Genomic DNA, 56,242 nt, shown 5'->3' with positions numbered 1-56,242 from the left:
GAGGATTGACGCAGCGCAAATTTGCGGCCTGGGGTAAGCAGCCAGGATTTAGGGGGAGTAAATCTGATGCTCGGAAGCGGACTACTGGAGCAACTGCTTGGGTCGATCGGCGCATTGAGTGCCGGGTTAGCAACAGCCTGGATGACTTACTGCGGGTCGAGGTATGTGCTCAGCGATTTGAAAACCGACTACGCGAAACTGCGGGTGGCGATCGAGACCCTAGCGGGCAACTCGGCGAGCGCAAGTGGAGGGCATAGCGAATGATCTTCGCGAATCTGCCATACCTCGGAGCATGGACATCAGCAATCCACGGGATGATCTTCACTGGCATGTGCATTACCGGGATCGCTTGCTGCGTCAGCCTGTCGATCAAGTCAGCGTTGGTTGTCACCAGGGTGATATCGAAAATAAAGAGCCGGCGAAACACGGCAATGAACAGGCGGTGACATTTGGAGTTCAGAAAAAGAGATGACGGCAGGTTATTCCCGCCGGTGCTACCAAACGGCGATTTCATAGGCGTGGCCCATGGAAGCCACCTCAGGCAGGTTCTCTTTTCAGTGCGGGACGAAGGCCTGTACGGGGAAGGTGTGTTCCTCCTATGGCACGAGATAACCGGGGTATCCATTACCGACGCGAAAGGATTCCAGATTCGGAGCGGAAAATATGCCAGTGGCGGGTTTGGATTTTATGCAGGAGCATCTGCGCTGCTCGATTTGACAGGGGAAATCGTAACCAGAATAGATGGATACACAGTTGACTACTGCCTGATGAACCGCATCAGCTACGAGTCAAAACGACAAGTGCAGCCCATCTATTAGCAGTGATTTAACCTGTCGGGCTTTTGGCAAGCCAGCGGAGGACCATTGGTAGATGCTTCATATGGTGCAGAAGTTATTAGCAGTGAAACGAGAGTCCTGCTATTCGATCAGGCTAGAAATGCTATTAGCAGTGAAGTGCCTCACTTTCATAAAATAAACATTGGTAGGTGTGGGATGTGCCCCCGTTTCGCGAAGCGGATGAATGCAGGCCTTTACGGTGACCTACAAATTTACGGAGAAGATGTTTTATGTACGGAGTTAATGAGTTGATCGGGGCCAGCGGTAGTTTTTCTCTTGATGGATATAACCTACCTGGGGACAAGGAGTGGTCTGAGGAAATGTTAGAGGTTCTGCATGCGGACATTCCAGGCAGTCATGATCTCCTAATCGCAATCGTGCTGACTCAAGAGTGTGCGGAGTTACGTGAGCGAAGTTCTATGGCAATGGCTGTAGTGCTTAGTGAATACGAGTCAACGCTCGGGCAGCCAGATGCGTTGCGAGCAAGAACGTTTTTTGTCGCAGCAATCACAGAGCTGAAGATGGTTCTTGATGAACTTAAAGACCAGCCGCAAGCAGAGCAGGAAAAAGTGTTGTCGCGTTTGGGTGATTATTTCGGAGAAGACGTCAAAAAGTTTGACACCTCGTTTGAAGGGATGGAGCAAGTATATTTGCTGAGCAACCCGAATACAGGGCGATATTGGATGTCGCTGAAGCGTCATGCTTAATAACGTGTCGCGAAGCGGAGGATTGGCTGGTGAGTGAGTGCGCAATTGCAGACATGGATAAGCGCGCTCGCGCACTAGGCAGAATCAAGAAATGTTTTGCGCTCGCAAAATCCAGCAACCCGCATGAGGCCGAAGCAGCAATGCGGCAAGCCCGCAAACTTATGGACAAGTTCAAGCTGGAAGTAGGCGATGTGCGTGCTACCCAGGCGGAGGAATTCTCCCTGCGGATCGGTAAAGCCAAAAGCGTTCCGCCACAATGGATTCGCATGTTGTCGATGACTGTCTCAAAGGCGTTCGGCTGTGTGAGTTTCTACAGCTATGGCCCTAACGGGCAGTCGCTGATTTTTATTGGAGAAATCGGTAGCGCTGAAATGTCGGCCTATGCGTATGAGGTGCTTATCCGGCAACTGAAAGACTCCAAGAGAAAATACCTCTCAGGGGTCAGCGTTCAGGGCGCAGTGCAAAGGCGCAGAGCGGGAGTGATGTATGCAGAAGCGTGGATCATCGGCGTACACAAACGAGTAGAGGAATTTGCCGGCGTTACGGAAGAAGGGGAGCGGGCAATCCTCGCTTATACCCAGAGACATTATCCTGGTGTTCCGATCACAAAGATGAAACGCCGGAAACTGGATATGGGTGCGTACCGAGCGTACATTCAGGGCAAAAGGGATGGTGAAAGCGTCTCTCTGCACAAACCTATGGGCCGTGAAGAGCACATGCTGTTGGAATGAGGTAGTGCCCAAGAATAAGTCCCGCTCAAGCGGGATTTTTTTCGTCCGATGTTTGTCCCCTGAAAGTGGGGGTAAGCCTGTGGATAAAGTCCTGGCGTGGCGGTCTGGGAAGCTCCCCCGGCGATGCTCAAATTTTAACCAGCAGGGCGAAATTCGACATTACTCTTGACGTTCGCAATCGAGACAGAGATATTCCCCTCGGCACACGGGTAGGTGCCTGCCGTCCACATTGGCAAAGCGAAAGCACTACCGACAAACCAACGGAACCCTTATGGGTGCTCCGGAGTGGACACAGAGCATCAGCCTTTGGAGGCTGCCGTATGCAAAACCCAATCACGCTCCGCGATATCGAAAACCTCAAAAAACTCGCCAAGCAGGCAAAGGCCCTTCACCCAGGACTGAGCCATGCGCAGCGCCTCAACCTGATGGCGCAGCATCATCTTCAGGCACGCAGCTATCACGAAGTTCGCAAGTGGATCGCTCGCTCGTTGGAGCAGCACTACGAGCGGAAGGACAGAGGCGTGGTCTACTGCAAGCTCTGCCGTTATTCTTTCGTCCCCGGTGTAGCCGAGGACTCGACTACTCACGAGAAGCGTCACCTCAATTTTGAGGACGCTCTTTTCTCCCTCGGAGCGTTACCAGCTGCACATGCCACCCGAGAGCAAAGGAAACGCGAGGCGCATAACCTGATCCATTCCGCACCGTCCGCCGGCGAAGAATTGGCGGGAGTCGAGCAACTGGTCAATGCCTGGTATGACCGTTCGCTGGAATCCGCGATCGGCAATGGCGGCTGGAAGAAGCACCCGAGCCTTGCCGAGTATGCCGCGATGATCGTTCCAACCGTTGAGGCCTGGTTGCGGCAGAGCAGGGTGTTGTACCTGTCCAAATACGGCTGCAATCGGGGCGTGATCCCAGAGGGTCAGACAACGTGGGTTCAGCCTGAAGGCTGATAGGGTTGGGTCTTTTGGGGAAGCTGCGACAATTGGCACGTTGATTGATCTCATCTTCCCCAGGACTTCCCACATGAGCCGAGACACCTACGAAGCCAACATCGCCTTCATCGACCAGACGGTAAAGCGCCTGGAGCGCAATGAGGTGAGCATCGACGAGCTGGAGACCCTTGCTCGCGAATTTGCGGATGCACGTAAGTTCTGCGCCGACCGGCTTACCCGAATCGAGAGCGTTGTTCAGGCAACCTTGGGCGCTGAAGAGGGTCAGTCCGGTGAACGCACCTGATCCGGTTGAGCAGCACCTCACTCTCAGCGCATACCTTACCCAGATCCAGAAGGCTGTCCGTGCTGCGGTACCAGACAGCAGCTGGGTTATTGCGGAACTCAGCGACTTCAAGCGCCGTCCGAACGGCCACTGCTACATGGACATCTTGGAGTCGCGTGAGGGAGCCGAGGTCGCGAAAGCACGGTGCACCATGTTTGCGAACGTCGCCGGCAAGGTACTTGGTGAGTGGCAGCAGGCAACCGGAGGCCTGCCCCAAGCAGGAATGAACGTCCTGCTGAAAGTGAGGGCGGATTTTTCCCCTCAGTTTGGCTTCTCCCTGATGGTCACCGGAATCGACCCGAGCTACACGCTGGGTGACATGCAGGCCAAGATGCAGAAGATCATTGTTTCCCTGAAGGAGCGGCAGTGGTTCGACCTACAGCGGGGACTTCCCTCTCCAGGAGGGTTCTGGCGCGTTGCGGTTGTGGCTCCGCACGAGGCTGCTGGGCTGGCCGATTTTCGGCGTGATGCAGAGCAGTTGGCTGCGGCCGAAGTGTGCGGCTTCGAGTATTTCTCAGCGACGTTCCAGGGGCGTGACGCATCAGACAGCATCCGCTCTGCGTTGCGGACGGTTCATGAGCAACATCAACAGCAGCCATTCGACGCCGTATGCATCATCCGTGGGGGTGGGGCGAAAAGCGATCTGGCCTGGCTCAACGACGCGAACCTTGCGGCTTGGGTCTGCCGTTTGCCTGTTCCGGTATTCACCGGCATTGGGCACGAGATCGACGAATGCGTGCTTGACCTCGTGGCACACCGCCGGTTCGACACACCATCGAAGGTCATCGGGTTCATCAAAACAGCGCTCATGTCTGAGGCCTCAACTGCTCGGGCTCAGGTCGAGCGGGCCAACGGCATGATCTTGCGCCTGGTGTCTGGGCAAGCCCCGCATCTGGATCGCGCTTGGAGCACCTTCAGCCGGCGGGTGACGGAAACGCTCCATAGGGAGCAGCGGCAACTGTTGCAACAGCAAAGCAGCCTCGACAAAGGTCGGGACCGCCTCCTCAGCCAACAGCGCATGGCCCTCCAGCTCGCGCAGGATCGATTTTCAAGGCTCGGGGCTGGCCTGTGTGTAGCTGAGCGCCAAAGGGGGCTGTTTGCCGCCTCAAGGGTGGCTTCCCTGAGTATGGCGCTGATCACCAAGGAAACTTCGCGTCTGGAGCTTGCATCCACGGTCTTCGACAAGACGAACCCGCTTGCACTGCTCGGGAGAGGATTTGCCTTAGTCCGTGGCCCTGGTGGGGTGATAATCAGCAGCGCCGAGCAGGCTCGCGATGCGGGCAAGCTGGATCTGGCGTTTGCCGATGGCCATGTCACTGCGGATGTGGCGACTCCGCATTGATGGAGTCACATCCTCGAGAGGTATGGGAAACTTGTCTCAGTGAGTTGGGGTTGTGCGAATTGCCGTTATCCTGGCCACCTGCACTGGAAAAGACAAATGACGACCGTAGCTAGCTTGTTCCGAAATTTGGTAGCGATCACCGCGTTGGTTTACGCCTATTTCGCATTTGACGTTCATCCAGATCCGCGCCGCTGGCATTGGGGCGCTTGGCTTGTCCTTGCATTTTGGTATGTGGTTCTGCTCGGTGTTTACTGGGAGAAACGTTCAAAGGCTCAATCTGATGGTCGGAGCTGAGCAATAAGTAGGAGAATCCCTGTGACCGCGACCGTTACCCCTATCAAGCACGTCATCACGAATTGCTCGCGGTGCAATGCCTGGATTACTGACGGGCAATCGACCGTAACCATTACCGTGGCAAACGAGACATGGCGTGGGCTTCGAGGTGAAATGGCGGAGGTCGAAGTCGAGAATGCGAAGGTGGCCTTGCTGTTCTGCCGCCGCTGCGCCAATAAGTACGATTTTTCAAGGATCGCCGTTGGCCGGAGTCGCACCGAAGAGGATGAGTTGCTGATCGAGTTGGCCGAAGAGGCAGAGATTGAAGCAAGCCGCGAGGCTGCATCCAAGGATTTGCAGGTTTCGCCTGGCAGGTTGTCTGCTGAGCAGATTCGAGGTTGGATTCTTGAGCAGCAGTACAAAGAGCTGGAGGCCGAGGGCTTCTTCAACTGATTTCTACGGAAGGGACCGAGTGAACACACAAAAAAACAATCTTGAAAGCGATGGATCTGGTAGCTGGGATATGCCACTCAGGGCCGCTTCTCTGCTTTCGATCATGTTGGGGGCCTTGATCTTTGGCGCTGGTGCAAACCCCCTTGCAATGGCCAACATCCCGCTTTCCATAGCGGCTGGCGCGGCCGTATTTATCAGTTTCGTCGGCGTCTATCGAGGAGGTATCGGCGGGATGCTGATTTTTGCTCTCGGGCACGCCTTGCTGGGGGCGGCGCTGTTCGGCGGTATGATTTCTCCCTGGCTTTATGCGCTGGGTATCCCACTAGCTGTTCCAGGCGTCGCCTATCGCATCCTTACTCCAGCATAGATGGAAATAATCATGGCAAATCAACGTGATGAGCTGACGAAGGCGACGGGAATTACCGCGGACGTGGTGATGGAAGTTGGCGCGTACTTCAGCGCCAAGGAAATGCGCAGTGTGCAGACGGGCCTTACCACCGCCGCCCGCGAGCTGCGTGCGTTTACGCAGAACAATTCACTGCTTGGACGTCTTGGCGGGAAACTTTCTCACGAGCAACGGGAGTTGCTGACCAACGCCGCAGCACTTTTGGACTCGGTGAAGTACAACGTCGAGCATGCCAAGGAGCGCAAAGACCGCGCAGAGAAAGCCAGGGCCAAAAAACGCCAGCAGTGGGCGCGGGAAGCCGGCCAACTGGTTAAAGCCCGCTTCTCCTTCCCCAGCGATACAGTGGCCGAGCAGTTGCGGATACTGGAACTGCACCTTGTTGTTCAGGTGGTGTTGGGGCATGCCGTCTATTTGCCGAGCCACCTGGCGTTGCGCAAATCAATGCAAGAGGAGGCGCCGCGTTGGGCCAACCACACTACCGCGCAATGGCATCGTAGTCGGGTGTCCAGCTTGTTGTCTGATATCCACTCAGCCCTGCAGGACTACCTGAGCTTGGACCTAGATGTTTCACCAGCACAGAAGCTGGAGGAGTTGCAGCGCAGCCTGGACACTCAGCGCGCCGAGGTTCTGGCCAGACCTCAATCCGTCGAAACTCTCCGCATCTGGACGGATGCGCTGAAAGGCGCGGCATTCATCACCAGCGTTATGCCCTCGAAGAATTAGTCGATAGAAAATTTCCGCTAGGAAAATCGCGGTATCGCCAAGCCCCCGACGAACTGGGCCGCGGTTTTCAGAACTGAAGGGAAAATTGATGAGCTCTCCAACCGTAATCCAAACTAGCAAAATCATGCCTGCTAGCGGCCCGGCGAGGCCACCTAGTCAGAGCCAGGTGGATGCTATGGCTATCAGTATCAAAGAGCTGGGCATCATGGAGCCCATCCTCGTTCGAAAGGTGGGCAAAGGCTATGAGATCATTCCTGGTGGAGGTCTGGTTCGGTGGCTTGCGGCTTCGGAGTTGGGGATAGATATCGTCCCGATTCGTGTGCTGCAACTCGACGAAGAGGCCTGTGCAGTATCTTCACTCCTCGCCAACACCAGTCGCGAGCCCATCGCCCCCGAAGAGACGGTAGGGAACCTGGAGAGGCTGATCGAGGAGTTTGGAGAGAATGCATCTGATCTAGTCATGGAGCAAATGCCCTCACTTCGTGAGGCAGCCGCAGCTGACCCTGAGCTACAAGCCCGTATCAATGCTCTTTTCGCGCGTTGCAAAATCGACAGCGAACATGCTCCCTAGAGCGCTCTCAAGGACTGACAAAATCATGAAAGATGAAGTGCAATCGGGTTACAAGCCTGTTCAGGACGATGTGCTGAAGACATTGGGCCTTGCGGTGATCGCCGGGCAGGGTGTTGAGCACTTGTTGAGCTGTTGCCTAACGTATCCTTTGCATGGCGAGCCACTGCAAACTGTTGAACAGCTTCACACTCTGCTTGAACGACACTCAAAAGCCACACTGGGACAACTGCTCAAAGCGCTGCGGAAGCGGGTTGATCTGCATCCCACCTTCGACGAAAAGTTGGATCGCTTCCTCCAGAATCGCAACGTGATCGCGCATCGCTTACATGATGTGCCAGGAGGTTTTGACCTGCATTCCGATGAGGGACGGAATAGGCTCAAGGCTTTTCTGCTCCAGTATATGGATGATGGCCATACCGTCAGCATGGTGTTGCTGGGGGTTTTGCGGGAATGGGCCAGTCAAGAAGGCATTGATATTCCCAACCAGCACCATCTGAGCCAGCGTATGAGGGATCACCTAGACGCCAATGTCGTGCCCAACTTGGAAGCCTTGATCAGGTCAAAAGAAATTGGCTCGAAGTCAACGGACTAAAACTGGAGTGGAAATATCGCCGGCTGCACCCAAGCCCTGACCATCTTTGGAATCTGAGGAAAAAGGATATGGCCAGCCGCCTGCCCTACACTCCGTGCAAGCTGTACATCGATGGCGCTGACGACCTGAGCGCTGGCGACTACATCCTCACTTCCGGTGGGTCGGCCTACCTGGTGCAAGGTACCCGGCCCAGTCCGAGCAAACCTGAGCGTCTGTATCTCGACTGCCTGCGGTGGCCACCTGGCGACATTCCCGAGGACGCCAGGTGCTACCAGCTCAACTGGTACCGGCGGTGAGACAGTGTGATCTCCGGCTCGCCTGGCATACACTGGATAGTTGAGCCCCGCCGCGGCGCTAGCGCTGTGGTGGTCGACGATGTGCATTCCATCGAGAAGAAAGCGTGACCGACCCGGTTCTTTACATCCCACTGCTGGCTTCACAGGCCGATACCTTGGTTGATCCGAGTGGTTCTGCCCGTGTCCTGCTGGGGCAATGGGACGTGGCCCAAGTGGCGTCGGTGGCTGTCATCCAGAACTTACCGGCCCTGGACGGAAAGCCGAAAAGCGACATGCTCGTTGAGAAGGCCCTAGCCGAGTTGATCTCAGTCGGAACAGAACTGGGCCAAACGCATCCACCTGGAACGTTTTCTAGCCTGATTGCCGGCAGATTTAAACGAGAGTTGTTTGAGCGAGGGCTGGCGCTTATGCCTCGGCTGCGGCTGCGCTTTCTGGATGAGGAGGCGCTTGACGCGAAGCAATTCCTGAGTGGTGGCCGCTGGGACTTCAACTTCTGTGCCGCGCACACCAAAAAGCTCAACCCGCTCAAGCATTCGTTCGAGACCCCATCGGGGAAAACAATTTCTCTGTCGAATCAGCAGAGCCGGACGTTTCGCGTTATCCACGCCGAACCCGATGAAAGCATCCATATCCAGGGCCTGGCTGGTACCGGCAAAACCCATATGATCGAACGCTTGGTGGACTCGCTTTCATCATGTCGACCACTCGTGCTGGCTTTCACCGCGGTGCAGCTCCAGGCCCTGATGCAGCGAATCGGAGCCGCGAACGTAAGAGGTATGACGTTCGGAGATCTTGCCAACCATGTGCTTGAGCGAAGTTTCGGTTACTACAGGCCTGGCAAACGGGCATCCGCTCGGCACCAGGTTACCCCGGAAGACATCGCTTCCCGGTTAGGCTTCGCGTCGATCGGTAGGCTCAGCCCTGCCCAAGTAGCCACGGCCTGCGCGAGAATGGTTGCCTCTTTTTGCAACAGTACTGACCTTGCCTTATCAGAGCAGCACATCCCCAAAGGGCTTACCCTCGATGCCCTAGATCGCTTGGTGCTGGTAGGGTATGCCCAAAGGCTGTGGGACCAGACCATAGAACCTACCGATCAGCGCCTTCAGCTCCCGCTTCGCGGTTATCACCGAATCAAGCACATGACCCTTCTTCACGAGGCGGTCATAGGCCTGGAGTTCACCCACATCATTGTCGACGAAGCGCACGACCTGAGCTGGCCACTCTCTGTATTTCTCGACCGCTGTAGCCAACCCGTGATTACCCTGGGTGACGCATGCCAGCGCCTGGACGGGAGCTACTACCAACGGGCCAGCACACTCCGCAAGCACGAGATCACCCACTCCATTCGCGCCGGCCGGCAGATCGAGGGAGTCATAAACCCCCTCATCGACAAACACCCAATACTGAAATTGGCTTCGCTCGAGGGCAACAACGGCATTGAGACAAAGGTTATCTACTACGACAAGCCAGAGGTTCCCACTGGGGCCGTGACCATCCTGGTTGATTCCGAGTGGGGATTATTCGAGTGGTTTCAGCGCCTGGGGAGCGCTGGCGCGACCTTCAGCTTGCTACCTGGAGCAATCAACACTTTCCGCCGGTTCATTCTCGATTGCATTGGCCTGTTCCATGATCAGGTACGGCCAACCCACAGCGCGCTCTTCAGGTACACCCACTGGGATGATCTCCGGGCGGACATGGGCAGCAAAAATAGTAGCTTTCAGCGCATCGACCGGATGCTCAGTAAGGGCTATAGCTCATCAGAGTTCGAAGCATCGTTACTCAACCTCGATGCGTCAGGGACAGCCCCGCTACAGCTCGGCCGGGTCATGGACGCACGCAATTCAGAGATCGACGCTGTGATGCTCGCACCAGACTTGCTCAGTCAAGTAGGACCTGGTGACCGCATTGCAGCGAGCAGGGCTTTTGCAGCCCTTTACACTGGTGGATCGAGAGCTCGACACAAGCTCATCGTTCCTGGTTATCTTCGAGACTGGGCGTCTGATATGTCCACGGCGGCGAAAGCTCAGATAACCCCATCTTCATGATGGTGGGCTCCATGAAACAGTGCTGTCTCGAAGGCAGCGGCCAACAACAATTGAATGGCGTTGCTGCAACGTCCTCCTTGGCTAGAGAGAAAAGATCACCCTGGTCATCGGCATAGCACAGCGCGGCATGGAGCGCAGGCAGCGTGTCGGCGAAGCGTGTCACGCTAGTACCGTCGAAGGAATTAGCACTGGCGGCAGCGCACATTCCGATCCGTCGAGCGCTGTTGACCCGGCCAACGTGGTAGTAGCAGTTGCGGCGTCGAGAAAGGACACCCCAGGCAGCCATGGTTTGTAGCTTCCAAGGGGTGCTCCCTCCCAGAAAGATCCCTACGGATGGGCTCAAGAACTCACGCACATCGTCTGGCTCCATTCCATCCTGCACAGCAATGAGCAACCTTTGAGGGAATCCCTTTAGCCGATCCAGCCAGCGCAGGCTGAAATCCAGCGACTCCATCCCACCTGCCACGATGTCAGGTAGGACAACCCAGTCAGCGTCTTCGCCAAGTAGATCCACGGCATGGCCGAAAGCACGCTCATCGAACGGCGTGCCCTGCTGGAAAGCGCTCCACGCTCCGTTGTCCAAGGCGTAATGCTGGAACCCCTCAGTGCGCAGAACCCCGGCCGCAGAAACGAGTAAGCGCCAACCCGCCCCGCGCATTGCTGCGAGGTTGCGGCGTGTGCCCGTTCGGCTTGCATACGAGACCATCGGCGGAGGGATGTAGCCAAGCCGCTCCTCAATATCCAACTCCATGTCGGCTGACCCGTCCATGCAGTAGTAATCGGCATAGGCTGCTAGCGCTTGGGCGTTGCCTTGACGATGGCCATCGCGGTAAGCCTGAAGCCAAGCGGGGAGGCGGTTGAGTTCCATGCTGGTGGTTCCTGGTAGGAGGTGGCCACCGTCTCATTTCCTACCGAAAACCCAACGGCCTCCGGCGCAATGCCTGATAGGGCCAGATACAAGTACTCCAAACAGAAATGATCTCCCTGCGTAGGAAGAGCGTTTTCTGACCGCTTTACGGCCTGAATACGGCCTTGCTGGCGCTGACAGCGTGGAATAATCGCTCGAAATCAGCGATCAAGGTTCTCCAAATGAATGATCTGTCGAAAGCCATCCTGGGGCTGGGGATTATGCCCCTCACGTTGCTGGGACCACTTGCTTTGTTACCTGGTGTAGAGGCTCCCGGCCAGGGAACCTGGATAGTCACCGGCACCCTCGCTGCTGCTGGCGCTCTCGGGGCCTGGTTTGTTGAGTGGACGGAGCGGAAAGTGGTGGCGAATCGCGTCGTCATCGACCTGAAGCCGAATCAAGTGATCGTCGACGGAGTGCCGATCGACTACCAATTTTCCTCCATGACTCATTTCTTCAGGAGCCGCGATGCGCTTGCCGAGGCTGTTGGTATCGCCGTCAACGAGGCCATGCTCAAACAGGAGAAATTCCTTGTCGCACGAAAATCGGCACTCATCAGGATCTGGCCGGGGAGCTTTCAGGTGACCGACTTCGAGCTGGAGGCGCTGTCCGCTGCCATCACGGCCGAGTTCATTTCACCGTCGTTTGAGCTGATGGAGCAACCGATGGCTGCCCAGGAACACCGCAATCTTTCCAGTGCTTCGACGGCGGAACGCTGAGCACACAACGCTTTCCGGACAGAGGAATCAAACAATGGCCATCAACGAAGAAATTCAGGCGGTACTCAGCAACCCGGAAACCAGCTACTGGCTGAAGAGCAGTTTGGAGAATGCGCTCCACCGCGATTGCGTGGATGCGGCCAATGATGCCGATCTGCTGCACGACCTGCTGACTCGGCGGTGCGATGAAGCTTTGAATGCAGATCCAGCGTTGCCCCAACTGGAACAGACCATAATTCAGTCAGCCACTAACCGCTTTGAGGCAGTGATGTCCTACTTTGAAAAGATCAAGGACGGAACGGCTGATCAAGATGACGGGGAGCAGTTCAACCGTGATTACGCGGCCCTGAGCGCGGTTCTCGAGCTTGGCAGCCTCCGTGACGGCGGAATGAGTCTGGCCGGGCGCGCCATCCTAAGGAAGCTGGAGGAAGATTCCAGCGCTGCATATCGCGCACGTGTTAGCGCTGTCCAAATAACTTTCGAGCGCATTCAATCCTGATGGCGTACTGCTGGCGCTGTAGAACGAAGCAGCCAGCCATTAGGGCAAGCGCATCCGTTCGTGATACATGACCAGTTTCAAGAGGTGCAGGGCCACTAGATCACCGCCCACCTGGTCGCGCCAAGACTGGTGGACGGTCTTATAGGGGGCGCCTCAGAATTCGGAAAAAATAGTACGCTAAGCTTCGCGAGTTCTCGTAACCAATTCACTGTTTTTCAATGTGTGAAAGAAAATGGCGAAAGCTGCTTGACAAGCGAACCGTCGACTTCCATTCTACCTACCAATTAGTCGGTATATGAAAATAAAGCCATGAAACTTAATTCAGATCTTTCGCAGCGTGTTGTCGTCGAGCCTTCAAGCTTACAGTGGGTCGATTCGCCAGCGACTGGGATTCAACGCCAGTTACTGGAGCGTGATGGCGACGAAGTGGCGAGGGCCACCTCGTTCGTGCGATATGCGCCAGGATCGAGGTTCAAGCGCCATGTTCATCACCTGGGCGAAGAAATCCTCGTTCTTGATGGTATGTTCACCGATGAGTCCGGAACCTTCGGGCCTGGGACTTACATCAAGAATCCACCAGGTTCTTCGCATGCACCAAGCTCCGCGACGGGTTGCACGTTGTTCGTCAAGCTGCGCCATCTTGATCTAGCCGACAGCCAACGCACCGTGGTCGACACTCGTAACGGACCCTGGTTTCCAGGCCTCGTGCCGGGTCTGTCGGTGATGCCACTTTCTGAGTTCGACACCCAACATACGGCTTTGGTGCGCTGGGCTCCGGGGACACGATTCAATTCGCATCGTCACTACGGCGGTGAAGAAATCTATGTGTTGGAAGGCGTCTTTGAGGATGAGTTCGGAAGCTACCCTGCCGGCACATGGATGCGCAGTCCGCATTTGAGTGCTCACCGCCCCTTCAGCAATGAAGGCTGCACTATCCTGGTCAAGACAGGCCATCTGCCAGTCGCTGAATCAAATGAGGCACTTGCATGAAGCATTTCTCCGAAATCTCGCCGACCGCCGAGCGCGTGGTCGATGCCGCTGAAGGCTTGGTACAGCGGCATGGCTACAACGGCTTCTCATACGACGACGTGGCCCAGTTGGTAGGCATCAAAAAACCAAGCATCCACCACCACTTCCCCAAGAAGGGAGAACTCGTGGCCGTGGTCGCACAGCGCTACACGCACCGGTTTCGTGAGGAGTTGCTGAGCATCGAAGGGCAGCATGCGAAAGCGCCTGATAGGCTAACTGCGTATGCGGCACTTTTCGAACGCACCTTCGCCAAGGACCGGCGCCTTTGTGTCTGCGGCATGTTGGGTGCCGAGTCGGACTCGCTGCCGGACGCCGTTGTGAGCGAGGTCAAGCGATTCTTTAAAGTCAATCTCGACTGGTTGACTCTTGTCGTTGCCGACGGTCAGCGTGCCGCGCTGATCACCTCAAATTCCGCCGCAGAGGCTCTCGCAGAGGCGTTCTTGTGCGCGTTGGAGGGCTCGATGGTGGTGGGCCGTGGCATGCGATCGCCACGCGGACCGGCCGATGTTGGAAACACTTTTCTTTCTACCGTGTTGACCTAAGGTCGGCACTTTTTGCAACATGATCCTACCATTTAGTTGGTAGTTTAAGAGGTTATTATGAACACTGAATTTAATGGCAAGAAGCTGTTGGTCATCGGCGGCACTAGTGGGATGGGATTGCAAACTGCCCGCATGGTTCTCGAGCAAGGCGGAAGCGTCGTCATCGTCGGTCACCGCGAAGACAAAGCCGAAGAGGCCCGCAAGGAGCTGTCGTCGTTGGGCGCCGTGACAGCCCTGACTGCCGATCTCTCGCGGGTCGAAGATGTGAAGCGACTCCTGCATACCATCGATGAGAACCACAAGGACATCAATCTTCTGGTCAACGCTGCTGGGGTGTTCTTCCCGAAGGCGTTTCTTGAGCACACGGAAAGTGATTACGAGCAATATTTGTCGTTGAATAAAGCGTTCTTCTTAATCACACAAAAGGTCGTGGCCAACCTCGTGGCCAGCGAGCGTCCCGGCGCCATCGTGAACATCGGCTCGATGTGGGGCAAACAGGCGATCGCGGCTACGCCGTCGTCCGCGTATTCGATGGCAAAAGCAGGTTTGCATTCGCTGACCCAGCACCTTGCGATGGAGTTGGCATCCAAACAAATCAGGGTCAATGCCGTTTCTCCTGCGGTTGTCGAAACGCCGATTTACGAGGGTTTCATACCCAAGGCCGAGGTTCATGGCGCCTTACAGGGATTCAACAGCTTCCACCCAATCGGCAGGGTTGGGACGCCACAAGACGTAGCCGAGGTCATCATCTTTCTGTTGTCGGACAAGGCAGCATGGGTGACGGGCGCAATCTGGGACGTTGACGGCGGTGTGATGGCCGGGCGTAACGCATAATGGGGGAACGAGAAATGAACACAAACATTAAAGGAACGCCCGACAACGGGATCAACGTCGGTGCATTGCGGGAGTTTGCAGATCAGGTCGCAGCAAAGCCCGCCGCAGGCATCGCGACGTTTGGCGTCGTGACAACCTGGAAGGGGGGCACCCGGACGCGTGCGCGAACCATGCCGCTCGTCCTGGGTGACACAGCCTTGGCGCGCGGCTTTGTCATCGACGCGGACGAACCGGCAGAATTGCTCGGTACCGACACGGCCGCTAATCCACAAGAGTTGATCCTGGCTGCGTTGAACGCATGCATGACTGCGGAGCCGCACTGACTGAAGCGCCAAGCATCCGCATCAAGGGCAGTGGCGATGTGACTTTGTATGACCTTCTGCAGGCTGAGCTCGATCTCGGTGTCCAGGGATCGGGTGACATCACGGCGTTTGGCCAAGTGGATCTTCTGGACGCCGAGGTGGCCGGTTCGGGCGATGTGGATGCCAGTGAGCTGGTGGCTAAGTCCGCCAAGCTGTCGATGGTTGGCTCCGGCGATATCGACGCTTATGTCAGCGACTCCGTGAAGGCCAGAGTGATGGGTTCTAGCGACATCGTAATCCGCGGTAACCCACCGATCCGCGATCATTCGGTTACCGGCTCAGGCGACATCAAGTTCAAGAAGAAGTAACGCTCCAGCCGGAAGTGACTGTTACAGAACGCCGGCAGAGCATCCACTTTGTACCGACCATTGATCAGGAGTAACCCGATCATGGCAACTACCGCAAAAAACCGATCTGTCACGGCTCACGTCCCTGTGCAACTGGCCGAAAAGGTCGATTTGATGGCTGAGCGCCTGTAGCGCTCCAAGAACTGGATCGTCAAGCAGGCCCTGTCCGCCTGGATCGACCAGGAAGAAGAGCATAGTCATCTGACCCGTCAGGCTTTGGCCAAGGTGGATGCTGGCCGCGTGATTGATCACCAGGCTGTCCAAGCCTGGGCTGATAGCCTCAGTACCGACACTCCGTTGCCTGTACCGCGCTGATGGAGCTGAAGTGGACAAACAAGGCGCTTTGCGACATTGCCAGGCTGTACGAGTTTCTGGCGGCGGTGAATCAGCCTGCTGCCGCACGCACGGTACAGCAACTCACGGCTGCTCCGACCACGCTGCAGGCCAATCCGCGCATTGGCGAACGCCTGGGAGAGTTCGACCACGGGATGTGCGCCGAATTCAGATCGGCCACTATGAAATGCGCTATGAGATTGCAGGCTCTATTATTTACCTGCTGCGTTTATGGCAAACCCGCGAGGACCGCTGATGATCGCAACTGTAGGGTTGCAAGCCTAATTGGCCAGAAATGCATGCTTATTCCCAAGGATCCTCATGTAAGCTAGGCTCGGTGTTCGAAGTAGCTGCTCGTGAATACACTGTCAAAATTTGGTTTATTAGGGTTATACCATGAAAAAATTAGCTATTTTAGGTGCTGCTTTGTCAATTTCCTGTCTTAGCGTTGATGCGGCAGAGCTGACCAGTGCAGTCGGCGCCACAAGTCAGGGCGGCGGAACTGCTCGTCTTGCCCTTGGGTTCGACTGGGAAAAATCTTGGTTTCAAACTTCTATCGGGAAAGTAACTGGCTATTGGGATTTAGGATATACCTACTGGCAAGCAGGGGACCAAGCTGGCGGCCGTCATAGCGTATCCTTCGCGCCGGTTTTTGTGTATGAGTTTGGCGAAGGAAATATTAAACCTTTTATTGAAGCAGGAATTGGCGCTTCTATATTTAGCGGAACTAATGCTGGGGATCAGAATTTTGGTTCAGCTTTTAATTTCGAAGACCGCATAGGGGCTGGGTTAAAAATAGGTAATACACAAAAAATCGGCATTCGTGCTATTCACTATTCAAATGCCAGTATAAAACAGCCAAATGATGGAATCGAATCTTACTCACTCTTTTATAGTCATTCGCTTTGAATAAAACGGAGCGCAACTGACTGTACTATTGGAAGTCGTTACGCTTCGAAATTATTTTTTCTATTAAAAGCATGCTATTCCTAGACTAGCGGCGATTAACAAAAGGATCAGGCCACTAAGGCCTGTTATTTCTAAAGGCCTAGATAGGTCGATTTCATCATAGCTGGCATCATCCTCAATAATTCTGCGTTTCATACTGTAGTCCTCTGCATTCACTGTAGATCCTTTCTTTCTAAAGTTCAAAAGAGTAGACAGCCAGGCAAAATACACGTTCGCGTTATTTTAATGGCATTTTGTTATGTTTAGTATAGCGTATATAGCTTTTAGATATATGCGAAAAGAGGGAAGCCAAAGAGAGAAACTCTGTACTCAAGATGCTTTTGGCTAAAGTGCTGAGGCCAGCGTTTGGCCTGAGGATTCCCCTGACGTGACCATTCTGGCTGACGTTACCTCCGCTGCCTCCGGTGCGTTCTCGACCGAGCAAACTGGCCGGATGACCGTCTTATATAGCGCTACCTCTGAGGCGCTGTAACAGAACCACATGGAGCATTGCCGTTCGCAATGCTTCGTGAAGGGTCAATCAGGGCTAGCAAGGAGCAGTAAAGGTAGGAGTACCGAAGCAGATTTAAAGACATATGACCCATCGTTGTAGGCATGGGGAACTAGAGCAAAGCACAGGAATCAAACGGTAAGAGAAAGCCGGAATCAGCCTCCATTACAAAATCAGAAGGACGCTATGAAAATTAAAAATCTTAATATAGTTGCTGTGTTTTTTTATTGTGTATTACTGGCCGGGTGTTCTACCACCACAGTGGTTACCCTTCAGGACGGCACACAATATATCACCAAAGATATACCAAAGACCAAAACAAAAGACGGTTTCTATGAGTTCGATGATGTGTCAGGTAAACATGTGAAGGTGAGATCTGATGAGGTTGCTACGATAAAAGAAGAGGATTAATCTATCCGGACTATGATGTTGTGCTTATGGCAGTAACGCTATGTGATTATAGTCGCTTCAAAGCAAAAGTCTCGCCTCATGCCTTCATTTGAGACCGGGAGTTATGCATATGAGCTATGTGGATATCCCCTGCTGGAAATGCATTTGATCGGGTGCCATCAGCATCACTCGATGGAGTCAGAAAGATGTGCTGCCCCGAACGGATAGAGCGCCAGTTAAAGCTGGCGGAAAATAGTCGATGAAAGTTCGATGCTGGTAAGAAATGGCGAATCAACCATACCCCGAGTCATGCATGTTGCACCGTGAGGTGCAGGGTGAAGCGTTGCCAGGGGAAACCGCTGGGCCAGCCGTTGAGCCGCGTAATCAGGAATCCGGGATGCCGATGCTGTTATACGAAGCAGAAGGCAATACGGGGCATGGCGATATACGCCAGTCATGCTCTGATCCCGCGCGGTCGGAGACCCTGTGCACGTCGGGAAGTCCTCCGCCCAGGAACTGGGAGATCACAGCGGTGCCCGGTGCGCACGCACCGGGCGGAGCAGGAAAGGCCAAAAGCCGTAACCCTGCTGTCCACGTCGCTGAGAAGTTGGATACGTCCGTAGTACCTGAGAAGCCATCGAACAAAGGGCCTGGCCCGGCGGAGATAATGGAGGAAAGGGACGTAGCCAAGGGAAACACCTACATGCCCCCCACGTCCCGGACACTGAGCCGGATCAGTTGCGCGTCGATGGAACTTGATGGTGTACGTGAAGCCGCCCGAAGGAACAATTGCATCGGCTGCGCGAATCGCTGATCCGAGACCGCACCAAGACGGTCAATCAAATGCATGATTTCTTGCTCGTGTTTGGTATCAGTCTGCCGCAAGGCCTGGCCGTGATGAAACGCTTGTCCGCTGTTCTGGCGGAGCACGAGTTGCCTTCGGCTGACGGTGTTGCTGCAGCGCCTGCACGATCATTTCGTCTACCTGGACGAGCAAATCAAGCAATTGGATAAAGAACTGGCTGACAATGATCTAGGTCGTCGCTTGCTGAGCACGCCATGTGTCGGCCCGCTCACCGCCAGCCTGCTGGCTGTGGAAATCGGCGACGGCCAGCAGTACGGCTGTAGTCGGGACTTCGCGGCGTCACTAGGCCTGGTGCCTAGGCAGTACAGCAGGTGGCTAAGCCAACTTGTTGGGTATCAGCAAGCGGGGCGACAAGAACCTGCGACGCCTGTTAGTGCAATTATATGCGGCATCTGGAGTTCTAGAAGGGCGCGTTGGCAGACTGGGTAAGATCGCTGCTGACATGGCGGCAATCCAACGTGGTTGCCTGCGCGCTGGCCAACAAGCTGGCCCGCATAGCCTGGGCAATTTCAGCGCACCACTCCCAATGCGAAGAAGGGCCAGACGCGCTGAACGCCTGACGCCGCGGTTGTTGCTGTACCACGATTCACCTTTCAGGTTTTGCGATAGCGGAACAACAGATGATGTGCGCGGCCAACCGGCCTGGGGAAGATCCTGGATAAACATCTGGCTTTTGAAGCCGCACGGTTTTTTCAAAGAACGCCAGGCGCGACTCTCACCGCGGCGCGGGGCTTGCCCCAACAGACGCCGGATAGATTTAAGCAAGCCACCACACCGCCCGTTAGTCAGCACTGGAAAAATGGGTGGTGACCATAGAATGTTTATGACTAACAGCAACGATAAGAGTGGTGAGCTTTTGGGCCAGGAGCGGGGACGCCGCTGGAGCCCAAAGCAAAAACTGGCCATGGTTCGCGAGAGCCTTGAGCCAGGGCAAAGTGTGTCGGGTCGTCGCTCGGCGCAACGGTATCCTCCATCAGCGTTCCTGCAGCTTGCTTGCCAGATGTTCAGGGCAGAAATGTGGGCTTACCGTGTTCCACACCAGTTACACGAATAACGTGGACCCTGTCTTTCCCCCGGTGATGTTTTTGTCCCTGTGCCCGCAGTACGTAATCGAACAACCCACCACACACCTTTTGGTCCAAGCCTGTCAGCATCTTTTGCTTGTTAAAAAAACGAGGTTTATCAACAGTTCACTTATGTTGGTCCTATTATCCAGCCAAGCATCCTCGCCACCTGATGCTGGCAGCGGTTGGAATCACCTCGCGGCTTTTCCTTCTCTTTCGAAGGACTTCATTGTCCCGATGGCTTCAGACCGAGCCGTTGCCAGCTTCGCCTGCACCGGTAGACAACCGTTGAAGGAGCAACGAGTCTCACTGCCTCTGTCGAGGTGAGACAATAACAGGTGCGACTTCACGTCGCGCGCCTACGGTTGTTGGGTAGCCACGCGGTCACCCGCGCCCAGCCCCCCGAGGAACTGAGCGCGCAAGTTTCCGTGCACCCAGCTCGAGCCTTTCAAAGGCATCTTTTGACACCTGATTATACAACTTCTTTTTCGGCGTGCTGCCGCCTATGGCAATTGAGATGGTGCATTTGGAGGTTGTTTACCGCGTCAGTTCCACCATCTGACCGCTTCACAATGTGGCGACATGCCCACGGCGTTGATTTTGTGATGGCAATGGTGGCAATGCAGTTCTGCCCTAACCAGACTCGGTAAAACTTCGCGCGACCGCGTCCCGATTTCAGCATTTTCTTGACCCATCGGGCTTCGAAATACGGTTCCTATTGCGGGTCTTGCGGGTCTTGCGGGTTAGCATGATGAGTCCATGCGCATCTCTTACGAAGCCATATATCAGGCGCTCTACATTCAGGGGCGAGGGGCTCTAAAGCGCGAACTGGTGAGCTGCCTGCGTACTGGGAGAGCATTGCGCGTGCCGAGAGCCCGGGCGCAGGCCAAAGCGTGGGCACACGTCAGCGAGGATGTCATGATCTCCAGTCGCCCTGCTGAGGTGGAAGACCGGGGTGTACCCGGGCATTGGGAGGGCGACCTGATCATCGGTATGAACCGTTCTGCGATTGGGACGCTGGTCGAGCGCTCAACCCGATTCACCATGGTCGTCCATCTACCTCGCCAGGAAGGTTATGGGCTAATTCCCCGAACGAAGAACGGGCCGGCGCATGGCGGCTATGGGGCTGTTAGCATGGCCAACGCATTGAAGAAGAGGGTGACTGATCTTCCCGTCGAACTGTGGCGATCTTTGACCTGGGATCGTGGGAAGGAGCTATCTGATCTCGCTCGATTTACCATCGAATCCGGAGTGAAGGTTTTCTTTGCTGTCCCCCATAGTCCATCGCAGCGCGGCACGAATGAAATACAAACGGTCTTCTACGGCAATACTTTCCGAAAGGCACCGACCTGTCTCGTTAGTGCCCAAAAGATCCAAGCAGTAGCCCACGCTATGAACACGAGCCCCCGAAAAACACTCGGCTGGATAACACCTGCCGAAGCACTGAATGAGTATTTAAAATCTGTCCAACAATCCAGTGTTGCGACGACCGGTTGAATTCGCCCAATATCTGTCAATTCGCTACAGCGAGCGGCTGGGTGAAGCCGGTGTCGAACCGTCGGTTGGCAATATCGGCGACAGCTACGACAACGCCTTGGCGGAGACCATCAACGGACTCTACAAGACCGAGTTGATCCACTAGAAAGGGCCATGGAAAACTGTAGAGGCTCTGGAATGAGAAACGCTGAAGTTGGCGACCTGGTTCAACCAACAGCGCTTGCTGGAACCAATTAGAAATAGGCCACCAGCGAATTTGAGGCACTATACGAACAGAGTCAGGCAGCAATCCCAGTTGCCGCCTGACTCAAATACGATAGCCTCCGCGAAACCCGGGGCGGTTCAAAACCTTTTAAAGGGTGAGAAAGGCGGTGTTATCACTAAACGCTGCCCGTTCTGGATTAGCTATGTAGATGGTAAGTTCGTTCTGAACGAACATGCAAAATCGGCGACCCCGTAGGGGGAGTAACTTGGCAGATTATCCATCAACGCACACTAGCTTGCTCGAACAAAAAATCAGTTAAGCGTCAATATAAGAATTTCACCGCTGTTCTGTATAACCACTTCTCTCCAAACTAAACGCCCAATTTCTTTGTAAAATTTAAAAAAAAGATTTATCAATGAGGAAATATTTTTCCGTATGTATTTTTTGATGTTAATCGAACCGATATAATACATTGTCAATCATTGCACCTATGTCTACTCCATCTTTAACTACAAGATAAGGATTCGAGGGGGTATAGATAAATTCAATTTTCATAGCGGTCAAACCCTTTTGATTGGCTCTGATTCAACCTAGCACCCCCTTTACATATCGCACATTTTCACACAACCGCTTATCGGATCATTTGGATTTATCGCCGTTGATCAGAGCAGCATTAGCTAACCGGACCATTTCCATCCACGTCTGGTTTGTTATCAGCCCCACTGCGTTGAGCCTGTCCGCCGCGAGCAGCGCCCGCTCATATTGACATTCGTTAAGAGTTGCTCCCTTAAGATAATCTTCCCGCCAAATTTGGAAGGTGTGTTTAGGTGGTTTGGATTCCATTTGTTTAACCACATATTTTTTATGGGAATAATGGCAATTTGATACTTTATTCGTAAGGCTTGTCAAGGAGAATGTGCATGGCACTGTGCCAGAGACTTCCACAAATTCAATCTGCTTATTGCCAACATAAACGTCTGCTATTACCTGAATATCCTATAGATCACTTCAATTATGAAAGATTGGAATGGCTATCGCGCCGTTCTTTTGATTACGCTGGCGAATACGAGAAACAACAACCCGATGTTGTGCGTGGTTGACTACACTGGACGGCGTAGCTGCCAAGACTGGCCATCCGATACCAAGACGCATGAGTGATTGTCTTGGCTGTGACAGTGACCCGCTTTGATTGCTGTATCAGCATCCACGCGAAGAAAACCGCCCAACACGATGAGCACTTAGGAAAAATCCGGGAAGTCATCAAGGCCAACAAGACGTCTAATCAGGCAAATTTGATAAGACTGCTTAATCCCATATTACGGGGATGGGCCCATTATTACTGTCACGTAGTCGCTAAGGCAACCTTCAATCGAGTTGATTCAATAGTCTGGTCAATGCTGTGGCAATGGGCATTAAGGCGGCATCCGAACAAGGGAAAGCGCTGGGTCAAGAAGAAATATTTCAAGTCCTAGGGCACCCGCAACTGGGTGTTTTCTGCAACTGAAAAAAATGAAGACGGGACTAAGGGGGAGCGCAGTCTTCTGCAGGAATCTGATACGCCAATTGTACGGCACATCAAGATCAAAGCGGCTGCCGGAAAATCGATCTGGAGTCGATTGGTAATATGTTCGGGCGACCAGCCATTTTCCCATTTACGGTCACTGCGATGTGGTTTATTTCGGCCTTTAAAGAGAGCTTGTCGAGGCCCAACAATCTCACGGCCATCAGCGTCCTGAACCTTACCCTCCAGACGGTCTTGCACGTAGTGATGCAGTAGCGGGTTAGTCACCAGTTTCGCTGGCTTTGGCCTCTTAGCAACCAGCTCAGCCTTCCATTGCGCGACTGAAGCTCGATACTCAAGCCGACCGCAACGAGTTGCAGCATTACGTGTAAGCTCCCGTGAAATTGTCGATGGGCTTCGCCCAAGACGACGGGCAATCTCACGCACGCCAACACCTTTCGCCCGAAGCAACCCAATCTCTTCTCGCTCTGCGAACGATAAGTACCTTCCGGATATTTGATTAGACATGAACAATGGCATCCCGCCCCGATGACGGAACCAGCGTGTGCCCACCACTGATGATACGCCAGTGGCCTCCGCTGCCTTTTCACTTGTGATCCCGGTCGCGATCTGTTTCCAGAACAACCGCTCAATTTCATTGCGAAGTGTTGGCGTACCTAGCGAACGCATCGCTCCTCGCCCGGTCAACTTCTGCATCCAGCCTGCAGGTCCTGCATGTCGTCCCATAAACACCTCGATCAAAGGTGTTGCGACGACCGGTTGAATTCGCCTTGCGAGCCCCGGTCGCTATGATGAACCAGCCGGTGCGGCTCAGGCCGACGGCTGTGAAGTGCTAGTTCGAGCGCATCGAGGACAAACTCCGTGTGCATGTGCCGACCGACACGCCAGCCAACGATAAACCGGGAGTAGACATCCACGATGAAAGCGACGTAGGCAAACCCCTGCCAGGTTGAAACGAAGGTGAAATCGGCCACCCAGAGCTGGTTGGGGAGCTCAGCCGTGAACTGCCGCTTCACCAAGTCTCTGGGATTGGCATTGCTAGGGTCGGCGTGTGTGGTTTTTACGGCCTTGCCTCGTGTTACACCACGCAGCCCCATGTCCCGCATCACCCGCTCCTCTGTGCAGCGCGCTACGGTCTGGCGTTCGCGGAGCATCTGACGCCAGATTTTTCGGACACCATAGACCTCGTAGTTTTCTTGCCAGACAGGACGAATCTGCACGATAAGCGCCTCGTCACGTATTGCGCATGCTGATTGCCGTGATCGGTCGCGTAAACGCGCAGCATGGCGTCGATAGGCCGATGGGGACACCTGCAGCACGCTGCACATTGGCTCGACCCCAAAGGTTTTCCGGGGCTCGTCGATGAGTAACCAGATCACTTCAAACGGCGGTCGAGTTCCGCTTGGACGAAATAAGCGCTGGCGACCTTTAGAATCTCGTTGGCCCGCTTGAGCTCGCGAATCTCGCGCTCCAGCTCTTTGATACGAGGATCTACCGACGGATTGCGTGTTGAGGGGGGAAGAGGCCTTGCGAGTCCAGTTGCTCAAGGTCTGAGCGGTGCAACCGATCTTGCTGAATACCGCCTCAATGGCCGCCCACTGGGAAGCACGCGACTCACGGACTTCATAGACCATCCGTACCCCCGGTGTCAGGCTAGTTGTCGCCTGAGCTGATTTATCAAAACGATAGATCGGGGGCGCCAAAGAGAGCTGTAATGTCGAACTATTCACCTGAGCGTAAAGCGGCCCTTATCAACAAATTGCTGCCGCCTCAAAACATGTCCGTGGCCGAGTTGTCGCGTCAAGAAGGCATCTCTCAAGCCACCCTGTATGCTTGGCGAACCAAGCTCAAAGCAGGAGGCGCAGTGGTGCCCGGAGATAAAAGCAGTGCCGATAACTGGTCGGCTGAAGCCAAGTTCGCAGCGGTGTTGCACACGGCCACGTTGAGCGAGATCGAGCTTAGCGAATACTGTCGCAGCAAGGGTTTGTACCCCGAGCAAATTGGCGCTTGGCGACAGGCCTGCATCAGTGGCCAGCTAACAGCCCAGGCACAGCGCCAGGCCGAGCGAGAACAGGCGCGCGCCGACAAAAAACGCATCGCCGAGTTGGAGCGTGAACTGCGGCGCAAGGACAAGGCGCTCGCAGAAACCGCCGCGATTCTGGTGCTGCGAAAAAAGATGAATGCCTTCTGGGGAAACGACAGCGAGGACGTCTGACCTCGCTGCCAGAACGGCAACAACTCGTTGAACGTTTTAACCAAGCCGTTGCTTCTGGTGCACGCAAAACTATTGCCAGCGCGGAGATCGGGCTGTCGCTGCGCAGCCTGCAACGCTGGGCGCTGACGCCTGTGATGCAGGCCGACGTGCGCACCACCACGTCACGTCCGCGACCACTTAATGCCCTGAGTGAACAGGAGCGTTGCGCTATTTTAGAGGTCTGCAACAGTCCGCCATTCGTCAGCCTGCCGCCCAGCCAGATCGTCCCGATACTGGCCGATCAAGGCCGTTATCTGGCCTCAGAGGCAACCTTTTACCGCGTCCTGAAGGAAGCGCAGCCATGCACCGCACAAGCATGCTGCGCCGACAACTCACAGCGCAACCACAGCCAATAGGGTCTGGTCTTGGGACATCACCTACTTGCCATCGCCAGTGCGTGGGAAGTACTACTATCTGTATTTGATCGAGGACATCTACAGCCGAAAGGCCGTGGGCTGGGAAGTTTACGAGCAAGAAAGTGGCGAGCTGGCGGCCGAACTGATGCAGCGCACCGTGCTCACCGAACGCTGCGCCGGACGGCCCTTAGTGCTGCACTCGGACAACGGTGCACCGATGAAATCGGTGACGTTGCTGAGCAAACTGTACGAACTCGGCATCACCCCGTCACGCGGACGACCACGGGTGAGTAACGATAATCCCTACTCAGAATCGCTGTTTAGAACCCTGAAATATTGCCCGCAATGGCCTCCTGGTGGTTTTGCAGATTTGGACGCGGCACGCAGCTGGGTGCGCGATTTTATCCGCTGGTACAACCACCACACCGCCACAGCCGCATCCGCTTCGTGACCCCGGCACAGCGTCATCGAGGCGAGGATCAAGAGATCTTAGCCAAGCGTCATGCGCTGTATCAGCAAGCCCGCAATCAGCATCCACACCGCTGGTCGGGTGCGACACGCAATTGGCAGCCCATCGGTGCTGTCACACTCAATCCGGAAAGGGACTTACCGACACTGAAAATAGCCGCATAAAAACACAGCTGACGCGACAACTACCTTGCAAAACGCCGACCCCCGGCACCTTGTGAGGGCTACGCTTTCACAGGGTGTTTTATTTCGGAGACCTTAATCATGAGCGAGTTAGCATTAGTCGGTATCGATCTCGGCAAAAATACATTCCACCTGCACGGTCAGGACAAGCCAGGGCGAGAGCTGTTCACAAGAAACTCTCTCGCCAGCAGATGATGAAGTTTTTTTGCAATCTCCCTGCATGCACCGTAGTTATGGAGGCTTGCGCTGGCTCGCATTTTGTGGCTAGAGAGCTGATGGCGATGGGGCATAAGGCCAAGCTGATTTCGCCGCAGTTCGTCCGTCCATTTGTCAAAAGCAACAAGAACGACTTTGTAGATGCTGAGGCGATCTGCGAGGCTGCCGCACGTCCGACAATGCGTTTCGTCACACCCAAGACAGAGGTTCAGCAACTGCTTTCAATGATGCATCGCATGCGGGAATCTCTGGTGCACGATCGCACTAAAGTGGTCAATCAGATGCATGGCTTTCTGCTTGAATTCGGGATTAGCCTGCCGAAAGGCCCAACAATGATGAAGCGTTTGGGGAGTATTCTGAGCGAGCATGAACTGCCGATTCGACTGACGGTGTTGCTACAGCGATTGCATAAGCACTTCAGTTATCTGGATGAGCAGATCAAGGAAATGGATAAAGAGCTTATCGGCCAACTTGCCGACGATGATCTTGGCAGTCGCTTGCTGAGCATACCGTGTGTCGGCCCGATCACCGCCAGCCTGCTGGCTGCCGAAATGGGGGATGGCAAACAATACGGATGTAGCCGTGATTTCGCCGCGTCCGTAGGGCTGGTGCCCCGGCAGCACAGCACGGGCGGCAAGGCGACTCTGCTGGGAATCAGCAAACGAGGCGATAAGAACCTCAGAAGATTGTTGGTGCAGTGCGCCAGGGTTTACATGCTTAGGCTGAAATATCAGCACGGCGCTCTGGCCGATTGGGTGCGCTCAATGCTCTGTCGTCGCCACTCGAACGTCGTGGCCTGCGCTTTGGCCAACAAGCTGGCACGAATCGCATGGGCGATAGCGGCTCACCATACGCAATTTGAAACCGGGCCAGAGGCTTTAGCTGCCTGAAGCTGATGTTGTGCTGTGCTAAGAATCACCCACCTAGGTTTTGCGATGACTGAACAATCGATGACGTGAACGGCCCTCCGGCCTGGCGAAGAACCTGATCCATAAACCGGCTATATAAAGCCGCTGGGGTTTTTAGGATCGTCAGGCGCGACTCTCATCGTGGCGCGGGGCATGCCCCAGATAGACGCCGGATAGATTTAAGCAAGCCAACCACTTCACCCGCTAATCAGTATTGCAAAAACGGGGGTGACCATAGATTTATGGGTCGCTTACACAGGAACAGTTGAAGGGGTTCGATCATCAGGTTCGTGAGATCGAGAGTCAAATTGTCGCCTGGCATCGCGTGAACGAAAACAGCCGCAAGCTGGCCAAGATTCCAGGCATCGGGCCAATCACGGCCAGTGCGATGGTAGCCTCTCTTGGCGATGCCAAGAGTTTCAAGAATGGCCGACAGGTGAGTGCTTGGCTTGGGCTGGTGCCGAAGCAGAACTCCACTGGGGGTAAGACGGTGCTGTTGGGGATGAGTAAGCGGGGGGACTCCTATCTACGGACGCTACTGATCCAGGGGTCACGGTCGATGATCTACGCAGCACAACGAAAAGATATCTCTGACAGCTGGCTTGGCCGGCTACTTAAGCGGCGTAACGCCAATGTGACAGCCGTTGCACTGGCGAATAAAAACGCCCGAATTATATGGGCCTTGTTGGCCTGTGACCGCGAGTTCCGCTCCGATTACACGACCGTCGTCGCGTAATCGGAGTGGCTTGAAGACGTCAACTCAACCCTGTAGTAGACCAACGCTATTGATTGCTCAGGTGAGCATGAATTGATGGCAAAACTGGTAAGACCGTGGCCAAGAAAATCTGAACCGCACAGCGTGCCATGAGCACACGGATCTATTGAGAACTCGGCCAGCGGATTCCATCAGGGACAGCGGCAACGCCGCACCGAAAGTCCAGATGTATGAGTGTAATCTATACCATCGAGCCGTCACAGATTGAAAGCTTGGCAACCCGGGGGCGTCCATGTATGTGCGGGGGGCGGCAGGTAACTGCCGTCCCTACCGCGACCTGAGCATCCACCGCGAGCTGCGCCGCAAGGGTGTCACCTTGCAACTGCTGTGGGAGGAATATCTCGCCGCGCATGCGGGGCAGCCGACCTACCGCTACACCCAGTTCGTCGAGCACTACCGACGTTACGCCCAGACGCTTACCGATTTAACCGACGCTTCGATCTGAGTACGCGGCATTCGTGTCTACTAATCGCCGCCACTACCTGCCCCCTCACAACCCTTGCGGTTGGTTCGAGTGGCTGAGCATCATTGCTAATCAGGTAATTTTATACTCCCGCCAAGCGCACCTTGACGTTTAGGCAGATTTATTGTCTCAGTTGCAATCAGTCGCTCCTGCTTGTACGCAAGGACTTCTAGTTCAACAGTTTCGTTATTAATTGCAACAACGAGTTTATCGTAGTCCTTTAGAGCACCAAGTCCTTGCAGCGTCATCCCTTTAAGATCAGACCAGAACCGTGGTGGGGTTGGTGCAGGCGTTGACGTGCCACAGATGCTGCTTGCGACAATTTGAGCTTGTGTAACCGCATTATGAATTGTTTCTAAACGTACCATCGTTCCAAAAAAAAGATTCCTAGCCAGTGCGCAGTCGCCGATCGCATATATACTGGTATCCGATGTACGCATCTGATCATCGACCACAACACCATTACTCACTTCAAGGGCCGCCTCAGTTGCCAGCTCTAGCTCAGGGATAGCACCGATTCCAACTATAATCAGATCCGCCTGAATTTTTTCTCCACTTTCAAGTACGCATTGATTAACATGGCCATTCCTGCCCTTTATGGACGTTAATTTCGCATTCAGCTTGAACCCAACTCCTTCAGCCTCCAGGCGGGCTCTGACTAAGTTGGCTGCTGCTGGCGTAACCACGCGCGCCATTACACGCGGGGCGGCTTCTATCACTGTGACCCTCCTCCCTATGCCCACCGCAGCTGAGGCGACTTCAAGCCCGATCACTCCGCCGCCCAACACAACAACAGACGCACTCTCCACAAGTTTCCTACGTAAATTTTTGGCGTCTTCCATACTGCGTAAATAGCAGACTCCAGACAGTTCAGATCCCTCGCAGGTTAACCTACGCGCGCTAGCACCTGTTGCAAGAATCAATTTTTCATACGCGTACTCTTCTCCGTCTTTAGCAGCAACTACCTTACGCCCCACGTCAATTGATACAATCTGTGTATTTAACGAAATGCTAATATTATTATTCGTATAAAAACTTTCTGGCTTTAGTGGTATTGCGGATTCTGCAGTCTCACTTGTCAGAAAAGCCTTGGATAGGGGAGGCCGCTGATAAGGTGTCACAGACTCCCGGCTCAAAAGTCTAATGCCCCCTTTATAACCATATTGACGAAGCCAGAACGCAGCATTTACTCCAGCTGTACCAGCGCCAACAATAACAATTGCCATAATATTCTCTCTGATATATTTTCACTATATTGCTTAATGCCGATCACCTCAGATAACACCCTGACGTTCGGCTTCAATTATTGCTTGCGTGCGACTCTTTACATTAAGGATGGTAAATATTTTCCTCATATGCCACTTTATAGCATCTTCGGTGACATACATCTTTGTTGCTATTTGTTTGTTTGAGCACCCCTCTTTTACAAGTTTCAAGACACTGACCTGCTTCAGTGTCAAAAAATCACCAGCTTTATTTTCTGCGGATTTTCTAATCTCCACCATTTGCGGCAGACTAAAAGCTCCAATCGCTTGATCTAAATTAACTGCTGCGAAGACTTCACATGAAGTCGGTATTAATCTCTTAATCAAACGTATTTCATCCAGCACTGTTTGAAAGCATTGAAGCTGTTTTGCCATCTCCAATGCATAAGCAATGTTATGCTGAGCCTTCTTTAATGTGCCGCCACCTGCTTGCGCTCCGGCTAAATACAATAAGCCACGGACTTCCAATTGGCCTGCGCTAATTTTACGGGCTTGCTGAATAGCCAATAGCGCTCTGTGCGCGGCAAGATGAAAGTTCTGATCTCGGGAAAGCGCGAGTGATTGAACAAGCAGCAGGCGTGCCTTTAGGGGGGCTGAGTGCGGTCCGGAGAAAATCTTGCGATCTTCAAAAGCTTGTAACGTATTTATGTACGTTACGCCTTGAAAGAGCAAGCGTTGATAGATCTCAATTTGGCTCATAACTTCCAATCTTGGTAGATTTTTTTCAGCCGCATATGCCTTCGCCCACTCCAAAATCTCAATGGAACCATTCAGGTCATTCCTTCCAAGCCGCCAAGCTGACACAACACGGCATACGGAAAAAAACACGTCTGTCACCCCGTGATTGGCAATAAACTCTAAAATTTCGGAGAACTTTTCTTCTGAGGTGTCCAAGCGGCACAATTCATAATTTGACTCAAGCTCTAGAGCGTCCAGCATTTTCGAGGTAAACGCGGTCTCCATAATCTGCGCGCCACTGTCTGTGCGTGCTTGAGTTATAAGCTGCCTGGCCCAGCTCATTTTCCCGCTTGCTAGCGCTTGTTGAAGCTTGGCGACATACAGCCAACCGAAAGCAAAATCTTGTTTTGCAAATTTATTCACGGCTTGGGCCTGAGCCAGCACCTTCTCTAACTCTGCAAATCTATACTCACTGGCAAAAATAAAAGCCAAGCAGGTTAGCGCGGCCCCTTTCCCAACTGCGTTTGAATCCCCAAATAAACTAATCCACTTATTACAGAGCTCCTCACTCAAAAGCATTTCATCATTCGTTGCTTTACCTATTGCAAACACAAGCTGCGGCCATCCTTTTTCTTGCCATTTGTTTTTTTTATCGGGCGGGGTAATTAGGTCTTTAAGTAACTTCTCTGCTCGCGCGCTTTGCTGACTGAAATACAATACCCACGCGAAACAAATAAGTACTATGGGGTTCTTGTGCAAGTCCTTCACTGGCAGCTCCGACAGCCAGTGTCTCAGCGTATCTATTTCGCCCTGACGAAATGACAAATCTAAAATTATTCCCTCACTCATGCCGACAGCCCAGCGACAGTCATTCGCCCGTAGGGCTATTCGTATTGCGTACTGGTATTCGCCTCTACGCCAATGCCAGAAAGCTGCGCGCTTAAGCAAGTAGGATCTTTTAGCAGGATTTTCAGCCCAAGCAATTCCTTGAAGAAAATCGCGCAATACTGGATGTAGTGTAAACTGCGCCGGCTCACCTTCTACATGGCGAAGTAACATGTAATTCGTGCTCAGATATTTAATACATGAGGCCGCATTGACGCATTTGAATACATAATTGTAGCCATCAGGCGTCACGACATCGAGCAATGAAGAATTTACAAGAAAAACACGATACCGCTCGGGAAGCGCCTCAAATATTTCATCATTAAAGTAATTGTCTATTTCAACTACTGTTGAAATAGACTTGGCCGGCAACTCACATTTTAACAAAAACCCGATAAGAACAGGCCACCCCTCCATTTCTTGCACCAAGGCCTCTATCTGTACCTCAGAAACTCCAAGAACAGCCTCTGCCTCCACTAACGCCACTGCCTCGTCTGCGCTAAAGGCCAAATCTTTCTCGGTGTGCTCCTGCATAGCGCCTGCAAGTTTAAGCCGCGAGAACCCTTTTATTGTATTACCTGCGACTGCAAACCTGATACTTTTTGGTGTTTCTAACATGAACTCCATAAGCGCGTGCAACAACGGCAAGCCCAAGCCCTGATTAATATTATCCAAACAAATTAGCGTTTCTATTTCGTTACTCGAGGTACTCTGCCAAAGACTGGATGCAAGGTCTCGCAAGAGCGTAGGCTTGCTCACACCCTCTCTCACATGGCTGAATGTTACCAGTTCGAACGCTTCAAGCTGCTCAATAATTTCTGCGCAGATATCAAATTCACTGTAAGAACTGGCTCTTAAAGAAATCCACACTGCAGGACGTCCGGTTGTTCTGTGGCGTAGCCACTCGAACGCAAGAGCCACGGTTTTTCCATATCCAGGCGGGGCTCTATAAAGGCATACTCTGGGTGCAGTTCCATCCGCGATACTCAATCTGGGCCGATATATGCAGTTATGCACTTTGGCACTTACTAGAGTCGTAATTCGATCCAGCCCGATCTTGGCAACCGGGAAATCATTATTTATTATTTTTATTTTCATTATGCTATTCTCGCGCCAGCTGACTGCATATTCTCACCATAGGTTACGGTGTAAAATATTTAAACTACACTTAAGTGTAGTCGATATGATCGGTGGTGCAAAATGCTGCCTCTTAGTCGGGTAGCCCCCAGGCCACTGCTGGCTTAGTTGGCTGTCCGTAAAGTTCGTTTATCGATAGGGGGATAACAAATATACTGTGCATCCCTCCTTTTTCGGCGTCTGTAGCATGGCTCGACCAGCGGCTTCTTTTTGTTTAAAACCCACTGATGTTGAGACGCTGCAAAGCTGGTTATGCATGGGAACTCTGCCGCAAAACCTTGGGCAACGTGCCCGAGTTCTGTTGCTGCTGGCCAGCGGTCTCACGCCCAAGCAGGTAAGTGATCGGTTGGAAGTTTCGGCACCTGTCGTATTCAAATGGCGCAAGCGCTATCAGGAAGCTGGCCTCGATGGGCTGAGCGATCTCCCGCGTAGCGGACATCCACGCAAGCTCGACGAGGCGAAGATTAAGGAAATCCTCACCCTGACGACCCAGCGTGTACCGCGTGAGGCGACACACTGGAGCCTGCGCCTGATGGCCAAATACGTGGGCGTTACCGTCTGGCAAGTCGCCCAGGTATGGGCCGCTGCCGACCTCAAGCCCCACCGGCTGAAGACCTTCAAGATCAGCAACGACCCACACTTTGCTGGCAAAGTGGTCGATGTGGTTGGGCTGTACCTGAACCCGCCTGACAATGCGATGGTGCTGTCAGTGGGCGAGAAAACCCAGATCCAGGTGCTGGATCGCACCCAGCCCATGCTGCCGCTCAAGCCGGGTCAGATCGAACGCAGGACGCATGACTACAAGCGTCACGGTACGGCCAGTTTGTATGCCGCCTTCGACATCCTGACGGGCCAGGTCATTGGTCGCATCGCATCACCCAACGACACAGGGCCAAAGAGTTCCTTGAATTCTTGCGACAGATCGACCGCGCGACGCCTGCCGAGCTGGATCTGCATTTGATTCTGGACAACAGCTCGACTCACAAGACAGCCGCCGTCAGGGCATTGCTGGAGAAGCATCCCCGCTTCAAGCTGCACTTCACGCCGACCAGTGCCTCATGATTGAACGCCGTAGAGGGTTGGTTTACTCAATTGGAACGGCGGGCGCTGTATCGCAATGCGTTCAGCAGCGTGGCGGATCTGAAAGCGGCAATTCGCCGTTTTATCGAAGCCCATAATGAACATTCAGCCAAGCCATTTCGCTGGAACAAAACGGCTGAATCCATCATCAACTCTGTTAGTCGCGCAAAGCTCACCGCAATCAAGAATAAGTTATTGAACTAACCAAACAGTCCGCTTGGCCTGAGCGGTTAATTCATTAACTTATTTTTTATCACGCTCAGCTTCGCTTTATGTACCAAGCTAATGATGGCCTCAGCCGTTTTATTCCACTTGAACGGCTTGGCTGAATGCTCATTGTGAGCCTCGATAAATTGGCGGATAGCCGCCTTCAGGTCGGCGACGCTGGTGAAGGCGGCCTGGTACAACGCTCGTCTTTCCAGCTGTGCAAACCAGCCTTCCACGGCGTTCAGCCAAGACGCGCTGGTCGGTGTGAAGTGCAACTTGAAACACGGATGCTTTTCCAGCCACTGCTTGATTGCAGCCGTTTTGTGGGTCGAACTGTTATCCAGAATCACATGCAGATCCAGGCCGGCTGGCGTGCTGCGGTCAATCTGTTGCAGGAAAGCCAGAAACTCCTTGGCTCGATGGCGCTGGGTAATCCGTCCGATGACTTGGCCGGTCAGGATGTCGAAAGCTGCGTACAGACTCGCCGTACCATGGCGTTTGTAATCATGCGTGCGACGCTCAACTTGACCTGGACGTAGCGGCAGCATCGGTTGGGTGCGATCCAACGCCTGGATCTGGGTTTTCTCGTCAACCGACAACACCAGGGCGTTATCCGGCGGGTTCAGATAGAGCCCGACCACGTCGACTACCTTGTCGGCGAAATGAGGATCGTTGCTGATTTTGAAGGTCTTCAAGCGATGGGGTTTGAGGTCGGAAGCGGCCCAGACCTGCCGAACCTGCCACGTGGTGACCCGCGCATACTTGGCCATCAAACGAACGCTCCAGTGAGTGGCTTCCTGGGGTACACGCCGGGTGGTCAATGTCAGGATTTCGTTGATTTTTTCGGGCCCCAGTTTGAGTGGCTGGCCGCTGCGCGGCAGATCGCTCAACCCTTCGATTCCCGCCTCCAGATAGCGTTTTCGCCACTTGAATACCGTCGGTGGCGTGACCTGCAACTGCTCGCTGACGGCCTTGGGCGTCAATCCATCAGCCAGTAGAAGCAGGATGCGCGCTCGCTGGGCGAGGCTCTGTTCCAGCGTACTCATACGCAACCAACCTTGCAGGGCGATGAGATCTGAAGGCATTAAAGCAAAGGGGGAAGTCGGTCGGGCCATGCGTATAACCAATCCATGACATTGGATGCACAGTATACCGTTACCGGTAGATAAATGAACTACCCGCTCAGTCCACTAGGCCTTGCAACAGTTAATGGGTACATAGCCTAATTCAAGGCCAGGACACTGGCTCGCCTTGGCCTGGAGGGATGACATTGACTGCGGGTCTCGTCGCTGAGATGGCTAATATTATTCAGATAACTACACCAAGGAGTAGTTGAAGCAGGCTTAAGGTGAGTGCAGTTTTACCATGTCAGATGTGAGAGTAGATGGCCTGATTTTCCCTGTTGGGACAGGAATTAGGTTGTGTGGTGCTCGCAGAGACTTATTGGACAATAGGAGAACAACAAAATGAATGGCAAAAGCAGCGTTCTGGATTCTGCTCCAGAATACGTGGATAAAAAGAAATATTTTTGGATACTTTCAACTTTTTGGCCGGCTACTCCGATGATCGGAATCTGGCTGGCCAATGAGACTGGCTGGGGTATCTTTTATGGTTTAGTTCTAGCTGTGTGGTACGGGGTTCTTCCACTGCTTGACGCGATGTTCGGTGAGGACTTTAATAATCCGCCTGAGGAGGTAGTGGAGAAACTGGAGAAAGAACGTTACTACCGAGTTTTAACGTATCTAACAGTTCCAATGCATTACGCAGCACTAATCGTGTCTGCATGGTGGGTAGGGACTCAGTCAATGTCTTGGTTCGAAATCGTCGCACTTGCCTTGTCACTGGGCATCGTGAATGGCCTAGCGCTTAATACAGGCCACGAACTGGGTCACAAAAAAGAAGCCTTTGATCGTTGGATGGCGAAAATTGTGCTGGCGGTTGTCGGGTACGGCCACTTCTTTATTGAGCATAATAAAGGCCATCACCGTGATGTTGCTACACCGATGGACCCTGCGACCTCACGTATGGGAGAAAATATATATAAATTCTCAACCCGTGAGATTCCTGGAGCGTTTCGTCGTGCTTGGGGGCTTGAGGAACAACGCCTTTCGCGCCGCGGGCAAAGCGTTTGGAGTTTCGATAATGAGATCCTCCAGCCAATGGTCATCACAGTTGTTCTCTACACCCTCCTGCTTGCCTTCTTTGGTCCGAAGATGCTGGTGTTCCTTCCAATTCAGATGGCTTTCGGGTGGTGGCAGTTAACAAGCGCGAACTACATTGAACACTACGGTTTGCTGCGTGAAAAAATGGCCGATGGACGATATGAACATCAAAAGCCACATCACTCGTGGAACAGTAACCACATCGTGTCAAATCTGGTTCTGTTTCACCTTCAACGGCACTCTGATCACCACGCGCACCCAACTCGCTCTTACCAGTCATTACGTGATTTCCCCGGCCTTCCCGCACTTCCGACTGGCTACCCCGGTGCATTTTTGATGGCAATGATTCCTCAATGGTTTAGATCGGTGATGGACCCTAAGGTGGTAAATTGGGCTAATGGCGACCTGAGCAAGATTCAAATTGAAGATTCAATGCGCGCAGAATACATAAAAAAGTTTACTCATAATGTTGGTGCGGATGATAAACGGGGCGCAACCGCGGTAGCATCATAGTGGTGAGAGCATGCAGAAATAACGGTGGATTTTTAATATATCTGTTTGAGTTCGTCGTGCGTAAACAAGTTAAATTGTAATGAGCCTTATGCACTAGAAGTCTGACGATTGATTAACTGTTGCATTCTGCAAGTTATTTATATAATTGAGCTCTTCCGATAGATTCATTTCTATGGATCTATCGGCAGACGTCCATAATAATAAATTTCATAGTTAGACTTGCTCAGTAAATAAGCGGTAGCCTCAAGGGATGCGAGCACCGGTCTAAAAGGAGAAGGGGTAATGGCGAAGTACCAGTGTCCAGATTGTCAGTATATTTATGATGAATGCAAGGGGGAGCCGCACGAGGGTTTTCAGCCTAATACTAATTGGGGGGAAATCCCTGAAGAGTGGGCCTGCCCTGACTGCGCTGTTCGAGACAAAATTGACTTTAAGATGCTCGCGGATCCACGGTGCGAAATCACACAATTAAAGCAAAACGATCCCGTCATTAAGCAAGATAACAATATTATCGAAGACACGTTATCCGAGCCTTCAATATTGAGTGCAGAGCTAGAGTTTACAGCGGAAAAAATCAGTATAACTGATGAGCGTGAAAATACGCCTGATAATAAAGTTGAGCGACGAAGTCAATCACAAGCTGTGCGTAGGTCTTCCGTAAAGAAGATAAAGAATAACAAGCGTTAACGTACTGTAGAGTACGCAACTCATTAACACGGTAATAGATATGGCTAGGTATCAGTGTCCAGATTGTCAATATGTTTATGATGAAAGTAAGGGGGAAGAACATGAAGGGTTTGCCCCAAATACTCCTTGGATCGTCATTCCTGAGGATTGGTGTTGTCCCGACTGTGCCGTTCGAGACAAGCTAGATTTCGTATTGATTGAGGGAAGTACAGGCGAGAAAAATATCAGTTCAAACAACACTCTTTCAGTTTCGGCAAAAGTGAGCAGCTCTGATGTAAACACTGAAATATCAAATACGACGATGAGTGCAGAGATAGCGCTTGACGTTGCAACTGAAGGACAGCATCTGAACGGGCGTAAGCCGCGGGTAACTAATTTGCAGAGCGGAGCAGCATTCCTTAAATGGATTTGTATTACTTGCGGCCATATATATGACGAGGCGTTGGGTGACGAGGTCGAGGGCTTTGCTCCAGGTACTCGCTTTGAGGATATCCCTAATGACTGGTGCTGTCCGGATTGTGGGGCCACTAAAGAAGACTATGTACTCTATCAGGAAAAGTTAGGCTAAAAATATTAAGTCATTCAGAATAATACAGGAAAATAATAAAAATGACTATGCACACTAGGCTAGCTGAGTCCAACTCAAGCACTGAAAGCCATTCAGTCATTGACATCTTTAATGCGCAAAAAAAAGCAAGTAGCGCTCGCCGTGGAAAATTTAGTTTAGCAGAGCGTATTGCGGCCCTTAATATACTGAAAGAAATAATTCAGCGTCGTGAGTCAGAAATTATCGCTGCACTTGCGGCAGACTTCCGTAAACCGGCGAGTGAGGTAAAACTGACAGAAATATTTCCGGTATTGCAAGAAATCAGTCACGCAAAACGGAACCTAAAAACCTGGATGATGCCACGAAGAGTGAAGGCAGCACTCAGTGTACTTGGCACCAAAGCAAGGCTTAGTTTCGAGCCAAAGGGGGTTTGTTTAATCATTGCGCCTTGGAACTATCCCTTCAACCTTAGTTTTGGCCCACTTGTTTCTGCGCTGGCGGCAGGTAATAGCGTTATTATAAAGCCATCTGAGTTGACACCGCACACTGCTTCATTGATCGGCTCTATCATTCGGGAGGCTTTTTCCGTTGATCTAGTCACTGTGGTGGAGGGCGACGCCGCTGTTTCCCAAGAGCTGTTGACTCTACCTTTTGACCATATCTTCTTCACAGGGAGTCCACGAGTTGGAAAATTAGTAATGGAAGCAGCGGCGAAAACACTCGCTTCGGTTACGTTGGAGCTAGGCGGAAAATCCCCAACCATTATTGGTCCGACAGCAAATTTAAAAAAAGCTGCGCGTAACATCGTATGGGGCAAATTTTCGAATAATGGACAGACGTGCATTGCACCTGACCATGTATTTGTGCATAGAAGCATAGCCCATGATTTTCATAAAATCATAATGGAAGAAGTGACGCGGGTTTATGGGAAGGATTTTGAGGCGCAGAAGAAATCGCCGGACTATTGCAGAATTGTAAATGATCAGCACCTTAATAGACTTTATGAGCTCATAGGTGACGCAAAATCAAAAGGCGCGAAAATTTTACAAGGGGGCGAGATTGATGCATTGGATAGATTTGTAGCGCCAACTATAATATCCAAAGTCACGCCTGAGATGGACATTTCGCGTGAAGAAATATTTGGCCCATTACTGCCGATTATTGAATACGATGATATAGATCATGTGATTAAGCAGATAAACGATAACGCCAAGCCTCTAGCGCTTTATATTTTCTCTGAAGACAAAGAGTTTGCTCAGGATATTGTGGGTCGCACAAGTTCTGGGTCAGTTGGGATAAATTTAAGCGTTGTCCAATTTTTGCATCCCAATCTTCCATTTGGCGGAGTTAATAATAGCGGTATTGGTAGTGCTCATGGGTTTTACGGTTTCCAGGCGTTTTCTCACGAGAAGCCCATTCTGCTGGATAGGTTCTCAATTACACATTTGTTGTTCCCCCCTTACACTGGAAAGGTGAAGCGATTAATTAGCATGACGGTAAGGTATTTGAGCTGAAGTGTTATTGCAATATTTATCTTTTAGGATAACAAAAAATGTATGATTATATAATTGTTGGTGCTGGATCCGCTGGGTGTGTTCTTGCTAATCGCCTTTCAGCCGACCCATCGAAACGAGTTTGCTTACTTGAGGCCGGGCCGCGAGATACAAATCCGCTAATTCATATGCCGCTAGGTATTGCTTTACTTTCAAATAGTAAAAAACTCAACTGGGCATTTCAAACTGCACCACAACAACACCTCAATGAACGTAGTCTATTTTGGCCCCGAGGGAAGACGCTAGGTGGATCAAGTTCGATCAATGCGATGGTGTATATCCGGGGGCATGAGGAGGATTACCAGGCTTGGGAGCAAGCGGGGGGGGAATATTGGGGATGGAAGCGTGCTTTCGCGTTATTCAAAAAACTTGAGCACAACCAGCGCTTTGATAAGTCAAACTATCATGGGACGGACGGAGAACTGGCCGTTAGTGATTTAAAGGATCTCAACCCGCTTAGCAAATCATTCGTTCAGGCCGGTATGGAGGCTAAAATTAGCTTCAACGGTGATTTTAACGGTGCGCACCAAGAGGGAGTAGGATTTTATCAAGTAACACAAAAGCATGGACAGCGCTGGAGCTCAGCTCGTGCATTCTTACATGATGTGATTGATCGACCTAATCTAGATATAATTACTGAAGCGCATGCTACAAAAGTACTTTTCGAAGATCGTAAGGCAGTAGGGGTGTCTTATATTCAAAAAAATATGCATCAGCAAGTTAAGACTACAGATAGTGGTGAAGTGATTCTTTCTCTTGGTGCGGTTAACACACCTCAACTTCTAATGCTTTCTGGAGTTGGTGCGGCAGCCGAGCTTAAGGAGCATGGAATTGCTCTAGTGCACGACCTTCCTGAAGTTGGAAAAAATCTTCAAGACCATTTAGATATTACTTTAATGTGCGCCGCAAATTCTAGAACGCCGATAGGTGTGGCGTTTTCTTTCATACCTCGTGGTCTTGTGGGGTTGTTTTCCTATATTTTTAAGCGCAAGGGTTTTCTGACGAGCAATGTGGCTGAGTCAGGTGGTTTTGTGAAAAGTTCCCCTGAGCGTGATCGGCCTAATTTGCAGTTTCATTTTTTGCCAACCTATTTAAAAGATCATGGTCGTAAAATAGCCGTTGGTTATGGATATACGCTACACATATGTGATCTTTTACCTAAAAGCCGAGGTAGGATTGGACTTAAAAGTGCTAATCCTATGGATGATCCACTGATTGACCCCAACTACCTTAGTGATCCTGAAGATATTAAGACTATGATTGCTGGTATAAAGATCGGTCGCGCTATCTTTGATGCCCCATCCATGGCTAAGCATTTTAAACGGGAAATAGTTCCTGGTCCTGCTGTTACTAGCGATGATGAAATAGTTGCAGATATTCGTAGTCGAGCTGAGACGATTTATCATCCGGTAGGTACTTGTAGAATGGGTAAAGATCCAGCGTCAGTCGTTGATCCATGCTTGCAGGTGCGCGGTTTAAGAAACATTAGAGTCGTTGATGCATCAATTATGCCGAATTTAGTCGCAGGGAATACAAACGCTCCGACTATTATGATTGCTGAAAATGCCGCGGAAATAATTGTGCGAAAAGTTGATATGGCATCATTAGATGCAAGTATTGGTTTTACTCGCCAAAATTTAGAGCCAGAACTGCTGTAGAATTAGTTTGCACGTAATAGAAAAATAATTTTTGACTAAATTTACTGATTCAATTGAGTTTAGTTATCGATATGGAGCAGCGCTATGATTGGTCAGATGATGCGTCAGCCGTTGATCATAAGTTCACTTATTGAGCATGCTGCACGATACCATGGTAATACAGAGGTGGTTTCTGTTGAAACCTCTGGTGAAGTAACAAGAGCTTATTGGTCAGGAGTGGCGCTGCGTGCCCGTAAGCTTGCTTCTGCGCTAGGCAAGATGGGGCTCACACAAAGTGATCGTTGTGCAACCATTGCGTGGAATAATGTCCGCCATCTTGAGATTTACTTCGGTGTCTCAGGTGCAGGGATGGTATGTCATACGATAAATCCTAGGCTTTTCATAGAGCAGATTGCCTATGTGATAAATCATGCGGAGGATAAGGTAATATTTTTCGACGAGACATTCTTGCCGATAATTGCTGGGTTAGATGGGCTATTAACAACAGCCAAAGCCTTTGTCTTGATGGGATGTGCAAATTTAAAGGCATCCGCCAAGATTCCAGGATTACTTGCCTACGAAGATTTGATTGGACAAGGTGATGATGACTATGTGTGGCCCGATGTAGATGAAAAAGAGGCTTCTAGTCTCTGCTATACTTCGGGTACTACGGGTAATCCTAAGGGGGTACTTTATTCACACCGCTCGACAGTTTTACATTCAATGACGACTGCAATGCCTGATACGCTCAATTTGTCTGCGCGAGATACAATTTTGCCAGTTGTTCCGATGTTTCATGTAAATGCGTGGGGGATTCCATACTCCGCTGCAATGGTTGGTGCAAAATTAGTTCTTCCTGGCCCGGCACTTGATGGCGCTAGCTTAGCGAAGCTAATTGATCAGGAACGTGTCAGTATTGCTCTTGGAGTGCCAGTTATTTGGCAGGGGTTGTTAGCCTCTCTAGCGGAAAGTGGTTCGAAAGCAGAAAGCCTTACGCGAACTGTTGTAGGAGGCTCGGCCTGCCCTCCTTCTATGATTAAAGAATTTAACGATCTATATGGTGTCGAAGTTATTCATGCTTGGGGTATGACTGAGCTTTCGCCATTTGGTACGGCAAACACGCCACTCGGGCATCAAGTGAATTTGCCATGGGATGAAAAACTTGCACTGCGCCAAAGCCAGGGGCGCCCACCTTATGGTGTCGAACTAAAGATAGTTGATGATGAGGGTGTCACACTATCTGAAGATGGTGTTACCAAAGGCAATCTTATGGTTCGAGGGCATTGGGTTATTAAAGATTATTTTCGTAGCACTATTGGTACAACACTCTCGAATGGATGGTTTTCAACTGGGGATGTGGCCACTATTGATCAGGATGGCTTTATGACAATTTGTGATCGCGCAAAGGATATTATAAAGTCTGGTGGTGAATGGATTAGTACGGTAGAGCTAGAAGGTGTTGCGATTGCGCATCCCGCGATAGTTGATGCTGCAGTCATAGCAGTAAAGCACAAAAAATGGGATGAGCGGCCTCTTCTTGTTGCAGTCAGAGCCCCTAATTCAGTGCTAACGGATGATGAATTGCTTAGTTATTTCGAAGGTAAGGTGGCTAAGTGGCAAATTCCAGACGCCGCTATATTTATTGATGAACTGCCGCGCAATGGGGCTGGTAAGATTCTGAAGAATCGTTTGCGTGAGAAATATGCTGATATTCTTTCGTGTAATGATTCTTCGGCACTTGAGTAACGCTTTTGGTACGGACTTTGGCTAATTTTTTTCGAAAATCAGCCTCTGTGAAAGGTAGTAACTTGTTTATGAATTCACTTATATAACAAAAAATGGAGAAGTATAATGAATCCGCCTATTTTAAAAAAACTCGCTATGTCGATATTAGCAACTAGTTTTGTGTTGGGTGGGGCCAGTGCGTGGTCAGGTGAAATCTATTCGACTGAAACTGCTGGCTACAATCAGGGCGACTGGGTTGCTAGCTTTAATATGTCTAAAGTTTATGTAGACGAGACGCTAGGCTCCCTAAATGTAGGTGGGGCTACTGTACCCAATGCTGCTGTAAGCATCGGTAATGATACAACAGTTTCTTTTGATATTTCCTATTTTATTAGTAACAATGTAGCTTTGGATTTTTTCGTCGGGATTCCAGCTAAAGCTAAGTTTCAAGGTGAAAAATCCATCTCTGCGCTGGGAAGAGTCAGTGAAGTTGATTATGGCCCTGCAATTTTGTCACTTCAGTATCATTTTGATAATTTTGAGCGACTTTATCCATATGTCGGACTAGGTGTCGGTCGAGTGTTTTTCTTCGACAAAACTGATGGTGCCTTGACTTCATTTGATATCAAAGATAAATGGGCGCCTGCTGTTCAGGTCGGCCTTAGATATGATTTTGGTAACTCATGGATGTTAAATTCAGATGTGCGCTATATTCCTTTCAAAACAGATGTTTCTGGTACACTTGGGGCTGCACCTGTTTCTACCAAGATTGAGATTGATCCTTTCATTCTGAGTCTTGGAGCATCATATAAGTTCTGAGGTATTATAATTTTGCTCGTTTAACAGCGCTCTTCTAGATTGTAGAAAGAGTGCTGTTTTATATCTTGCCTAAGAATAAATATATTTCAATATTGGTTGAGATATAATATTCCATTCATGGTGTTAAGGGGTGGTATGAATATCAACTGTTCGCTGCGCTGTCGATTTTTTTTTGAATCTTATTATGGCAGGATTTTCTTTTTTTGTTGCGCTGTTCGGAATGCGCTTAATGCACAAGTTGACAGAGTTTTCTTATTATGAAAGGGAACATGTTTTTGCCTTGAGCAAGGTACACTATGAACTGCAGAAAAAAGAAATAGATATAAATATAAATGTAAATGTAAATGTAAATGTAAATGTAAATGTAAATGTAAATGTAAATGTAAATTTAAATTTTATAGTAGAGCAGGTGCAGAGGGCGCGTAGACAAACTACGTCTGTAAACAGTTTGTGGGATGGCGATAAAGCTCTTTTAAGATTATTGGGAAGGGATTGATTCTTGAGCTATCTGATGCTTCAGAAATAAAGCTTGGGCAGCTTGTGAGGTATGCAAGTAGCATTTCTAAAGATGGATTAAACTCTGAGCGCGTCGAGGAAATGAAACGGCTTGTAAGTTGGTCGTACACTAACTCTGATCGCTTTGGGATGGGAGTTGCGGATATTTCCAAGCGTGTTAAAAGCTATGCGTATTTTCTTGTTGTGGCAATTAATTGTATCTTCTTTTTTGTTATTTTGCTTCTTATGAAAAAGACTCGCAATTCAATAGATGAGATAGTTCATGTTATGGATGGTATGTCAAAAGGTGATCTTACATACCGCACTATACCGAGCAATGATGAAGTGGGTAAAATGCAGTCATCAATCATGGCGATGGCTGCTGGGGTGTGTGCCTTGATTGAATCGATAAAACACGTACAAGGTGATTTTTTTAATTCAGCAGTCGAGGCTTTAAGTATTTCACAAAGCACGTCAAGTGATATATGTGATCCGGCAGGTAAAATTGATGAATTTGTCAGTGCGCTATCACAGATTTCCCCCCGGTGTCAGGCTAGTTGTCGCCTGAGCTGATTTATCAAAACGATAGATCGGGGGCGCCAAAGAGAGCTGTAATGTCGAGCTATTCACCTGAGCGTAAAGTGGCCCTTATCAACAAATTGCTGCCGCCTCAAAACATGTCCGTGGCCGAGTTGTCGCGTCAAGAAGGCATCTCTCAAGCCACCCTGTATGCTTGGCGAACCAAGCTCAAAGCAGGAGGCGCAGTGGTGCCCGGAGATAAAAGCAGTGCCGATAACTGGTCGGCTGATGCCAAGTTCGCAGCGGTGTTGCACACGGCCACGTTGAGCGAGATCGAGCTTAGCGAATACTGTCGCAGCAAGGGTTTGTACCCCGAGCAAATCGGCGCTTGGCGACAGGCCTGCATCAGTGGCCAGCTAACAGCCCAGGCACAGCGCCAGGCCGAGCGAGAACAGGCGCGCGCCGACAAAAAACGCATCGCCGAGTTGGAGCGTGAACTGCGGCGCAAGGACAAGGCGCTCGCAGAAACCACCGCGATTCTGGTGCTGCGAAAAAGATGAATGCCTTCTGGGGAAACGACAGCGAGGACGTCTGACCTCGCTGCCAGAACGGCAACAACTCGTTGAACGTTTTAACCAAGCCGTTGCTTCTGGTGCACGCAAAACTATTGCCAGCGCGGAGATCGGGCTGTCGCTGCGCAGCCTGCAACGCTGGGCGCTGACGCCTGTGATGCAGGCCGACGTGCGCACCACCACGTCACGTCCGCGACCACTTAATGCCCTGAGTGAACAGGAGCGTTGCGCTATTTTAGAGGTCTGCAACAGTCCGCCATTCGTCAGCCTGCCGCCCAGCCAGATCGTCCCGATACTGGCCGATCAAGGCCGTTATCTGGCCTCAGAGGCAACCTTTTACCGCGTCCTGAAGGAAGCTGATCAGCAGCACCGACGTGGCCGCAGCCATGCACCGCACAAGCATGCTGCGCCGACAACTCACAGCGCAACCACAGCCAATAAGGTCTGGTCTTGGGACATCACCTACTTGCCATCGCCAGTGCGTGGGAAGTACTACTATCTGTATTTGATCGAGGACATCTACAGCCGAAAGGCCGTGGGCTGGGAAGTTTACGAGCAAGAAAGTGGCGAGCTGGCGGCCGAACTGATGCAGCGCACCGTGCTCACCGAACGCTGCGCCGGACGGCCCTTAGTGCTGCACTCGGACAACGGTGCACCGATGAAATCGGTGACGTTGCTGAGCAAACTGTACGAACTCGGCATCACCCCGTCACGCGGACGACCACGGGTGAGTAACGATAATCCCTACTCAGAATCGCTGTTTAGAACCCTGAAATATTGCCCGCAATGGCCTCCTGGTGGTTTTGCAGATTTGGACGCGGCACGCAGCTGGGTGCGCGATTTTATCCGCTGGTACAACCACCAACACCGCCACAGCCGCATCCGCTTCGTGACCCCGGCACAGCGTCATCGAGGCGAGGATCAAGAGATCTTAGCCAAGCGTCATGCGCTGTATCAGCAAGCCCGCAATCAGCATCCACACCGCTGGTCGGGTGCGACACGCAATTGGCAGCCCATCGGTGCTGTCACACTCAATCCGGAAAGGGACTTACCGACACTGAAAATAGCCGCATAAAAACACAGCTGACGCGACAACTACCTTGCAAAACGCCGCGTACGGCGCGCTCGCGGACATCAGGGGAAAACTTCGGTGGCTTTGGCATAGTGGCCCCAGTTTCTAAAAAGGTGGAGCCTCCGCGATAGCCGGGGCGGTTCACAATGATAACGGAACGGCGGCTTTAAACTTGTATGCCAGTTGTTGTACCTTGGATTATTAAATCAACAATAAATGGACCATCCAATGGGCACTCACAATGCGCCACAAATATCTCCCACGCCCACTCTGCTCGATGCTTTGCGCGAGCTGATCGGTGGGCGATTGAGTACCAGCCGTGCCGAATGCGAGCAACACGGGCGCGGAGAGTCATATCATCAGGCACTCCCGCCGGGCGCAGTGTGTTATGCCGAGTCAACGTCCGAGGTTTCGACTATCGTTAAACTCTGCGCCGCACAGCGGGTTCCGATCATCGCCTTTGGTGCTGGCACGTCGCTGGAAGGCCATGTGGGCGCCGCAATGGGGGGCGTCTGTATTGACCTGAGCCGCATGCAGAGAATCATCGACGTTCGTCCGGACGATCTGGACGTGACTGTCGAAGCAGGCGTCACTCGCACGCAGTTAAATGCCGAACTGCGCACCACAGGGTTGTTCTTTCCAGTCGATCCGGGGGGAGAAAGCACTTTAGGCGGCATGGCGGCGACCCGGGCGTCAGGCACTAATGCAGTGCGCTACGGAACGATGCGCGAAAACGTATTGAATCTCACGGTAGTAATGGCCGATGGCCAGGTGATCAAGACCGGCGGCCGTGCACGCAAGTCTGCTGCTGGTTACGACCTCACGCGATTATTGGTTGGCTCGGAAGGTACTCTGGGCATCATCACTGAAGTCACGCTGCGCCTTTACGGCATTCCTGAAACCACATGCGCGGCGGTGTGCACTTTCCCGACAATTGCCGCGGCGGTGAGTTCGGTGGTTTCAATTATTCAATATGGGATCCCGGTCTCACGCGTTGAGTTGCTGGATGCGCGCACGGTGCAGGCTGTAAACCGATTTTCCCAGATGGGGCTGACAGAAACACCGACACTTTTTTTCGAGTTCGCCGGATCCCCGGCCAGCGTTGCGGAGCAGGTGGAACTGACGCAGGAAATTGTTGAGAGCAACGGCGCACTGGGTTTCCAGACTGCAGCCGATGCTGATGCCCGCAGTGAGCTATGGCGTGTCAGACACAATGTTCACTATGCGATGCAGTCCATGCGTCCGAATGCGCGGATCTGGAGTACCGATGTGTGCGTGCCGATTTCGGCGTTGACCCAATGCATCGCCGAAACAGCTGAAGATGTCGCCAAGGTCTCATTTTTCGTAGGCGTAGTCGGCCATGTGGGCGATGGCAATTTCCACTTGGGACTGGTGGTCGATCCGGATAACGAAGCAGAAATGGCTGAGGCCGAGGCACTCAATGAGCGTGTGGTCGAGCGCGCTCTTGCGCTGGACGGCACATGCACTGGTGAGCATGGAATTGGTTTGGGGAAAATAAAGTACATGGCGCTGGAACATGGTGCAGCCGTTGGAGTAATGCGTTTGATCAAGCAAGCGCTGGATCCCTTAGGACTGATGAACCCCGGAAAAGTCCTTCCCGAAGTTTGATGCCCAAGGTGAAATCCACGTCTTCAACACAGACATGTCGTGCTGGAGGCTTTTCTAACGCTATCCCGAAGGGGATGCTTCACATGTCCGATAACTACACAGCCCAGGACATCTACGCTTTCAAGCGCTAGTGAGACAACTCCGTAAAGGGCGTGAACACCGCTTGGTCGTTGCCGGTCTTGTTGTCGAAGAATGAGGACTCAATGGCCTCCTTCGAGCGCTTCGTTGTCGAATACAATGAGATGTACTTCTCCAAGTGGATGACGTTCCTGACCTCGATCATCTGCCCGATTTTCGCCATGTCGCCGTCGGAGATTAACTTCGACTCGCTCACATACGGCAGCAGCTCGGCGCTGTCGGGTTCCGACACCAGCGAAAAGCTGGTGGCCTCCAAGCTTCCGGTCTGCGGCCGCTGAGCTCCTACTACCAAGGCGTGATCAGCGGCTTTATCGTCAGCGCCCTGGTCACCCCTTACAGGCGGCGTATTGATCGGTCTGGCGTCCAAGCCTATTTCTCGTCGCCAACGGACGTGTCGCAGGCATCCGCGGTCTGATCGGTAGTCTTTTACAGCGTGGGAGCGTGGGGCGAGTGAGAAGTACGTTTTCTCCTGGGCCTGCTTATCGCGCCGCTTCTATGGGGCTTGTTCGCCGCGCTGCCGCAGATTGAGTTCCAAAGTGGTTGGTTCGGGTTGATCGTCGCCGGTATGTTGGTGGGCGCCGGTACACGATACGGTTCAGGTTGCACCAGTGGCCATGGGGTGCGCGGCATATCGCACCTTTCGCCGCGATCAATGGTTGCAACTGTGTGTTTCACGTTCGTGTCCGCCACAGTGTTTTCTTGCGTCATCTTCTAAAGGGGGTGACATGATCAAACTGAGTGCATTCATTGCTGGTCTGCTGGTCTGCTTAGGTCTGGTTCTGGCAGGTATGGCCAACCTCAGTAAAGTACTCGCTTTCCTGGATTTAACTGGTGCTTGAGACCCTTCCTTGGCGTTGGCCCAATAACCAAGCCGCGACAACAATCTAGCTCGCTGCTGGGAAGACCAATTCAGTTACCGATCAAACATAAGTTAGACCCGCGCTTGATTGGCGGTAGCAGCGGGCATCTGTCCTGGCCCTGCAGTGGCAATTCTGCTGACAGGACGCTTGCAAGCGATCGTATTCATGTTGGCCATGCAGTCCGGTATGTTGTTGTTTACCGCGCTGGAAACCCGGCGCAACCATTAATCGGGAGATCGCCATGAAAGCAAACATTGGAACCATTGACCGTAGCCTGCGCATTGTCGCTGGCGGCAGCAACTGGCTGGTCTGGTTGCTCAGCGCTGCTCGGTAACGGGTACCGCAGAATCCCGCGGGGTGATCTTCAACCCGGACTCTGTGAGGATGGCATCGCGCAGCCCGTTGACCTTGACCAACCAGGTGACGGTGGCCATCTGCTTGTCCAGCAGCTGTATGCACTCTTCCATGTACTGTCGGACAGGGCGCAGATTTCGTAGAAACGCAGGCTGAGGCGTTCAGAGGTGATCACCAGCGGCTTCCAGCGCGGCTTGATGAAGGCCGTAGCGGCATCCCCTGCAGAAACATGGCAAGTTCAGTCGTTTTGTGCATGAGCAGATTCACGGAGCACCCACAGACCCGCTTCAGCACAGGCTTCGTCCTGTTCCTCACTGGCTCCGGAGACGCCAATACCACCAATGCATTCGCCGTCCAGAAGGATAGGCAGGCCTCCGCCGAACACCACCAGCCGCTCGCGTTTTGGCAGGCCGATGCACAGGCGCGGGTTATCACCCAGCACTTCGAGCCAGTCGCGAGTGGGAAAGCCGAAGCTGACAGCAGTATAGGCCTTGTCCTCGGCGATACCTTGAGAATGCAGGAAGGCGCCGTTCATGCGCAGATAGGCCAGCGGCAGGCCGGCGCGGTCCACCACGCTGACGTGAATGCGCACGCCAAGCTCGTCGGCATGGGCCACGGCGGCGCGTGCGACGGCAGAGGCTACTTCCCAGTGCAGCGAGCGTTCGGTCATGGTTTTCACGTGTCGGGCACCCAGGATTGTGCAGGATCAGGTGGGATCATCGACCGAGAGCCTTGGCGCTTTTGCCCGCGATGCCGAAGTGGTTACTCGGCATCTCGGTGATGATGACCCGTACTCGTTCGATCGGTGCGTCCAGCGAGCGCGACATAGCGTCGCTGACTTCGCGGATCAGGGTTTCCTTCTGTTCGTTGCTGCGACCTTCTAGGATGTACAACTGAGCGATGGGCATACCTCGTCCTCCGAAAAAAGGGGGCGGCCGTCCGTGCAGACCGGCCGCGGGGGGTCAGATAAAGCGTGCGGACACCGAGCCGAGGCCCTGGTAACGCACGGTTATGTTGTCGCCCGGCGCAACCGGCACGGCGGCGGTGATGCCGCCGGTCATGATGAAGGTACCGGCCGGGATGTGTTCGCCGCGCTCGGCCAGCAGGTTGGCCAGCATCGCCACGCTGGACAGCGGATGGCCGAGCACTGCGGCGCCGGCACCGAGTTCGACCACTTCGCCGTTTTTCTCCATGACCACGCCGAGGGTGCGCAGGTCGACCTCCTCCAGGCTGGCCATCCGGCCACCGGTGATGAAGCGGGTCGAGGAAGCGTTGTCGGCGACCACGCTGATTAGGTCGAACTTGAAGTTCTCATAGCGCGAGTCGATCACCTCGACGGTGGGGATCACGTAGTCGATCGCCGCGATCACATCGCCGAGGTGGCAGCCCGGGCCGTGCAGAGGCGTTTTGGTCACCACCGAGATTTCCGCCTCGATCTTCGGATGGATCAGTTGGGCGCAATCGATTACGCCGCCGTCCGGCACGCTGAAGTAATCGGCGAGGAAGCCATAGATCGGCGTTTCCACTCCCATCTGCGCCATCTTCGCCCAGGAGGTCAGCCCCATCTTCAGGCCTACGATCTTGTTGCCGCGGGCCTCCTTGCGCCGACGGATTTCCCACTGCACGTCGTAGGCGTCGGCGAAGGTCATATCAGGAAAATCGTTGGTCACCTTGCCGATATCGTGGACATTCAGCTCGGCATTTTCGATGTGCTCGGCCAGGGCCAGCACCTGTTCGCGGATCAGAGTACGGTTCATGCGCTCACCTTCTGCTGCTGACGAGCCCGCGCCATGTCCAGGGCCAGGTCTTCGATCATGTCTTCCTGGCCACCGACGGTGCCGCGTCGGCCCAGTTCGACTAGGATGTCGCGGGCCGAGACGCCATATTTCTTCTCGGCGCGTTGGGCGAACAGCAGGAACGAGCTGTACACCCCGGCGTAGCCCAGGGTTAGGGCGTCGCGGTCGACGCGGATCGGCTGATCCATCATCGGCACCACCAGGTCCTCGGCGACGTCCATGATCTTGTACAAGTCGATACCGGTCTCCACACCCATGCGCTTGCACACCGCGACGAACACTTCCAGCGGGGTGTTGCCGGCACCGGCGCCGAGGCCGGCGACTGAGCCATCGATGCGCACTGCACCTGCCTCGATGGCAGCCAGGGAGTTGGCAATGGCCATGCCCATGTTGTGGTGTCCGTGGAAACCGACCTCTGTGGCCGGATTCAGCTCGGCACGCAGGAGGCCAATCTTCTCGCTGACCTCATCGGGCAGCATGTAGCCGGCCGAGTCGGTGCAATAGATGCAATTGGCGCCATAGCTTTCCATCAGCTTGGCCTGTTCAAGGACTTTCTCAGCGCTGATCATGTGCGCCATCATCAAGAAGCCGACGGTGTCGACGCCGAGCTTGCGTGCCATGCCAATATGCTGCTCCGAAACATCCGCCTCGGTGCAGTGGGTGGCCACCCGGATGGTCGAGACGCCGCAGTCCAGGGCCATGCGCAGGTGCTCGACGGTGCCAATGCCGGGCAGCAGCAGGGCGGACACCTTGGCCTGTTTGAGCTGCGGGATCACGGCTCGCAGGTACTCCTCGTCGCTGTGCGCCGGGAAGCCGTAGTTGATCGAACGACCGCCAAGGCCGTCGCCGTGAGTGATCTCGATCAGCGGCATACCTGCCGCATCGAGGCCCTTGGCCACCGCGACCATCTGTTGCAGGCTGATCTGATGGCGCTTGGCGTGCATGCCGTCGCGCATGCTCATGTCGTGCAGAATGACGCTCTTGCCGTGCAAATTCATGGTGCTACTCCTCTCACGCGAACGCGATGTCGCGACGCGGCAGTTGAATGGTGCCGGCGGCGATTTCCTCGGCGAACATCTCGCCGGTGCGCAGCGCGGCGGCGGTCATGATGTCGAGGTTGCCGGCGTACTTGGGCAGGTAGTCGCCCAGGCCTTCGACTTCCATGAAGATCGACACGCGGTTGCCGTCGAACACCGGGCCGTTCTTCAGTCGGTAGCCGGGCACGTATTTCTGCACCTCGGCGATCATCGCGTGGACCGAGACGGTGATCGCGGCCTGGTCCGGCTCGCTGTCGGTCAAGCAGTGGATGGTGTCGCGCATCATCAGCGGCGGCTCGGCCGGGTTGATGACGATGATCGCCTTGCCCTCCCTGGCGCCGCCGACCTGCTCAATGGCTCCGGCGGTGGTGCGGGTGAACTCGTCGATGTTCTTGCGCGTGCCAGGGCCGACAGAGCGCGAGGACACGGTGGCGACGATCTCGGCGTAGGCCACAGGCTGCACGCGGGAGACCGCGGCGACCATAGGGATGGTTGCCTGGCCGCCGCAGGTGACCATGTTGACGTTCATTTCCAGGCGGCCGACGTGCTGCTTGAGGTTGACCGGCGGCACGCAGTAAGGGCCGATGGCCGCTGGGGTTAGGTCGACCATCAGCACGCCAAGCGCGTTGAGCTTGCGGCTATTCTCGGCATGCACATAGGCCGAGGTGGCGTCGAAAGCGATGCGGATGTCGTCGTCCAGCACATGTGGCAGCAGGCCGTCGACGCCTTCGGCTGTGGTCTTCATGCCGAATTCGCGGGCGCGCTTGAGGCCATCGGAGTTGGGGTCGATGCCGACCATCCACACCGGCTCGATCCACTCGGAACGGAGCATCTTCATCACCAGATCGGTACCGATATTGCCGGGGCCGATAATGGCCGCCTTGAGTTTCTTGCTCATGGGGGTTGTCCTCTGTTCGATCAGGTGAAGCGCACGGAGGCGCTGCCGATGCCGCCGATCTCGACGCGCATGAAGTCGCCGGCTTTGACCGGCTCCAGGGGTACCAGCGAGCCGGAGAGGATCACTTCGCCAGCCTTCAGCGGGATGCCGAAGCGGCCCAGGGTGTTGGCCAGCCAGGCCACGCAGTTGACCGGCGAACCCAGGGCCGCGGCGCCGGCACCGGTGCTGAGCAACTGGCCGTTCTTCTCCACCAGCATGCCGCAGGTGACTAGGTCGACCTGGCGTGGCGACACCGCCGTGTCGCCGAGCACGAACAGCCCGCAGGAGGCGTTGTCCGCCACTGTGTCCTCGATCTTGATTTTCCAGTCGCGGATGCGCGAATCGACGATCTCGAAGCAGGGCATCACGCATTCGGTGGCGGCCAGCACGTCGGCGTTGGTTACGCCGGGGCCGAGCAGATCTTTTTTCAGGATGAAGGCGATCTCGCCCTCGGCCTTGGGCTGCATCAGCCTCTGGCTGATCGGCATGGCTTCGCCGCTGTTGAACACCATGGCGTCGGTCAGGTAACCGAAGTCGGGCTGGTGCACGTTGAGCATGTTCTGCACCGCCTTGCTGGTGACGCCGATCTTCTTGCCGATAATCTTCTCGCCGGCGGCCAGCCGGCGTTCGAGCATGCGCAGGGAGATGTGGTAGGCGTCATCGATGCTGATGGCGAGACCGCGCTCGGTCAGCGGCGCGATCGCCTCGCGGTTGACCATCGCCTGGTACAGCTCGTCGCCGAGCTCGTTGATTAATATCTGGTCCATAGTTCTCTCTCAGGAAAGGGGGGCGGCCTCGGCGAGGAAATCCTCGACCAAGCGGGCGAAACGGCCGGCGTGCTCGATCTGGGTCCAGTGGCCGCAGTGGCCGTAGACGTGCAACTGGGCGTTGGGGATCAGCTCGGACAAGGCCAGCGAGGCGGACAGGGGGATCACTCGATCCTCGCGGCCATGGATTACCAGCGCCTCGTGGGGCAGGGTGCTGATCTGTTTCGGGTCGCTGGCCAGGCCGTCGACCCAGCGCTGGCGCGGCGCCGGGAACATCGCGGCGAACGACTCTTGGAAGCCTGGACGGATGCTCGCCTGGTAGCGCAGCTCTGCCAGCTCGTCATTGACTAGATTGCGGTCATAGGCGAATACATCAAGCAGGCGGCGCATCTCTTCAAATGAAGGGTTGTAACCCCAGACTGCATCCAGCCCCTCTGTGATGGGGAAGGTCACGCCGACGCTACCCATCAGCACCAGCCGACGCACCCGCTCGGGGTGACGGATGGCCAGGGCCAGCGCCAGGCCGCCACCAAACGAATTGCCGACGATGTCGGCCTGGGCGATGCCGAGCGCGTCGAGCACGCCGATGGCATGCTCGACCCAGCGCGCCTGGTTGTAGAAGGCATCAGCCGGGCGTTCACTGAAACCAAAACCGAGCATATCTGGGGCGAGCACCCGGCGGTTCTGGGCCAGCTGCGGAATTATCCCACGCCAGTTGGCCCAGGCAGTGACGCCGGGGCCGGAGCCGTGAATCAGCAGCACCGGGAAACCTTCACCCTGGTCATGCAGGTTAGTGCGCCAGCCCGCAGCGAGGATCTGGCGACCCAGTTCGGGGCTAGGTTCCGTAACCTGCGGGGGGGCCTTCAAGGATGCAGTCATAGGCACCTCAGAGTTTCACGCAGATGTTTTTTAGCTCGGTGTAGAACTCCAGCGAGTGCACCCCCCCTTCACGGCCGATGCCCGACTGCTTGCTGCCGCCGAAAGCGGTGCGCAGGTCGCGTAGGAACCAGCTGTTGACCCAGACGATGCCGGCCTCGATCTGCCCGGCGACGCGGTGGGCGCGCGAGCTATTTTCGGTCCAGATCGCCGATGCCAAGCCATAGGGCAGGCTGTTGGCCAGTTTGACTGCCTCCTCTTCGCTGTCGAACGGACGGATATGGCAGCAGGGGCCGAAGATTTCCTCGGTGACCACCGCCGAATCGTCGGCCAGCCCGGTCCAGATGGTCGGTTGCACCCAGGCGCCGCCAGCCAGGTGCGCCGGCATGTCCGGCACGCCGCCGCCGGTGATGACGCTGGCGCCGTCGTCGAGCGCCTGCTGGTAGTAGTTGAGGACTTTTTCACGGTGTTTGAGACTGACTAGCGGACCGAAGTTGCTGCTCGTGTCGTCCGGCGGACCGATCACCAGGCTCTCGGCACCAGCCTTGAGGCGGGAGACGAACTCGTTGAAGATCGGCCGCTCGACATATACCCGCTCGGTGCCGAGGCAAACTTGGCCACAATTGGCGAAGACTGAGCGCAGGGTGCCCTCAATGGCCTTGTCCATATCGCAGTCGGCGAAGACGATACCAGCGTTCTTGCCGCCCAGTTCCAGCGACACCTGGCGCACGCCCTTGGCGGCGGCGCGCATAATGGTTTCGCCAGTGCCGGTCTCGCCAGTGAAGGTGATGGCGTCGACGTCCGGGTGGGCGGTGAGGAAGGCCCCTGCCGAATCGCCGCCGAAACCGTGTACAACGTTGTACACGCCTGCTGGCACGCCGGCGGCCTGCATCACCTCGCCGAGCAGGGTGGCGGTTAGCGGGGTTTCCTCGGATGGCTTGACCACCACGCAGTTGCCGCAGGCCAGCGCCGGGCCGACTTTCCAGGTCATCAGCAGCAGCGGCAGGTTCCACGGGCTGATCACCCCGATCACCCCCTTGGGCCTGCGCACGCCGTAGTTGAGCGCACCAGCACCGTCCGGGGTAGCCATCTCAAAGGCTTCATTGGCTACATTCTTAAGCAGGTCGGCGAACACCTTGAAGTTGGCCGCCCCGCGCGGAATGTCGATGTGCCTGGCTAGGGATTTAGGCTTGCCGGTGTCCAGGCATTCGGCCTCGAGGAACTCGTCGAAGCGCGCCGTGATGCCATCGGCCACTCGATGCAGAATCTCAGCGCGCTCCACTACCGTCATCTTGCCCCATGGCCCCTTGAGCGCGGCACGGCCAGCCTTGACCGCGGCGTCGACCTCTGCGCGGCCGGCCTCGTGGACACTGGCGATCACTTGGCCGTTGATTGGGTTGATATCTTCGAAAGTGCGGCCGCTGGCCGAGCCGATGAACTCACCGTTGATGTAATGCTTAATCTCTTTCATTTGCGCTACCTCTGGAATATATCGACTCGGGCCTTCAGGTCAAGACAGTCATGAATCGTTCATTGAGCACCCGGTCATGATAGAAGATCGCCTTTCCCAGGTCCTTAGCCATCCAGGTCACAGGCTTGTGATCCGGGTAACTGTAATCACCGCCGCAAAACACCTCGTTGCGGTTGCCAGAGGGATCGAAAAAGTAAATAGTCTTACCGTGGGTTAGACCATGACGGGTCGGACCGATGTCTATTGAGGTGTCGGTCATGCTGATCAGGTCGGCGGCGCGCAACACATCCTCCCAACTCTCAAGGAGGAATGAGGCATGATGGAGCTTGCCCTTCTCCGCATGCTGAATAAAAGCAACATCATGTGCCTTGGTCGAC

55 protein-coding genes, 14 pseudogenes and 1 other annotated feature (1 of these 70 cut by a window edge) are annotated in these 56,242 nt (G+C 53.5%); of the genes and pseudogenes, 51 read left to right on the top strand and 18 right to left on the bottom strand.

Annotation, left to right across the window (positions count from 1 at the left end; genetic code table 11):
* Positions 1 to 292 precede the first annotated feature (292 nt).
* The 15 genes from LQ249_RS31000 (at position 293) to LQ249_RS30930 (ending at position 10,250) form a co-directional block, all read left to right on the top strand.
* A complete protein-coding gene (locus tag LQ249_RS31000) occupies positions 293 to 472 on the top strand; it encodes a hypothetical protein (protein ID WP_144277084.1) in 180 nt (59 codons plus the stop codon).
* The gene (locus LQ249_RS30995; RefSeq protein WP_232566631.1) at positions 450 to 818 is read left to right on the top strand and encodes a hypothetical protein; all 369 of its coding nucleotides are present in this window, start codon (positions 450 to 452) and stop codon (positions 816 to 818) included. The genes LQ249_RS31000 and LQ249_RS30995 overlap by 23 nt, the downstream gene beginning before the upstream one ends.
* Before the next feature lie 248 nt (positions 819 to 1,066).
* Complete coding sequence (locus LQ249_RS30990; RefSeq protein WP_047883133.1) at positions 1,067 to 1,543, top strand: hypothetical protein; 477 nt, start codon at positions 1,067 to 1,069, stop codon at positions 1,541 to 1,543.
* 29 nt (positions 1,544 to 1,572) lie between these two features.
* Complete coding sequence (locus LQ249_RS30985) at positions 1,573 to 2,274, top strand: DUF2786 domain-containing protein (RefSeq protein WP_232566630.1); 702 nt, start codon at positions 1,573 to 1,575, stop codon at positions 2,272 to 2,274.
* A 320-nt stretch (positions 2,275 to 2,594) separates the two neighbouring features.
* Complete coding sequence (locus LQ249_RS30980; protein ID WP_232566629.1) at positions 2,595 to 3,224, top strand: hypothetical protein; 630 nt, start codon at positions 2,595 to 2,597, stop codon at positions 3,222 to 3,224.
* Positions 3,225 to 3,297: 73 nt separating this feature from the next.
* Positions 3,298 to 3,510, top strand: a complete 213-nt coding sequence (locus tag LQ249_RS30975; RefSeq protein WP_011078018.1) for an exodeoxyribonuclease VII small subunit — start codon at positions 3,298 to 3,300, stop codon at positions 3,508 to 3,510.
* A complete protein-coding gene (gene xseA, locus LQ249_RS30970) occupies positions 3,497 to 4,891 on the top strand; it encodes an exodeoxyribonuclease VII large subunit (RefSeq protein ID WP_126588705.1) in 1,395 nt (464 codons plus the stop codon). Before LQ249_RS30975 ends, xseA begins: the two co-directional genes overlap by 14 nt.
* A 96-nt stretch (positions 4,892 to 4,987) precedes the next feature.
* On the top strand, positions 4,988 to 5,185 hold the full coding sequence (locus LQ249_RS30965; RefSeq protein WP_232566628.1) for a hypothetical protein: 198 nt from the start codon (positions 4,988 to 4,990) through the stop codon (positions 5,183 to 5,185).
* Positions 5,186 to 5,206: 21 nt separating this feature from the next.
* Positions 5,207 to 5,617, top strand: a complete 411-nt coding sequence (locus LQ249_RS30960; RefSeq protein ID WP_011078020.1) for a hypothetical protein — start codon at positions 5,207 to 5,209, stop codon at positions 5,615 to 5,617.
* Positions 5,618 to 5,636: 19 nt separating this feature from the next.
* A complete protein-coding gene (locus LQ249_RS30955; protein ID WP_011078021.1) occupies positions 5,637 to 5,984 on the top strand; it encodes a hypothetical protein in 348 nt (115 codons plus the stop codon).
* Positions 5,985 to 5,996: 12 nt separating this feature from the next.
* Positions 5,997 to 6,746: a hypothetical protein gene (locus LQ249_RS30950; protein ID WP_011078022.1), complete on the top strand. Its 750-nt coding sequence runs from the start codon at positions 5,997 to 5,999 to the stop codon at positions 6,744 to 6,746.
* Between the two features lie 88 nt (positions 6,747 to 6,834).
* On the top strand, positions 6,835 to 7,317 hold the full coding sequence (locus LQ249_RS30945) for a ParB/RepB/Spo0J family partition protein (RefSeq protein ID WP_269783969.1): 483 nt from the start codon (positions 6,835 to 6,837) through the stop codon (positions 7,315 to 7,317).
* Positions 7,318 to 7,342: 25 nt separating this feature from the next.
* Entirely contained in the window at positions 7,343 to 7,909 is a 567-nt protein-coding gene (locus LQ249_RS30940; RefSeq protein ID WP_016502356.1) for a hypothetical protein, read from the top strand.
* 68 nt (positions 7,910 to 7,977) lie between these two features.
* Positions 7,978 to 8,205 (top strand): hypothetical protein, encoded by a 228-nt coding sequence (locus tag LQ249_RS30935; RefSeq protein WP_011078025.1) that lies wholly within the window; start codon positions 7,978 to 7,980, stop codon positions 8,203 to 8,205.
* Between the two features lie 104 nt (positions 8,206 to 8,309).
* Positions 8,310 to 10,250 carry an AAA family ATPase gene (locus LQ249_RS30930; RefSeq protein ID WP_232566707.1) on the top strand — a complete coding sequence of 647 codons (1,941 nt, stop codon included), beginning with the start codon at positions 8,310 to 8,312 and terminating at the stop codon, positions 10,248 to 10,250.
* Here LQ249_RS30930 and LQ249_RS30925 read toward each other — a convergent pair.
* Complete coding sequence (locus tag LQ249_RS30925; RefSeq protein WP_232566706.1) at positions 10,171 to 11,118, bottom strand: hypothetical protein; 948 nt, start codon at positions 11,116 to 11,118, stop codon at positions 10,171 to 10,173. The two genes, LQ249_RS30930 and LQ249_RS30925, sit on opposite strands and share 80 nt — an antisense overlap.
* 221 nt (positions 11,119 to 11,339) lie before the next feature.
* On the opposite strand from LQ249_RS30925, the gene LQ249_RS30920 reads away from it, so the two are divergent.
* From LQ249_RS30920 to LQ249_RS30860, 13 genes and pseudogenes are all read left to right on the top strand, one after another.
* Positions 11,340 to 11,876 carry a hypothetical protein gene (locus LQ249_RS30920; protein ID WP_232566705.1) on the top strand — a complete coding sequence of 179 codons (537 nt, stop codon included), beginning with the start codon at positions 11,340 to 11,342 and terminating at the stop codon, positions 11,874 to 11,876.
* A 34-nt stretch (positions 11,877 to 11,910) separates the two neighbouring features.
* A complete protein-coding gene (locus tag LQ249_RS30915) occupies positions 11,911 to 12,375 on the top strand; it encodes a hypothetical protein (protein ID WP_232566712.1) in 465 nt (154 codons plus the stop codon).
* Positions 12,376 to 12,684: 309 nt separating this feature from the next.
* Positions 12,685 to 13,365: a cupin domain-containing protein gene (locus tag LQ249_RS30910; protein WP_009399094.1), complete on the top strand. Its 681-nt coding sequence runs from the start codon at positions 12,685 to 12,687 to the stop codon at positions 13,363 to 13,365.
* Positions 13,362 to 13,946 (top strand): TetR/AcrR family transcriptional regulator, encoded by a 585-nt coding sequence (locus LQ249_RS30905; RefSeq protein ID WP_009399092.1) that lies wholly within the window; start codon positions 13,362 to 13,364, stop codon positions 13,944 to 13,946. The genes LQ249_RS30910 and LQ249_RS30905 overlap by 4 nt, the downstream gene beginning before the upstream one ends.
* A 57-nt stretch (positions 13,947 to 14,003) precedes the next feature.
* Entirely contained in the window at positions 14,004 to 14,780 is a 777-nt protein-coding gene (locus LQ249_RS30900) for an SDR family NAD(P)-dependent oxidoreductase (protein WP_009399088.1), read from the top strand.
* 14 nt (positions 14,781 to 14,794) lie between these two features.
* A complete protein-coding gene (locus LQ249_RS30895; protein WP_232566704.1) occupies positions 14,795 to 15,103 on the top strand; it encodes an OsmC family protein in 309 nt (102 codons plus the stop codon).
* Positions 15,079 to 15,450: a GIN domain-containing protein gene (locus tag LQ249_RS30890; protein ID WP_232566703.1), complete on the top strand. Its 372-nt coding sequence runs from the start codon at positions 15,079 to 15,081 to the stop codon at positions 15,448 to 15,450. Before LQ249_RS30895 ends, LQ249_RS30890 begins: the two co-directional genes overlap by 25 nt.
* A gap of 81 nt (positions 15,451 to 15,531) precedes the next feature.
* Positions 15,532 to 15,804, top strand: a pseudogene (locus LQ249_RS30885) (CopG family ribbon-helix-helix protein).
* Positions 15,804 to 16,078 (top strand): annotated as a pseudogene (locus LQ249_RS30880) (type II toxin-antitoxin system RelE/ParE family toxin). The pseudogenes LQ249_RS30885 and LQ249_RS30880 overlap by 1 nt, the downstream one beginning before the upstream one ends.
* Before the next feature lie 140 nt (positions 16,079 to 16,218).
* Positions 16,219 to 16,731, top strand: coding sequence for an acyloxyacyl hydrolase (locus LQ249_RS30875; protein ID WP_080604754.1), 513 nt, complete (start codon positions 16,219 to 16,221; stop codon positions 16,729 to 16,731).
* Between the two features lie 736 nt (positions 16,732 to 17,467).
* Positions 17,468 to 17,692 carry a YgdI/YgdR family lipoprotein gene (locus tag LQ249_RS30870; RefSeq protein ID WP_009399080.1) on the top strand — a complete coding sequence of 75 codons (225 nt, stop codon included), beginning with the start codon at positions 17,468 to 17,470 and terminating at the stop codon, positions 17,690 to 17,692.
* A gap of 768 nt (positions 17,693 to 18,460) precedes the next feature.
* A pseudogene (locus tag LQ249_RS30865) lies at positions 18,461 to 19,096 on the top strand (IS110 family transposase); the annotation flags it as partial.
* Between the two features lie 263 nt (positions 19,097 to 19,359).
* Positions 19,360 to 19,504: pseudogene (locus LQ249_RS30860) on the top strand (transposase); the annotation flags it as partial.
* A 568-nt stretch (positions 19,505 to 20,072) separates the two neighbouring features.
* On the opposite strand, the gene LQ249_RS31900 reads toward LQ249_RS30860, so the two are convergent.
* Entirely contained in the window at positions 20,073 to 20,282 is a 210-nt protein-coding gene (locus LQ249_RS31900; protein WP_134939495.1) for an HNH endonuclease, read from the bottom strand.
* A gap of 68 nt (positions 20,283 to 20,350) precedes the next feature.
* Between LQ249_RS31900 and LQ249_RS30855 the strand changes: the two are divergent.
* Both LQ249_RS30855 and LQ249_RS30850 read left to right on the top strand, forming a co-directional pair.
* A pseudogene (locus LQ249_RS30855) lies at positions 20,351 to 21,097 on the top strand (IS30 family transposase); the annotation flags it as partial.
* Between the two features lie 4 nt (positions 21,098 to 21,101).
* Positions 21,102 to 21,350, top strand: a pseudogene (locus LQ249_RS30850) (integrase core domain-containing protein); the annotation flags it as partial.
* A 591-nt stretch (positions 21,351 to 21,941) separates the two neighbouring features.
* Here the strand turns inward: LQ249_RS30850 and LQ249_RS30845 are convergent.
* Entirely contained in the window at positions 21,942 to 22,145 is a 204-nt protein-coding gene (locus LQ249_RS30845; protein WP_134939493.1) for a hypothetical protein, read from the bottom strand.
* A 77-nt stretch (positions 22,146 to 22,222) separates the two neighbouring features.
* Here LQ249_RS30845 and LQ249_RS30840 point away from each other — a divergent pair, with 77 nt between their 5' ends.
* Together LQ249_RS30840 and LQ249_RS30835 are read left to right on the top strand one after the other, a co-directional pair.
* Complete coding sequence (locus LQ249_RS30840; protein ID WP_134939492.1) at positions 22,223 to 22,402, top strand: hypothetical protein; 180 nt, start codon at positions 22,223 to 22,225, stop codon at positions 22,400 to 22,402.
* Between the two features lie 54 nt (positions 22,403 to 22,456).
* Positions 22,457 to 22,774, top strand: a complete 318-nt coding sequence (locus tag LQ249_RS30835; protein ID WP_332840627.1) for a group II intron maturase-specific domain-containing protein — start codon at positions 22,457 to 22,459, stop codon at positions 22,772 to 22,774.
* A gap of 122 nt (positions 22,775 to 22,896) precedes the next feature.
* On the opposite strand, the pseudogene LQ249_RS30830 reads toward LQ249_RS30835, so the two are convergent.
* Together LQ249_RS30830 and LQ249_RS30825 are read right to left on the bottom strand one after the other, a co-directional pair.
* Positions 22,897 to 23,520: pseudogene (locus LQ249_RS30830) on the bottom strand (transposase); the annotation flags it as partial.
* Between the two features lie 41 nt (positions 23,521 to 23,561).
* Positions 23,562 to 24,458 (bottom strand): IS3 family transposase, encoded by an 897-nt coding sequence (locus LQ249_RS30825; RefSeq protein ID WP_134939491.1) that lies wholly within the window; start codon positions 24,456 to 24,458, stop codon positions 23,562 to 23,564.
* Positions 24,126 to 24,242 (bottom strand) — a sequence feature (AL1L pseudoknot). (Overlaps the previous gene by 117 nt.)
* Positions 24,459 to 24,538: 80 nt before the next feature.
* Between LQ249_RS30825 and LQ249_RS30820 the strand changes: the two are divergent.
* The 4 genes and pseudogenes from LQ249_RS30820 (at position 24,539) to LQ249_RS30805 (ending at position 28,429) form a co-directional block, all read left to right on the top strand.
* A pseudogene (locus LQ249_RS30820) lies at positions 24,539 to 26,067 on the top strand (IS3 family transposase).
* Positions 26,068 to 26,166: 99 nt separating this feature from the next.
* Positions 26,167 to 27,191: pseudogene (locus LQ249_RS30815) on the top strand (IS110 family transposase).
* 277 nt (positions 27,192 to 27,468) lie between these two features.
* Positions 27,469 to 27,945 (top strand): annotated as a pseudogene (locus LQ249_RS30810) (IS110 family transposase); the annotation flags it as partial.
* Between the two features lie 271 nt (positions 27,946 to 28,216).
* Entirely contained in the window at positions 28,217 to 28,429 is a 213-nt protein-coding gene (locus LQ249_RS30805) for a hypothetical protein (protein ID WP_134939322.1), read from the top strand.
* 86 nt (positions 28,430 to 28,515) lie between these two features.
* Here LQ249_RS30805 and alkT read toward each other — a convergent pair whose 3' ends face one another.
* Together alkT and LQ249_RS30795 are read right to left on the bottom strand one after the other, a co-directional pair.
* Positions 28,516 to 29,673 carry a rubredoxin-NAD(+) reductase gene (gene alkT / locus LQ249_RS30800; RefSeq protein WP_134939323.1) on the bottom strand — a complete coding sequence of 386 codons (1,158 nt, stop codon included), beginning with the start codon at positions 29,671 to 29,673 and terminating at the stop codon, positions 28,516 to 28,518.
* 48 nt (positions 29,674 to 29,721) lie between these two features.
* Positions 29,722 to 32,196: a LuxR C-terminal-related transcriptional regulator gene (locus LQ249_RS30795; protein WP_232566702.1), complete on the bottom strand. Its 2,475-nt coding sequence runs from the start codon at positions 32,194 to 32,196 to the stop codon at positions 29,722 to 29,724.
* A 403-nt stretch (positions 32,197 to 32,599) separates the two neighbouring features.
* On the opposite strand from LQ249_RS30795, the pseudogene LQ249_RS30790 reads away from it, so the two are divergent.
* Positions 32,600 to 33,696 (top strand): annotated as a pseudogene (locus LQ249_RS30790) (IS630 family transposase).
* Between the two features lie 26 nt (positions 33,697 to 33,722).
* Here the strand turns inward: LQ249_RS30790 and LQ249_RS30785 are convergent.
* The gene (locus tag LQ249_RS30785; protein WP_076611188.1) at positions 33,723 to 34,814 is read right to left on the bottom strand and encodes an IS630-like element ISPpu2 family transposase; all 1,092 of its coding nucleotides are present in this window, start codon (positions 34,812 to 34,814) and stop codon (positions 33,723 to 33,725) included.
* Positions 34,815 to 35,165: 351 nt separating this feature from the next.
* Here LQ249_RS30785 and LQ249_RS30780 point away from each other — a divergent pair, with 351 nt between their 5' ends.
* The 14 genes and pseudogenes from LQ249_RS30780 (at position 35,166) to LQ249_RS30710 (ending at position 48,855) form a co-directional block, all read left to right on the top strand.
* Positions 35,166 to 36,374 (top strand): alkane 1-monooxygenase, encoded by a 1,209-nt coding sequence (locus LQ249_RS30780; RefSeq protein WP_134939325.1) that lies wholly within the window; start codon positions 35,166 to 35,168, stop codon positions 36,372 to 36,374.
* Positions 36,375 to 36,656: 282 nt separating this feature from the next.
* Positions 36,657 to 37,061, top strand: coding sequence for a rubredoxin (locus LQ249_RS30775; protein WP_134939326.1), 405 nt, complete (start codon positions 36,657 to 36,659; stop codon positions 37,059 to 37,061).
* Between the two features lie 40 nt (positions 37,062 to 37,101).
* Complete coding sequence (locus LQ249_RS31895) at positions 37,102 to 37,629, top strand: rubredoxin (RefSeq protein ID WP_134939327.1); 528 nt, start codon at positions 37,102 to 37,104, stop codon at positions 37,627 to 37,629.
* A gap of 41 nt (positions 37,630 to 37,670) precedes the next feature.
* On the top strand, positions 37,671 to 39,122 hold the full coding sequence (locus LQ249_RS30760) for an aldehyde dehydrogenase family protein (protein ID WP_022963143.1): 1,452 nt from the start codon (positions 37,671 to 37,673) through the stop codon (positions 39,120 to 39,122).
* A gap of 38 nt (positions 39,123 to 39,160) precedes the next feature.
* Complete coding sequence (locus LQ249_RS30755; RefSeq protein ID WP_134939328.1) at positions 39,161 to 40,819, top strand: GMC family oxidoreductase; 1,659 nt, start codon at positions 39,161 to 39,163, stop codon at positions 40,817 to 40,819.
* A gap of 84 nt (positions 40,820 to 40,903) precedes the next feature.
* Complete coding sequence (locus LQ249_RS30750; protein WP_134939329.1) at positions 40,904 to 42,544, top strand: long-chain-fatty-acid--CoA ligase; 1,641 nt, start codon at positions 40,904 to 40,906, stop codon at positions 42,542 to 42,544.
* Positions 42,545 to 42,649: 105 nt separating this feature from the next.
* Positions 42,650 to 43,342: an OmpW/AlkL family protein gene (locus LQ249_RS30745; protein ID WP_232566701.1), complete on the top strand. Its 693-nt coding sequence runs from the start codon at positions 42,650 to 42,652 to the stop codon at positions 43,340 to 43,342.
* A 229-nt stretch (positions 43,343 to 43,571) separates the two neighbouring features.
* On the top strand, positions 43,572 to 43,838 hold the full coding sequence (locus LQ249_RS30740; protein WP_232566700.1) for a hypothetical protein: 267 nt from the start codon (positions 43,572 to 43,574) through the stop codon (positions 43,836 to 43,838).
* Entirely contained in the window at positions 43,835 to 44,410 is a 576-nt protein-coding gene (locus tag LQ249_RS30735) for a methyl-accepting chemotaxis protein (protein WP_232566699.1), read from the top strand. The genes LQ249_RS30740 and LQ249_RS30735 overlap by 4 nt, the downstream gene beginning before the upstream one ends.
* Before the next feature lie 41 nt (positions 44,411 to 44,451).
* A protein-coding gene (locus LQ249_RS30730) for an IS3-like element ISPpu4 family transposase (protein ID WP_232566698.1) occupies positions 44,452 to 46,003 on the top strand; the annotation gives its coding sequence in 2 pieces (ribosomal slippage) (positions 44,452 to 44,915 and positions 44,914 to 46,003; 1,554 coding nt in all).
* Between the two features lie 225 nt (positions 46,004 to 46,228).
* Entirely contained in the window at positions 46,229 to 47,629 is a 1,401-nt protein-coding gene (locus tag LQ249_RS30725) for an FAD-binding oxidoreductase (RefSeq protein ID WP_134939351.1), read from the top strand.
* A 203-nt stretch (positions 47,630 to 47,832) separates the two neighbouring features.
* Complete coding sequence (locus tag LQ249_RS30720) at positions 47,833 to 48,045, top strand: hypothetical protein (RefSeq protein ID WP_134939350.1); 213 nt, start codon at positions 47,833 to 47,835, stop codon at positions 48,043 to 48,045.
* A 69-nt stretch (positions 48,046 to 48,114) separates the two neighbouring features.
* A pseudogene (locus LQ249_RS30715) lies at positions 48,115 to 48,496 on the top strand (YeeE/YedE family protein).
* A pseudogene (locus LQ249_RS30710) lies at positions 48,493 to 48,855 on the top strand (DUF6691 family protein). The pseudogenes LQ249_RS30715 and LQ249_RS30710 overlap by 4 nt, the downstream one beginning before the upstream one ends.
* 63 nt (positions 48,856 to 48,918) lie before the next feature.
* On the opposite strand, the pseudogene LQ249_RS30705 reads toward LQ249_RS30710, so the two are convergent.
* From LQ249_RS30705 to LQ249_RS30660, 10 genes and pseudogenes are all read right to left on the bottom strand, one after another.
* Positions 48,919 to 49,198 (bottom strand): annotated as a pseudogene (locus tag LQ249_RS30705) (hypothetical protein); the annotation flags it as partial.
* A 21-nt stretch (positions 49,199 to 49,219) separates the two neighbouring features.
* Entirely contained in the window at positions 49,220 to 49,651 is a 432-nt protein-coding gene (locus LQ249_RS30700; protein WP_304998425.1) for a GlcG/HbpS family heme-binding protein, read from the bottom strand.
* Between the two features lie 46 nt (positions 49,652 to 49,697).
* Positions 49,698 to 49,889 (bottom strand): 2-hydroxymuconate tautomerase, encoded by a 192-nt coding sequence (locus tag LQ249_RS30695; RefSeq protein WP_134939348.1) that lies wholly within the window; start codon positions 49,887 to 49,889, stop codon positions 49,698 to 49,700.
* A gap of 54 nt (positions 49,890 to 49,943) precedes the next feature.
* Positions 49,944 to 50,738, bottom strand: coding sequence for a 2-oxo-3-hexenedioate decarboxylase (gene dmpH, locus LQ249_RS30690; RefSeq protein ID WP_134939347.1), 795 nt, complete (start codon positions 50,736 to 50,738; stop codon positions 49,944 to 49,946).
* Positions 50,735 to 51,775 carry a 4-hydroxy-2-oxovalerate aldolase gene (gene dmpG / locus LQ249_RS30685; RefSeq protein ID WP_016355712.1) on the bottom strand — a complete coding sequence of 347 codons (1,041 nt, stop codon included), beginning with the start codon at positions 51,773 to 51,775 and terminating at the stop codon, positions 50,735 to 50,737. The genes dmpH and dmpG overlap by 4 nt, the downstream gene beginning before the upstream one ends.
* Positions 51,776 to 51,788: 13 nt before the next feature.
* Positions 51,789 to 52,712, bottom strand: coding sequence for an acetaldehyde dehydrogenase (acetylating) (locus tag LQ249_RS30680; RefSeq protein ID WP_016355711.1), 924 nt, complete (start codon positions 52,710 to 52,712; stop codon positions 51,789 to 51,791).
* Between the two features lie 20 nt (positions 52,713 to 52,732).
* A complete protein-coding gene (dmpE, locus tag LQ249_RS30675; protein WP_232566697.1) occupies positions 52,733 to 53,518 on the bottom strand; it encodes a 2-oxopent-4-enoate hydratase in 786 nt (261 codons plus the stop codon).
* 9 nt (positions 53,519 to 53,527) lie between these two features.
* Entirely contained in the window at positions 53,528 to 54,397 is an 870-nt protein-coding gene (locus LQ249_RS30670) for an alpha/beta fold hydrolase (protein WP_232566696.1), read from the bottom strand.
* A gap of 7 nt (positions 54,398 to 54,404) precedes the next feature.
* Positions 54,405 to 55,865: a 2-hydroxymuconic semialdehyde dehydrogenase gene (locus tag LQ249_RS30665; protein ID WP_134939344.1), complete on the bottom strand. Its 1,461-nt coding sequence runs from the start codon at positions 55,863 to 55,865 to the stop codon at positions 54,405 to 54,407.
* 34 nt (positions 55,866 to 55,899) lie between these two features.
* Positions 55,900 to 56,242: the 3' end of a catechol 2,3-dioxygenase gene (locus tag LQ249_RS30660; protein ID WP_134939343.1), read on the bottom strand. 581 nt of this gene lie beyond the right edge of the window; only the last 343 of its 924 coding nucleotides appear in the window; the start codon falls outside the window, past its right edge; it ends in the stop codon at positions 55,900 to 55,902.

The sequence above is a fragment of the Pseudomonas sp. 7-41 genome, from assembly GCF_021233075.1.
GTDB lineage: Bacteria > Pseudomonadota > Gammaproteobacteria > Pseudomonadales > Pseudomonadaceae > Aquipseudomonas > Aquipseudomonas veronii.
Note: the sequence above shows the minus strand (reverse complement) of the source record. Positions and strands in the feature narration are given on the sequence as shown.

Excerpts from the sequence above, each read along its gene's own strand:
- LQ249_RS30910 (WP_009399094.1), top strand. The coding sequence starts at position 12,685 with ATGAAACTTAATTCAGATCTTTCGCAGCGTGTTGTCGTCGAGCCTTCA.
- LQ249_RS30725 (WP_134939351.1), top strand. The coding sequence starts at position 46,229 with ATGGGCACTCACAATGCGCCACAAATATCTCCCACGCCCACTCTGCTC.
- LQ249_RS30945 (WP_269783969.1), top strand. The coding sequence starts at position 6,835 with ATGAGCTCTCCAACCGTAATCCAAACTAGCAAAATCATGCCTGCTAGC.
- LQ249_RS30980 (WP_232566629.1), top strand. The coding sequence starts at position 2,595 with ATGCAAAACCCAATCACGCTCCGCGATATCGAAAACCTCAAAAAACTC.
- dmpE (WP_232566697.1), bottom strand. The coding sequence starts at position 53,518 with ATGGACCAGATATTAATCAACGAGCTCGGCGACGAGCTGTACCAGGCG.
- LQ249_RS30720 (WP_134939350.1), top strand. The coding sequence starts at position 47,833 with ATGGCCTCCTTCGAGCGCTTCGTTGTCGAATACAATGAGATGTACTTC.
- LQ249_RS30665 (WP_134939344.1), bottom strand. The coding sequence starts at position 55,865 with ATGAAAGAGATTAAGCATTACATCAACGGTGAGTTCATCGGCTCGGCC.
- LQ249_RS30695 (WP_134939348.1), bottom strand. The coding sequence starts at position 49,889 with ATGCCCATCGCTCAGTTGTACATCCTAGAAGGTCGCAGCAACGAACAG.
- LQ249_RS30670 (WP_232566696.1), bottom strand. The coding sequence starts at position 54,397 with ATGACTGCATCCTTGAAGGCCCCCCCGCAGGTTACGGAACCTAGCCCC.
- LQ249_RS30840 (WP_134939492.1), top strand. The coding sequence starts at position 22,223 with ATGGCACTGTGCCAGAGACTTCCACAAATTCAATCTGCTTATTGCCAA.
- LQ249_RS30700 (WP_304998425.1), bottom strand. The coding sequence starts at position 49,651 with ATGACCGAACGCTCGCTGCACTGGGAAGTAGCCTCTGCCGTCGCACGC.
- LQ249_RS31900 (WP_134939495.1), bottom strand. The coding sequence starts at position 20,282 with ATGCTGAAATCGGGACGCGGTCGCGCGAAGTTTTACCGAGTCTGGTTA.
- LQ249_RS30755 (WP_134939328.1), top strand. The coding sequence starts at position 39,161 with ATGTATGATTATATAATTGTTGGTGCTGGATCCGCTGGGTGTGTTCTT.
- dmpG (WP_016355712.1), bottom strand. The coding sequence starts at position 51,775 with ATGAATTTGCACGGCAAGAGCGTCATTCTGCACGACATGAGCATGCGC.
- LQ249_RS30920 (WP_232566705.1), top strand. The coding sequence starts at position 11,340 with ATGAATGATCTGTCGAAAGCCATCCTGGGGCTGGGGATTATGCCCCTC.
- alkT (WP_134939323.1), bottom strand. The coding sequence starts at position 29,673 with ATGGCAATTGTTATTGTTGGCGCTGGTACAGCTGGAGTAAATGCTGCG.
- LQ249_RS30940 (WP_016502356.1), top strand. The coding sequence starts at position 7,343 with ATGAAAGATGAAGTGCAATCGGGTTACAAGCCTGTTCAGGACGATGTG.
- LQ249_RS30825 (WP_134939491.1), bottom strand. The coding sequence starts at position 24,458 with ATGGTCTATGAAGTCCGTGAGTCGCGTGCTTCCCAGTGGGCGGCCATT.
- LQ249_RS30775 (WP_134939326.1), top strand. The coding sequence starts at position 36,657 with ATGGCGAAGTACCAGTGTCCAGATTGTCAGTATATTTATGATGAATGC.
- LQ249_RS31000 (WP_144277084.1), top strand. The coding sequence starts at position 293 with ATGGACATCAGCAATCCACGGGATGATCTTCACTGGCATGTGCATTAC.
- LQ249_RS30870 (WP_009399080.1), top strand. The coding sequence starts at position 17,468 with ATGAAAATTAAAAATCTTAATATAGTTGCTGTGTTTTTTTATTGTGTA.
- LQ249_RS30680 (WP_016355711.1), bottom strand. The coding sequence starts at position 52,712 with ATGAGCAAGAAACTCAAGGCGGCCATTATCGGCCCCGGCAATATCGGT.
- LQ249_RS30785 (WP_076611188.1), bottom strand. The coding sequence starts at position 34,814 with ATGGCCCGACCGACTTCCCCCTTTGCTTTAATGCCTTCAGATCTCATC.
- LQ249_RS30965 (WP_232566628.1), top strand. The coding sequence starts at position 4,988 with ATGACGACCGTAGCTAGCTTGTTCCGAAATTTGGTAGCGATCACCGCG.
- LQ249_RS30780 (WP_134939325.1), top strand. The coding sequence starts at position 35,166 with ATGAATGGCAAAAGCAGCGTTCTGGATTCTGCTCCAGAATACGTGGAT.
- LQ249_RS30925 (WP_232566706.1), bottom strand. The coding sequence starts at position 11,118 with ATGGAACTCAACCGCCTCCCCGCTTGGCTTCAGGCTTACCGCGATGGC.
- LQ249_RS30745 (WP_232566701.1), top strand. The coding sequence starts at position 42,650 with ATGAATCCGCCTATTTTAAAAAAACTCGCTATGTCGATATTAGCAACT.
- LQ249_RS30905 (WP_009399092.1), top strand. The coding sequence starts at position 13,362 with ATGAAGCATTTCTCCGAAATCTCGCCGACCGCCGAGCGCGTGGTCGAT.
- LQ249_RS30805 (WP_134939322.1), top strand. The coding sequence starts at position 28,217 with ATGTATGTGCGGGGGGCGGCAGGTAACTGCCGTCCCTACCGCGACCTG.
- LQ249_RS30950 (WP_011078022.1), top strand. The coding sequence starts at position 5,997 with ATGGCAAATCAACGTGATGAGCTGACGAAGGCGACGGGAATTACCGCG.
- LQ249_RS30895 (WP_232566704.1), top strand. The coding sequence starts at position 14,795 with ATGAACACAAACATTAAAGGAACGCCCGACAACGGGATCAACGTCGGT.
- LQ249_RS31895 (WP_134939327.1), top strand. The coding sequence starts at position 37,102 with ATGGCTAGGTATCAGTGTCCAGATTGTCAATATGTTTATGATGAAAGT.
- LQ249_RS30740 (WP_232566700.1), top strand. The coding sequence starts at position 43,572 with ATGCACAAGTTGACAGAGTTTTCTTATTATGAAAGGGAACATGTTTTT.
- LQ249_RS30760 (WP_022963143.1), top strand. The coding sequence starts at position 37,671 with ATGACTATGCACACTAGGCTAGCTGAGTCCAACTCAAGCACTGAAAGC.
- LQ249_RS30845 (WP_134939493.1), bottom strand. The coding sequence starts at position 22,145 with ATGGAATCCAAACCACCTAAACACACCTTCCAAATTTGGCGGGAAGAT.
- LQ249_RS30900 (WP_009399088.1), top strand. The coding sequence starts at position 14,004 with ATGAACACTGAATTTAATGGCAAGAAGCTGTTGGTCATCGGCGGCACT.
- LQ249_RS30990 (WP_047883133.1), top strand. The coding sequence starts at position 1,067 with ATGTACGGAGTTAATGAGTTGATCGGGGCCAGCGGTAGTTTTTCTCTT.
- LQ249_RS30875 (WP_080604754.1), top strand. The coding sequence starts at position 16,219 with ATGAAAAAATTAGCTATTTTAGGTGCTGCTTTGTCAATTTCCTGTCTT.
- LQ249_RS30915 (WP_232566712.1), top strand. The coding sequence starts at position 11,911 with ATGGCCATCAACGAAGAAATTCAGGCGGTACTCAGCAACCCGGAAACC.
- LQ249_RS30935 (WP_011078025.1), top strand. The coding sequence starts at position 7,978 with ATGGCCAGCCGCCTGCCCTACACTCCGTGCAAGCTGTACATCGATGGC.
- LQ249_RS30750 (WP_134939329.1), top strand. The coding sequence starts at position 40,904 with ATGATTGGTCAGATGATGCGTCAGCCGTTGATCATAAGTTCACTTATT.
- LQ249_RS30975 (WP_011078018.1), top strand. The coding sequence starts at position 3,298 with ATGAGCCGAGACACCTACGAAGCCAACATCGCCTTCATCGACCAGACG.
- dmpH (WP_134939347.1), bottom strand. The coding sequence starts at position 50,738 with ATGAACCGTACTCTGATCCGCGAACAGGTGCTGGCCCTGGCCGAGCAC.
- LQ249_RS30890 (WP_232566703.1), top strand. The coding sequence starts at position 15,079 with ATGCATGACTGCGGAGCCGCACTGACTGAAGCGCCAAGCATCCGCATC.